Source organism: Pseudochelatococcus contaminans (assembly GCF_014195635.1).
Taxonomy (GTDB): domain Bacteria; phylum Pseudomonadota; class Alphaproteobacteria; order Rhizobiales; family Beijerinckiaceae; genus Pseudochelatococcus; species Pseudochelatococcus contaminans.
Map to the genome: position 1 here is coordinate 170239 of NZ_JACICC010000003.1, position 57102 is coordinate 227340.

Genomic DNA, 57102 nt, shown 5'->3' on the forward strand with positions numbered 1-57102 from the left:
GTTGTAGAACCCGTTGATGACGTTGAGCATCGATGTCTTGCCCGCGCCGTTCGGCCCGATGATGGCGCGGATCTCGCCCTTGCGGATGTCGAACGACACGTCCGTAATGGCCTTGACGCCGCCGAACCGCAGCGAGACGTTTTCGACGCCGAGCAGGACATCGCCTTTATGCTGGTTGCTGCCGCGCGCGATGCCTGGCGCGCCTCCCGTGCTGCCCATGTGCGGCGCTCCCGTGATATGCGTTATTCTCATGATGCCCCCCCCCCTCACGCGGCTTGTTGCACGGCCGCCACCGGGGCCACGGCTGCGTCGCGGATCTGGACGCGGGCGGAGATGGAGCCCTTGCGCCCGTCCTCGAAGGTCACTTCGGTCGTGATGTCTTCTTCCGTCTTGCCGGAATAGAGCGCATCGATCAGCGGCTGGTAGCGCTCGGCAATGAAGGAACGCCGCACTTTCTGCGTGCGGGTCAGCTCGCCGTCGTCGGCGTCCAGTTCCTTGTGCAGGATCAGGAAGCGATGCACCTGCGCGCCGGCCATCAGCGGCTCCTGCGCCAGTGAGCGGTTCACGTCCTCGACGTTTTTCTGCAACATCTGGTAGACGCGCGGATGCCCGGCCAGTTCCTGATAGGACGCATAGGAAACGTTGTTGCGCTCCGCCCAGTTGCCGACCGCCGTCAGGTCGATATTGAGGAAGCAGGTGACGAAATCGCGCCCGTCGCCGAACACCACCGCTTCCTTGATATTGTGGAAGAACTTGAGCTTGTTCTCCACATACTTGGGCGGAAACAGCGAACCGTCCGCCAGCTTGCCGACATCCTTGGCGCGGTCGATGATCTTCAGATGGCCGTCCGGCTCGAAGAACCCGGCGTCGCCCGTTTTGACGAAACCGTCCTCGGTCAGCGTTTCGGCGGTCTTGTCGGCATCCCTGTAGTACTCGCGGAACTGGCCGGGCGAGCGGAACTGCACCTCGCCGTTGTCCGCGATGCGGATTTCGACATTGGGCGTCGGCGGGCCGACCGTGTCGGCGCGGATCTGCCCGTCCGGCTGGGCGGTGACATAGAGGAAAGCTTCTGTCTGGCCGTAGAGTTGCTTGAGGTTGAGGCCCAGCGAGCGATAGAATGAAAACAGATCCGGCCCAATGGCCTCGCCCGCCGTGTAGGCGGTGCGGATGCGGGTGAAGCCGAGCACGTTCTTGAGCGGCCCGTAGATCAGCACCTCGCCAAGCCCATAAAGCAGCCGCCCGCCAATCGGCACGGACTGGCCGTTGAGCAGCTTTTCGCCATATCGTTTGGCCACGCCGATGAAATGGTGGAACAGCTTGCGCTTCAGCGGCCCGGCATCCTCCATGCGGATCATCACCCGCGTCAGCAGCGCCTCGAACACACGCGGCGGGGCGAAGTAGAAGGTGGGGCCGATCTCGCGCAGATCCTGCTCTGCCGTTTCGGGCGATTCCGGGCAAGCCATGCAAAAGCCCGCCACCAGCCCTTGTGCATAGTTGAGGTAATGATCGCCCACCCACGCTAACGGCAGATAGGCCAGCACCTCGTCGCGCTCGGTCAGCTTGTCGAATGTCACGGTGTCGGTGGCGGCGTCGATGCAACCCTTGGCGGTGAGCACGACGCCCTTGGAGCGCCCCGTCGTGCCGGAGGTGTAGAGGATGATCGATACATCCGCCCCCGTGCCCTGTTCGATGCTCTCATCGATGCGGTCGCGCATGGCGTTTTCGGTGAGCGCGTCGCGGCCGATGGCGATGATTTCGTCGATGGCATGCAGCCGCTCGTGATCGTAATCACGCAACCCGCGCGGCTCGTCGTAGAAGAGGTGAGCGAGGTGAGGCAGCCGGTCCGACACCGACAGCAGCTTGTCGACCTGCTCCTGATCCTGCACGGCGGCGTATTTCACCTCCGCGTTGGCGAGCACATAAGCCAGTTCGTCCGCGACCGCATCGGCATAGACCGGCACCGGAACCGCGCCCAGCACCTGCGCCGCCATCACCGACCAATAGAGCTTGGGCCGGTTGGTGCCGACGATGGCGATGGCATCGCCGCGCCGCACGCCGATTCCCGATAGTCCCGCCGCATAGGCGCGCACGATCTCGTAGCTTTCGGCCCAGGTCCATGTTTGCCAGATGCCGTAGTCCTTGTGGCGGATCGCGGGCCGCGTTCCACGCACGGCTGCATTGTGAGCAAGGAGCTTCGGAAAGGTGTCAGGACGTGCGGAAGCACTCGTCGTCATGACGATAACCCTCCTGTAAAGCCTTGAAAAGGCTGAATGACGTTTCCCCGGAGCCCGTGACGGAAACGTCCGGGCTCTCTTGTGATGATGCAGAATTGCGCGAATTAGTTTTTTCTGCAACCGTCTGCTTGACAGACAGAACAAGGTCTTTCAATATATGTTTGCAGCGCTGTCGGCTTTGCTCATTCAGGCGATTGTCTTACGCGCCATAGGATGCCAGACCGGGAAGATCACGCACCCCGATTCCGGTGCGGTCCACCTGCACAAGCCCTTCTTCCTCCAGTTCTTTCAGTGCCTTGCCGGCGATCTGCCGGGAGAGGCCGCACAGCAGCGCCAGTTCCTCCTGACTGATATCGAGGAAGCGTCCGACGCCGGGATACAGCACCGGATTGAACAACCAGCCCAATGCGCGCGCCACCCGTGGACGTGCCTCGAACATACGGTCGCTGCCAACAGTGGCAATGAATTGCCCCAATCGTTCGTTGAGTTGATGCACGAGAAAGCGATTGAAGCCCACGGAGTTCTCGAAAAGCCAATGGAACGTTGCTTTCTGCATCAGTACGACACGCGAATCGCGCAGGGCGACGATGTCGTACTGGCGGATTTCATCTTTCAGCACCGATCCTTCCCCCACCCAGCCGGATTGCGGGACGCCGGTGAATGTCACGGCCTTGCCATGGGTCGAAACGGTGCCGACCTTGATGATGCCGCGCGCCACGCCGCACCAGTAATTCATCCGGTCGCCTTGATGGCAGATGTAATCGCCTCTGGAAAAATGCTTTTCCACGATACCCCGCGCCGCGCGCTCCCGCTCGGCGGCCGTCAGCTCATGCGACCACGGCGCGATCTGGGATAGATAATCTGCTGTTATCAAAGACTGTCCTGCCCCGTTGCCTGTTCACGGCGTTTCCATCCCGCATCGGCCGATCATCTTTGATGTATCAACCAATTGCCATTTTTATTGATATTCTTGTGGCGGCATTATTCTATGACGTCTATTTTTGCTCAAGTCATTCATTGGTTCAATGGACTGACGCTTTATATTTGAGAAGTATCAAGTACGGGAGGAAACGACATGCTCGATGCGAACCGCTCTACCTTGCTGCTGGTCGACTTCCAGCATCGCCTTGCCCCGGTTATCGACGGCGCCCAGCGCTCTGTCGAGCGGGCGGTTCTACTGGCCAAGGTGGCGGGGCTTGTGGGTGTGCCCGTGATCGCCACCGAGCAAATCCCCGAAAAGCTCGGGCCGACCGCGCCGGAGCTGCAACCCTTTGCCGGGGATGCCATCTCCAAGCACACCTTCAATGCCGCCGGGGAGTCTGATCTGCCGCAGGCGCTGGACCGTGCGCGCGGGCAGGTGGTTGTCACTGGTTGGGAGGCGCATGTCTGCGTGTTGCAAACCGTGCTCGGGCTTGCCGGGCTTGGCTTCAAACCCATTGTCGTTGCCGACGCCATTGGCTCACGCGATCCCTTCAACAAGGACATCGCACTGCGGCGGCTGGCCCATCACGATATCGAGATCGTGACCAGCGAGATGGTGGCTTTCGAGTGGATGCGCGACGCCAACCACCCGGCTTTTCGCGAGGTGATCCGGCTGATCAAGTGATCAGCCGGCTTCCGGCAATGGTTCGAGGCGCAGCAGTTCTGCACCCTCGCCGAGCTGGTCTCCGATGGCGTAGAGCAGTTCCGCCACCGTGCCGTCGACGGGGGCTTTGATGGTGTGCTCCATCTTCATGGCTTCCATCACCGCCAGCGGCTGCCCCTTCGCCACCGTGTCGCCGGCATCGACGAGGAAGGCGACCACCTTGCCCGGCATGGGCGCGGTGAGACGTCCGGCCTCGGCCTCGCTGTCACCCGCATGCGCCAGCGGGTCGATCAGCCGAACCGCGGCGCTGCCGTCGGCGGTGAACACCGAAAACACCTCGCCTGTGCGGTAGGTGCATGCGTGCAGCCGCCGCCCGTCCACCGTGATGTCGCCGGGGCCGGCAAGGGTCAGGTCATGTGCGCTGCTAGCAACGTTCAGCCGCACCTGCCGGTCATCGACGGCGGTGAAGGCCACCGTCTCGCGTGTGTCCCCGTGCTCGAGCACGATCCGCCGCGTCACCGGCCCGCCGATGCGCCAGCCGTTGCGCCGGGACCATGGATCGGCATCGGCTAGAGCGCGTTCCGCCTGCAGAATGTTGGCGACGACAGCCGCCGCCGTCAGCACGAACGGCAGCCCTTCGGTGTGGAACAGCGCGCCGTGCTCGCGTTGGATCAGCGCCGTGTCGAGATCTGCCGTCGCAAACGAGCGGCTGGTGGTGACGTGCCGCAGGAAGGCGACATTCGTGGCCACACCGACGATATGCGTTTGCGCCAGAGCGGCGTCGAGACGCGCCAATGCTTCCTCGCGGGTCGCGCCGTGGACAATCAGCTTGGCGATCATCGGGTCATAGAAGGGCGAAATCTCGTCGCCCTCGCGCACGCCCGAATCAATGCGCACGCCATCGCTCGCCGGGGTGAAGGCCGCGTGCCCCGGCAGACGGAACACGTCGAGATGGCCGGTGGCGGGCAGGAAATCATTGTCCGGGTTCTCGGCGCAGATGCGGGCTTCGATGGCGTGGCCGCGCATCGACAATTCATGCTGGGCCAGCGGTAGCGGCTCGCCGGCGGCGATGCGGATCTGCCATTCCACCAGATCGAGCCCGGTGATGGCCTCCGTCACCGGATGCTCAACCTGCAAACGGGTGTTCATCTCCATGAAATAGAAGGCGAGATCGCCATCAGGCCTCGGCTCGGCGATGAACTCCACCGTTCCCGCGCCGACATAGCCCACCGCCCGCGCCGCCGCGATGGCAGCTTCGCCCATTTCCTGCCGGCGTGCTTCACTGAGGCCGGGTGCGGGCGCTTCTTCCAGCACCTTCTGATGGCGGCGCTGCACCGAGCAGTCGCGTTCGAACAGGTAGACGTAATTTCCAAGGCTGTCGCCGAACACCTGGATTTCGATGTGGCGCGGCCGCTGCACATAACGCTCTATCAGCACGGCGGCGCTGCCGAAGCTGTTGATGGCCTCGCGCTGGCAGGAAGCGAGGTTGTCGGCGAACCCCCCCGGCTGTTCGACGATGCGCATGCCCTTGCCGCCGCCCCCGGCGCTGGCCTTGATCATCAGCGGATAGCCGATGCGCTCTGCTTCTGCGGCAAGCAGGGCTGAATCCTGATCCGCGCCATGATAGCCCGGCACCAGCGGCACTCCCGCCGCTTCCATGAGACGCTTCGATTCCGCCTTCAGGCCCATCGCCTCGATGGCCTCGGCAGGCGGGCCGATGAAGATCAGTCCGGCGTCAGTGCAGGCGCGGGCAAAGTCGGCGTTTTCACTGAGAAAGCCATAGCCGGGATGCACGGCGTCCGCGCCGGTGGCTTTGGCGGCGGCGATGATCTTGTCCCATCGCAGATAGCTGTCGCGCGGAGCTGCGCCGCCGAGGGACACGGCCTCGTCGCAGGCCGCGACGAATTGCGCCCCGGCGTCGACATCCGAATGCACGGCGACGGTGCGGATCGCCAGTTTCCTGGCGGTTGCGGCCACGCGGCAGGCGATTTCGCCCCGGTTGGCGATGAGGATTTTTCGGATTCTCCTTTGGGTCATTGTTCCCCCATTAGCCGTTTCTTGCGATCAACCATGACGGCTTCGTCTTGTTGAGGAAGGATTGCACGCCCTCGCGGCCTTCGTCCGAAGCGCGGATATCGGCGATGCGGCGCGCCGTATCCGCCACCAGCGCGTCGTCGATGGCGCGTCCGCCCACATCCCGGAGCAGGCGTTTGCCTTCAGCCAGCGCAGCGGGCGATGCATCGAGGAACGCGCTGATGTAGCGCGCCACCGCGGCGTCGAGCGCATCGCCGTCCACGGCCTCGTGGACAAAGCCCGTTTGCACGGCGGTTTCGGCGGAAAACACTTCCGCCGTCAGGAAGAAGCGCTGTGCCGCCCGCGCGCCGAGCGCGGCTATGACGTAGGGCGCGATGGTGGCGGGTATCAGGCCCAGCTTGACCTCGCTCAGGCAGAATCGGGCCGTGGCCGCCGCCACGGCGATGTCGCAGGCCGCCACCAGCCCCATGCCGCCAGCGAACACATCGCCCTGCACGCGGGCGATGACGGGCTTCGGCGTTTCGTGAATGGTGCGCAGCATGGTGGCGAGCGCTGTGGCATCCGCGAGGTTTTCGTCATGGGTGTAGTCGGCCATGCGCCGCATCCACGCCAGATCGGCCCCGGCGCAGAACGCCTTGCCCTCCGCCGCCAACACGATGACGCGTGTGTTGCGATCGTGGCCGAGCGTCCTGAATGTGTCGGTCAGCGTGCCGATCAGTGCGTCATCGAAGGCGTTGCGGACATCCGGGCGGTTCAGCGTGACGGTGGCGACGGGGCCGTTGTGTGCGATCAGCAGGTTGCTCATGTCGGTGTCTCTCACATGCGGAACACGCCGAACCGCGGTTCGGGGATGGGCGCGTTAAGGCTGGCTGAAAGGCCCAGCGCCAGCACGCGGCGGGTGTCGGCGGGGTCGATGATGCCGTCGTCCCACAGCCGCGCGGTGGCGTAATAGGGATGGCCCTGATGCTCGTATTGCTCGCGGATCGGCGCGCGAAACGCGGCTTCCTCCTCGGCGCTCCAGGTGCTGCCCCGTGCCTCGATGCCGTCACGGCGAACGGTTGCGAGCACGGACGCCGCCTGTTCCCCGCCCATCACGGAGATGCGCGCGTTGGGCCACATCCACAGAAAGCGCGGCGAATAGGCCCGCCCGCACATGCCGTAATTACCCGCGCCGAATGAGCCGCCGATGATGACGGTGAACTTCGGCACGTTGGCGCAGGCAACCGCCGTGACCATCTTGGCCCCATGGCGGGCGATGCCCTCGTTCTCGTATTTCTGGCCGACCATGAAGCCGGTGATATTCTGCAAAAACACCAGCGGAATGCGCCGCTGGCAACACAGCTCGATGAAATGCGCGCCTTTGGCCGCGCTCTCCGAAAACAAAATGCCGTTGTTGGCGACGATGCCCACGGGCAGCCCTTCGATGTGCGCAAAACCCGTTACCAGCGTGGGGCCGAACCGGGCCTTGAACTCATCGAACTCGGAAGCGTCCACGATGCGGGCGATGATTTCGCGCACGTCGAACGGCTTGCGCGTGTCGGTGGGGATGATGCCGCCGATCTCGCGAGGGTCGTATTTCGGCGGGCGCGGCGCAATGATGTCGAGCGGGCTTTCCTTTTGCCGGTTGAGGTTCGCCACCGCCCGCCGCGCCAGCGCCAGCGCGTGGGTGTCGTCGTTGGCCAGATGATCCGCAACACCGGAAAGCCGTGTGTGGACATCGCCGCCGCCCAGCGCCTCGGCGCTCACCACCTCGCCGGTGGCGGCCTTCACCAGCGGCGGCCCGGCGAGGAAGATCGTGCCCTGATTTTTCACGATGATGGTTTCGTCGCTCATGGCCGGCACATAGGCCCCGCCCGCCGTGCACGACCCCATGACCACGGCGATCTGCGCGATGCCTTCAGCGCTCATGTTGGCCTGATTGTAGAAGATGCGGCCGAAGTGGTCGCGGTCGGGAAACACCTCATCCTGATTGGGCAGGTTCGCGCCGCCCGAATCGACCAGATAGACGCACGGCAGTTTGTTCTGCTGGGCGATTTCCTGCGCCCGCAGGTGTTTCTTCACCGTCAGCGGAAAGTAGGTGCCGCCCTTCACCGTGGCGTCGTTGCAGACGATGACGCATTCGCGGCCTGCGATGCGGCCGATACCGGCAATGACGCCTGCCGCCGGTGCGGAGTCGCTGCCATCCTTCTCCTTGTAGACCTCAAAGGCCGCCATGGGTGCGATTTCGAGAAACGGCGTGCCGGGGTCGAGCAGCAGCTCCACCCGCTCGCGCGGCAACAGCTTGCCGCGCGCCACATGCCTCTCTCGCGCTGCCTCGCCGCCGCCCTGCGCCACCTGCGCCAGCCGCTGGCGCAGGTCGTGGACAAGCGCCCGCATGGCATCCGCATTGGCCTGAAAATCCGCGCTGCGCGGGCTGATCCTGCTGTCGATCGTCGCCATGGCCAGCCTCAGGCGGTTTCGTTGAAGAGTTCGCGGCCGATCAGCATGCGCCGGATTTCCGACGTGCCGGCCCCGATCTCGTAGAGCTTGGCGTCACGCCACAGCCGCTCGACCGGGAAGTCCTTCGTATAGCCGACGCCGCCCAGCGTCTGGATGGCCTCACCGGCGATCCATGTCGCCTTTTCCGCCGCGTAGAGGATGACCCCGGCGGCGTCCTTGCGCAGTTGGCGCGCATGGCCGCCCCGGTCGCATGCCTTGCCGACGGCATAGACATAAGCGCGCGTCGCCTGCCAGGTGGTGTAGATGTCCGCCACCTTGCCCTGCATAAGCTGAAATTCGCCGATGCTCTGGCCGAACTGCCTGCGCTCGTGGATGTAGGGCACCACCGCATCCACGCTTGCGGCCATCAGGCCAAGGGGGCCGCCGGAGAGGACGGCGCGTTCGTAATCCAGCCCGGACATCAGCACCCGCACGCCGTTGCCGACGCCGCCGAGCACGTTGTCCTCCGGCACCTCGACATTATCGAAGAACAGCGGATAGGTGTTGGAGCCGCGCATGCCGAGCTTGTCGAGCTTCGCCCCGGCGGAAAAGCCTGCGAACCCCTTCTCCACGATGAAGGCCGTGATGCCTTTGGCCCCGGCGTCGGAATCTGTGCGGGCGTAGATTACCAGCGTATCGGCATCGCCGCCGTTGGTGATCCACATCTTGGAGCCGTTGAGGATGAAGCGGTCGCCCTTTTTCTCCGCGCGCAGTTTCAGGCTGACGACGTCCGAACCTGCGCCTGGCTCGCTCATGGCGAGGGCGCCGACATGCTCGCCCGAGATCAGTTTCGGCAGGTATTTGCGCTTCTGCGTCTCGGTGCCGTTGCGGTGGATCTGGTTCACGCACAGGTTGGAGTGCGCCCCGTAGGACAGCCCCACCGAACCCGATGCGCGCGACACCTCTTCCATGGCGACGATATGGGCGAGGTAGCCGAGGTTCGCGCCGCCGTATTCTTCGCTGACGGTGAGACCGTGCAGCCCAAGCTCCCCCAGCTTGCGCCACAGATGCGCGGGGAACAGGTTGTCCCGGTCCACCTCTGCGGCGACGGGCGCGATTTCCTTCGTCGCGAAAGCCTGAACCGCCTCGCGCAGGGACTCGACGTCCTCGCCGAGATCGAAATCGAGTCCCAGCCCGTGAAAAGCCATTGTTTCCCTCCCGTTTATTATCGTTGGCGCCGGATTGTCCGATCTTTGAGGATCAGACTAAACCGTCGCGGGCGCGGATTGGTGCCACAATAGTTGCAAATGTTGCCATCATGGCGCAGTCTCGGTGCATGATGCACGGCCATGGAAATGCCCCGGCGGCGGTCACGCCGATTGCTTTTGCGATAGCTATAACAGAGGCTTACGCGTTGCGTGGGCGCTCGCCGGAACAGGCGTTGCGCGAGGCACGGATTGCGCCGCGCCTGCTGGACGATCCGCAGGCGCGCATCACCGCCCAGCAGTTCGAGACGCTGTCGGGCTTTGCCATGCGCGAGCTGGATGATGAGGCGCTCGGGTGGTTTTCGCGGCGCTTGCCATGGGGCAGCCACGGCCTGCTATGCCGCGCGGCGGTGACGGCGCCGGATCTTGGCATCGCCCTGCGCCGCTGGTGCCGCTGCCACGGGCTGCTCACGGATGACGTGCGCCTCAGCCTGACGACGAAAGCCGGGCAGGCGTGCCTGACCATTCACGCGATGCGCATCCCCGACACCCTGCGCGAGTTCTGTATGGTATCGGTTCTGCGCATGGTGCACGGCTTTGCGTGCTGGCTGGTCGATTCGCGCATCCCGCTGGATGATCTGTGGTTTCCCTTCGCCCGCCCGGCGCATGCGGCATCATATCGGGCGATGTTTCCGGGGGAGGCGCGGTTCGAAGCCGAGACGGCGGGTTTCAGCTTCGACGCCGATTATCTGGCGCTGGCGCTCGTGCGCGATGAAGCCGCAACGCGCGCCATGTTGCAGAACGCGCTGATGCTGACCGTGCTGCAATACAAGCGCGACCGCCTGCTGGTGGACAGGGTCAGAAGCCTGCTGAAAGAGCATCTGCGTATAGATCACCTACGTTTGGCAACGGCTGGCTTGCCGACTGCCGAAACGATTGCGGCGGCGCTGGCCATATCGAGCCGGTCGCTGCATCGCCAGTTGCGGGAGGAGGGGGCTTCCCTGCAGCAGATCAAGGATGAGGTGCGGCGCGACAAGGCGATGGATCTGATACAGCGCAGCAACCGGCCCTTGAAGCAGGTGGCGCATCTGGCCGGTTTCCGCAACGAAAAGAGCTTTTCCCGCGCCTTCCGCGATTGGACAGGCCAGTCGCCGGGGGCGTTGCGGCGCGGTTGAAGCGAAGCCGCAAAGGCGAAGCCCGCCGACGATCGCGAGATCGCCGCCGGGCTTCCTGTCGTTCGGGAGGAGTTACACTTGCTCACAAACACGCATGCGGGAGAACACATGCGAGGGGGGAGCATCGGGCCGTCATGCCCGATGCGAATGGGTGAATGGCCGTCAGAACGCGGGAAGCTGGCCCGGGAACTTGTCCTTGATGAGCTGGCGGATGGTGTCGTTCTGATAGGCGGCGACCAGCTTCTTGAACACCGGCTTGTCCTTGTCCTCGGTGCGCACGGCGATGAAGTTGGCGTAAGGGTTGTCCTTGTCCGACTCGATGGCGATGGAATCCTTGCCCGGCGTCAGACCTGCCTGCACGGCGTAGTTGGTGTTGATCGTCGAGGCATCGGTGTCATCCAGACTGCGGGCGAGCTGCGCGGCATCGATCTCGCGGATTTTCAGGTTCTTCGGGTTCTCGGTGATGTCGAGAACGGTCGGCAGCAGGCCGACGCCATCCTTCAGCTTGACGAGGCCCAGCGCCTGCAGAAGCAGCAGCGAGCGGCCGCCGTTGGACGGATCGTTTTGAATGCCGATGGTCGCACCGTCCTTCAGTTCATCGAGAGACTTCACCTTTTTTGAATACAGGCCGATGGGGGCGATGATGGTGTCGCCGATCGGTGTGATCTTGTAGCCCTTGGCCTTGATCTGATTGTCGAGGAAAGGCTTGTGCTGGAAGGCGTTGGCATCGAGATCGCCAGCGGACAGCGCCTCGTTGGGCAGCAGGTAATCGCTGAACACGATCACTTCTACATCGAGACCGTCATTGGCGGCGATCTTCTTCACCTCTTGCCAGATGATCTCGGCATCGCCCGCTGAAATGCCGACCTTCACCTTCTCATGCGCCTGCGCGCCGGCGTGGATCGCCGGGCTCACCGCAAGAGCCAGGCCGGCAAGGGCCGAAAGAAACCAACGCTTCATGTCCGAAACTCCTGAGCAGTATGCCGCCTGTCGTCACATGCAGAGGCCGGCAGGGCTATTATGCTTGATGCTATAAAATCTATAGAATATATGTCAATCGAATTCATGCGAGGGAGACGCGCGGCACATGACAAATTCTGCGGCAACGTCGCTGCCGGCGGGCGACGCAGGGGAAGCGGCGCGAACGGCCCCCGCGCAGCGCGGCGGACGGGTGACGTTCGATGACGTGGGCAGGACGTTCGAGACCCCGGACGGGCAGGTCTGCGCCTTGCGCGAAGTCGGCTTCACGGTGGAGCCGGGCGAGATCTTCGGCATCATCGGCCGCTCGGGCGCGGGTAAATCGACACTGATTCGCACCGTCAACGGGCTGGAGCGCCCAACATCCGGCAAGGTGCTGGTCGAGGATGCGCGCGGCGGGGTTTTCGATGTCGGCAGTCTGACGGTGAACGAGCTGACGCTGCTGCGCCGCGACATCGGCATGATCTTCCAGCACTTCAATCTGCTGTCGTCCAAGACGGTGGAGCGCAACGTCGGCCTGCCCCTGCGCCTTGCCGGTGCGTCGCGGGCGGATGAGGCCCGGCGGGTGACGGAACTGCTCGCCCTCGTTGGCCTCTCGGACAAGCGTGGGCGTTATCCGCGCGAATTGTCCGGCGGGCAGAAACAGCGCGTCGGCATCGCACGGGCATTGGCGCGCGATCCGGGCATCCTGCTGTGCGACGAGGCGACATCGGCGCTGGACCCGGAAACGACGTTGTCGATCCTCGCCCTGCTCAAGGACATCAACCGCCGCCTTGGCCTCACCATCATCCTCATCACCCATGAAATGGAGGCGATTCGCCAGATCAGCGATCGTGTCGCGGTGATCGAGAAGGGGCGCATCGTCGAGATCGGCCCGGTGTGGAAGGTGTTCGGCGATCCGCAGCAGCCGGCAACGCGGGCGTTGCTGACCCCGCATGCGAACGAACTGCCCGACGACCTCGCAGGCCGCATCGCGCCGCTGCCGTCGAGCGATTCCGCACCGGTGTTCGACATCATCTACACAGGCGCGGAAACGGGTGAGCCCAATCTTGGTGCTGTGTTCGATGTGCTTGGCCATGACGCGCGCCTGCTGCACGGCACGCTGGACCGCATTCAGGGGCATGCGCAGGGCCGGCTGCTTGTCGCCGCTCCCGCTGTGCCGGCGCATGAGGCCACCCACGTTCTCGCCCTTTTGAAGAAACTGCCCCCGCGCGCGGAGATCATCGGTTATGTCAGCGGCTCTCTTTAACCTGTTTCTCGACGCCATCTGGGAAACGCTGCTGATGGTCGGCGTCTCCGGGCTGGTGACGCTGGCTCTCGGCGGCCCGCTGGCCGTGGTGCTCGTAACGACTGCTCCTGGCGGTGTGTTCGAGGCGAAGGGTTTCAACCGCGCGCTGGGGGCGGTGGTCAACGCTTTCCGCTCCACGCCGTTCATCATCCTGCTGGTGGCGCTGATCCCTTTCACGCGGCTGATCGTCGGTACGACCATCGGCATCTGGGCGGCCATCGTGCCGCTGAGCATCGCCGCCATCCCGTTCTTCGCCCGCATTGCTGAAGTCAGCTTCCGCGAGGTTGATCGCGGGCTGATCGAGGCGGCGCAGGCCATGGGCGCCAGCCGGTTGCAGATCATCTGGAACGTGCTGGTGCCGGAGGCGCTGCCCGGCATCGTCGCCGGTTTCACCATCACGCTGGTATCGCTCATCTCCTCGTCGGCCATGGCCGGGGCGGTGGGGGCCGGCGGACTGGGCGACCTAGCCATTCGCTACGGCTATCAACGCTTCGAGACCACGGTGATGGTGGCGGTCATCGTGGTGCTGATCGCCATCGTCATGGCGGTGCAAATGACCGGCGATTATTTCGCATACCGGCTCAACAAGCGGTAAGGTGCCCTTTCCCTTTTCAGGAGTCAGTCATGCCGCAAGCCATTTCGATCCCTGACGAGATCGCCGCTTTCAACGACGAGATCGTCGCCATCCGCCGCGATATTCACCAGCATCCTGAACTTGGCTTCGAGGAAGTGCGCACGTCCGCTCTTGTGGCCGAAAAGCTGGAATCGTGGGGCATCGAGGTGCATCGCAACGTCGGGCGCACCGGCGTCGTGGGGGTCTTGCGCGCGGGCGGCGGCAACCGCAGCATCGGCCTGCGCGCCGATATGGATGCCTTGCCGCTGACCGAGGAAACCGGGCTGCCGTTCGCCTCCACCAGCCCTGGCCGGTTCCACGGTTGCGGACACGACGCGCATACGGCCATCCTGCTTGGCGCGGCCCGCTATCTGGCGCAGACGCGCAATTTCGAAGGCACCGTGGTATTCGTCTTCCAGCCGGCCGAGGAAGGGTTGGGCGGTGCGCGGGCGATGATCGCCGATGGCCTGTTCGAGCGCTTCCCGGTGGATGAGATCTATGGCCTGCACAATTCCACCATCACGCCGCACGGGCATGTGCATGTTTCGCCGGGGCCGGTGCAGGCGGGTGCTGACTTTTTCGACATCGTCGTCACCGGCACCGGCGGCCATGCGGCGCATCCCCATGCCGCGCGCGATCCAGTGGTGGCAGCCGCAGCGCTGATCACCGCCCTGCAAAGCATCATCAGCCGCCATGCGCCGCCACGCGAGTCGGCGGTGCTGTCGGTGACATCCGTCAATTCCAACGTGTCCTACAACATCATTCCCGAGACGGTGCATTTGCGCGGCACCGTGCGCACGCTCGATGGCCCGCTGAAGGCACGCATCGCAGAACGCATCCGCGCGGTGGCGGCTGGCGTGGCCGTGGGGCATGATGTGCGGGTGGAGGCTGACGTGCGCGACGCGGTATCACCGCTCGTCAATTCCGCGGAACACGCGCAGGCCATCGCAGACGCCGCCCGCGCGGTTGTGGGGGACGAGAGCGTCACCACCGATTGGCGGCCCAGCATGGGCAGTGAGGATTTCTCGGAGTTTCTCGCCCACGTGCCCGGCGCCTTCTTCTCCCTGGGCCATCATGGCGACATTCCGTTGCACAGCCCGCGTTTCTTCCTCGATGAAGGAATCCTGCCGGTCGGATCGGCGCTGTTCTCCCGTCTCGTCGAGGAACGGCTGAAACCTGCGGGCTAAACCGGCGAGGGGCCATCTGTAGAGTCATCAAATAAAAACGGCGCGGATGGTGCCATCCGCGCCGCTGTTCATGTGATCGTATGGGGCATCAGCCGCCGTTGATTGCGCCGTTGACCAGCGGGAGCACTTCCACCAGGCCGCGGTAGACCATGTCCAGCGCAACATAGAGGATGACGGCCAGACCGATGTAGGCGATCCAGCGGTGCTTGTGCAGCACCTTGGCGATGAAGTTCGCCGCCACGCCCATCAGCGCCACCGAGAGCACGAGACCGAAAATAAGAATTTCTGGATGGTCGCGCGCTGCGCCGGCAACTGCGAGCACGTTGTCGAGCGACATGGACAGGTCGGCAATGAGGATCTGCGTCGCGGCCTGCATGAAGGTTTTCTTCTGCGTTGCGCCGGCGACCTTGCCGTCCTTGTTGATGTCTTCCTCGTGCAGCGCCTCAACGGCGTCGACTTCTTCGTGGTGCTGCACGCGCAGCTCGCGCCACATCTTCCAGCACACCCACAGCAGCAGCACACCGCCCGCGAAGAGCAGGCCGACGATTTGCAGCAACTGGGTCGTGATGGCCGCGAAGAAGATACGCAGGACCGTTGCGGCGATAATACCGATGAGAATGGCCTTGCCGCGCTGCTCCTTGGGGAGACCGGCGGCCGCAAGACCGATAACGATCGCGTTGTCGCTCGCCAGCACCAGGTCGATCATGATGACCTGAAGCAGCGTATAGAACGCGTCCGCTGTCATAAGATAATTTAGAGTTTCTGCCATTTGGCACCCGCCATGAAGGCGGCCGTCGTAAGAGAAACGGCGTCGCGCACCGGCGATCCCCTTGCCTGTGGCCCGCTCAGGGTTTCACAGGATGACTGGATCTAACGATGTCGGACGAGGTTCCTTGCGCTCCAGGCCGCCGGTTTCAGACATCCAGTCCGACATCGCAGTCCATCTGACTGCCAGAGGGGCCCGGGCTGGCGGAATGTCTATATCCCTGCGCGCATCCGGTTGCAAGCCCGGCCGGCAAAAACGACCTGAAGTTGCAAATGGAACGGATCGTCAGCGGCCGCTGGGTGAGCCCAGGAACACGATCACATCGTTCTCATGCACGAGGCCAAGCGTCTTGCGGGCTTCTTCTTCCAGAATGTCCGCATCGATCCTTTCCGCGCGCACCAGTTCGGTGCGGCGATCCCACTCGGCGTGCTCGGCCTTGAGTTTCTCAAGCTCGATCGTCTTCTCGTAGATCTGACGCTTGAACTCGCGCTTGGCCTCAAGTCCGCGCGCGCCATTCTGTGCATGGAAGAGGAAATACCCCACCACGCTCGCCGAGACGGCGTACAGAAAAACTGGTATCAGGATGGCGCGAAGGCGCTTGCGTTTGACCATGGCGGGATGCTAATCCCGTTTCGGTTAATGATGAATTAACGAAGTATTGTCATAGCATATGAGTGGATATATCTGCGCAGACATATGCACGTCTCTGCATTAGTTGTTTATTTTATATAGAAATGTGCCTTTGTCTTGAATTTTTTGAAATAGAGATTTTGAGGTAGATTATGAAAAATTGGTCCGGTAATCAGCTCGAAGGTGTCGAATATACTGTTGAGTTCTTTCATGAACTGACACCCGGGAATCTGCGTTTCGCGCTATTGCAGCACGGCCTCGCCGCACCGCAGGGGCAGGCTTCCTACCTGGAGCTGGGATCCGGCCATGGCCTGACGGCGAATATCATCGCCGCGCTCAATCCGGCTCTCGATGTCGTGGGTGTCGAGCCCGATCCGGCGCGTGTCCGGTATGCGCGGACGCTGGCAGAGGAAGCCGACATCGGCAACGTCAAGTTTCTGGAGCGCAATCTCGAAGAGCTGATTGCCGACTCAAGCCTCGGCAATTTCGATTTCATCGTGCTGCATGGCGTCTATAGCTGGGTCAATGAAGCCGGGCGTGGCCTGATTCGCGATCTCATCCGCCGCAATCTCAAGCCCGGCGGCGTGGTCTTCGTGTCGTACAATGCCTATCCGGGCTGGTCGGCGGGCGCCGTTCTGCAGCGCGTGCTGCACGATGGCGGCGTGCTGGCTGGCGGTGATGCCGCGCGTCAGTTGTCTCAGGGCGTGTGGGCGCTCAATCGCCTCAAGGAGTTGAACGCCGCGTTCTTCGGTGCCAATCCGATTGCCGCGAACCAGCTTGATGATCTGCAAAAGCGTTCGCTGTCTTATCTCGCGGGTGAATATCTGAGCGACGACTGGGGCGCGTTTTTCTTCACCGATATTGTGAAGGCGCTCGGTGAGGCCAAGGTTTCCTACGGCGGGCAGGCCGATCTTGCTGCCCATGCCGACCTGATCAACTTCACGCCGGACCAGCGGCAGTTTCTCGAATCGATTCCGGATCGGAATTTCCGCGAAACCGCGCGCGACGTGCTACTGAATACCTCGTTCCGGCGCGATCTCTACCTGCGCGGCGCGACGACCTTGCCGCGTCAGGCGCAGAAGGATTTGTGGAACAACCAGCGTTTCGTCCTGCTCAACGATCCGGCGGACGTGCCGCGCAAGATCATGGCGCGCGTTGGCGAGGTATCGCTCAATGCCGAAATCTACGACCCGGTGCTGGCTGCCCTGGCTCACGGACCTCAGACCCTCGCGGAACTGCTGGCCGATGCTGGCGTCGCCAAGCTGCCGTGGGAGCAGGTGACCGAAGCCGTGCATCTGCTGGTGCTGCTCAACATCGTGCAACTGGCGCTGCCTGCCGAGGGCGAGGCGGAACGGACGCAGCGCGCCCGCGCGCTCAACACGGCAATCGTTGCGCGCCTTCGCGCCGGCGATGCCGTTCCGGTACTGGCCTCCCCGGTCACCGGCTCGGGTATCGGCCTCGACAGTCTGTCGCAGTCGTTGTTCGCGGCTCATACGGAAGGTGTGGCGGACAAAGCGCCATACGTGCGTCAGCGGCTGGATGAAAAGGGCCACAACCTGATCAAGGACGGTCAGCCCGTTACGGACGAGGCAGCCATCGCGGAACATCTGGACAATGCGGTGGCTTCGTTCGAAACGATAACGCTCAAAATCCTGAAGCGCGCAGGCATCGTCTGATACCGGGCGCAGGTTCCGGAGCTTTAAGTCCGTCCGCGTCGCGCGGGCGGACTTTTTCCGTTCTGACTCAGGCTGTCAGCGTCGGCTCGGTCGTGATGGCGGTTTCCAGCAGGTCGATCGCTGCTTCTACCGCCCGCAGGCGGATGGCAGTGCGTCCTTCGTCAGCGAAGCGATGGGCGATATGCCGGGTGGGATGCCCACGCCGCGCGGCTGCGAAATGCACCAGCCCGACAGGCTTCGCCGCCGAGCCGCCGCCAGGCCCTGCCACGCCGGTAATGGCGACGGCGACGTCGGCGTCCGGCAGGCGATCCAGCACGCCTTCGGCCATGGCCCGCGCCACAGGTTCGCTCACGGCGCCATGCAGCGCTATCAGATCCTCCGTCACGCCAATACTAAGGTGCTTGGCGGTGTTGGAGTAGGTGACGAAGCCACCTTCGACCACGTCCGATGAGCCGGCGATTTCCGTCAGCAACCCGCTGACGAGGCCGCCCGTGCAGGATTCCGCCGTGCCGAGGCGGAGTTTCCGAGCCCGCGCAGCCTCAAGCAGGCTGCTTGCGCGTTCGATCAGACGGGCTGGGAAAAGTGTTGCTTCCGGTGTGTCACTGGTCCGCGTCATGTCGTCCTCACTCGTCAAAGCCGGTTAAAGCCAATCAGGGCCGGTTGAAGTTTCCGGCAGGCGAATCGTGGCGGCCGCCTGTGCCGCGATGCCTTCGGCGCGGCCGGTGAAGCCAAGGCGTTCGGATGTGGTCGCCTTGATGGAAACCCGATCCGGCGTCAGGCCGCAAATCGCCGCGATACGGGCGCGGATGGCCTCGCGATGCGGGCCGACCTTCGGCGTTTCGCAGATCACGGTGGCATCGAGGTGGTCGAGCACGCCGCCGCGTGCGTGCAGCAGCGCCACCGCATGGGCGAGAAACCTGTCCGACGACGCACCTTTCCACTGCGGATCGCTTGGCGGGAAATGGCTGCCGATATCGCCATCCGCCAGCGCGCCGAGCAGGGCGTCGGTCAATGCGTGCAGCACGACGTCGCCATCGGAATGTGCTGTCACGCCCTGTGTATGGGCGATCCGCACACCGCCGAGCCAGATATGGTCACCGTCCGCGAAGGCATGCACGTCGAACCCCGTCCCAACCCTGGTGGTGAGGCGGTTCTCGGGACGCAGGCGCTGTTCGGCGGCGTCGAAGTCGGTCTGCGTGGTCAGCTTCACGTTATGGGTGTCTCCGGGAAAAACCGTCACCGCTGCGCCGGCCCATTCAGCCAGTGCGCCGTCATCGGTGAAGGACGAAAGCCCCTCGCCGCGTGCGCGTGCATGGGCGTCGAGCAGCAGCGGATAGGCGAAAGCCTGCGGCGTTTGCACGGCGCGCAGCCGGTCGCGGTCAGGCGTTTCGACGACGCGGCCGGCTTCGTCCACCTGCTTGATGGTGTCGGTGACGGGCGTGCCGGGAATCGCCGCCTCATGCGCTTGCGCTGCCGCAATGGCCGCATCGATGAGCGCCGCAGACAGGAATGGGCGCGCTGCATCGTGAACGAGCACGATGGCAGGCGGATCGTTGCGCAGGGCGTGCAGGCCCGCGAAGACGGATTCCTGCCGTGTGCCCCCGCCGATAACGGGTTCGAGAAGCCCATCGCGCTGCGGAAGGGCGGCGACGCTTTGCTCGTAGTGCTCTGTATCATCGGCGCCGATGACCACCTGCACCCGGCCCACGGCGGGATGGGCGAGGAAAGCATGAAGCGTGCGGGCCAGCACGGGTATTCCCGCCAGCGGCCTGTATTGCTTGGGCAGGGGATCGCCGCTGGCGCTTGCGCGCAGGCCCCGGCCTCCGGCGACGATGACGGCGGCGATGTCTCTGCGGGCCATTGACGAAACCTCTCATCCGGTCGTGATCTGCAGGCGGGATTTGACGGCCTGCATTGCAGGCATCAGGGTTGTAGGCGACCCGCGCGCGCGGCGCAACACGCGCGAAGACGCATGGCATGGCGCGAAAATGGTTGCGTCGAAACGCGAATGGTTGTTCTTCTGCACTGCAATGATGAACAAAGACAGCATATCGGACCCGGCTGGTGCGACTTCGCTTGCGATAGGCGATATCGCCATCGGCGGACGGGCGTTTCTGGCTCCGATGTCGGGCATCACCGACATCGGCATGCGCCGTGTCGCCATGCGTTTCGGCGCGTCGCTGGTGGTGTCGGAAATGGTCGCTTCCGACGATCTGGCCGCCGGTGACGAGGAAGCCCGCACCCGCGCCGAGGGCGAGGGCGTGACGCCGCACATGGTGCAACTGGCCGGTTGCGATCCGCGCTGGATGGCAGAAGGCGCGCGCGTTGCCGAGGCGGCGGGCGCGCAGATCATCGACATCAATATGGGTTGCCCGGCCAAGCGCGTCACCGGCGGCTGGTCCGGCTCGGCGCTGATGCGCGATCTGGACCACGCGGTGACCCTCATCGAGGCAACCGTCGCCGCCGTCTCGGTGCCGGTCACGCTCAAGATGCGCCTCGGCTGGGACCATGACTCGCTGAACGCGCCCGAACTGGCCCGCCGCGCGGCGCAGGCCGGCGCACGCATGATCACGGTGCATGGGCGCACCCGGCAGCAATTCTACAAGGGGCAGGCGGACTGGCGGGCTGTCGCCGCCGTGCGGGCGGCAATTCCCGGCGTTCCGCTCGTCGTCAACGGCGATATCGCAACCGAGGATGATGCCCGCGCCGCGCTGGCATCGTCGGGCGCTGATGCGGTGATGGTGGGGCGGGCTGCTCTGGGCCAGCCGTGGCGCGTCGGCGCCATTGCACGGGCGCTCGGTGGGGGTGCTGTTGGCGCTCCCCCGCACGACCAGCGTCTGGCGGGCGCTGTCGAACATTACGAGACGCTGCTCTCCACATATGGCCAGCGCATGGGCGTTCGCCACGCCCGCAAACACCTTGCCGGATATGCCGAGGATGCGATAGCCGGGCCTGCGCCCGCCGTCGATGCGGCAGAGGCGGTGCGCCTGCGTGCACGCATCGTCGTCAGTGAAGACCCGGCGGAAGTGATCCTGATCCTGCGAAAGCTTTATGGCCATGCCGACGCATCCCTTGCCGCCTGAAGAAGCGGGTATCCTCGCCATCCTGCCGCTGCCGGTGTTGGCTGTCGGGGGGGATGGGAGCGTTGCTTATGCCAATGCGGCCGCCGAGGCGTTCTTTCATCTCAGCCTGCCCGTGCTGCGGCGCCAGCGCCTGCCGGACCTCATCGCTGCCGGTTCCCCCGTGCTGGCCATGGTGGAAGAGGTGCGCGAGAACGGCGCGGGCATGACGGGCTATCGCGTGGATCTGGCGCTGACGCGCCAGCAGGAGGAGCGCATCGTCGATGTCTTCGCCGCACCCGCCGCAGACGGATCCGTTGTGCTTCTGCTTCAGGAACGGACAAATGCTGAAAAAATGGGCAGGCAACTGACGCATCGTGCGGCATCGCGCTCGTTGACGGCGCTCGGCGCGATGCTGGCGCATGAAATCAAAAACCCGCTGTCGGGCATTCGCGGTGCGGCGCAATTGCTGGAAATGTCCGTGCCGGACGATGACCGCGTTCTCACCCGCCTGATCTGCGACGAGACGGACCGCATCGTCAAACTGGTCGAGCGCATGGAAACGCTGGGCGAGGGGCATCCTGCCGCACGGGAACCCGTCAACATCCACGATGTGCTGGATCATGTGCGGCGGCTGGCAGGCTCCGGCTTTGCGCGGCACATCCGCTTCATCGAAAGCTACGACCCGTCCCTGCCGCCTGTGCATGGCAATCGCGACCAGTTGATTCAGGTGTTCCTGAACCTCGTCAAGAACGCTGCCGAGGCCATTGAGGACAGTCCCGATATTGCCGACGGGGCGGGTGAAATCATCCTTGCCACCGCCTATCGCCCCGGCATGCAGATGCAGCTTGCCGGGCGCGAGCGGGTGCGCCTGCCGCTGGAAATCAGCGTGCGCGACAACGGCCCCGGCGTGCCGGCAGACATGCTTCCGCATCTGTTCGATCCGTTCGTAACGACGAAGACGGGCGGAACTGGCCTCGGTCTTGCATTGGTTGCCAAGATCGTGGGCGAGCACGGCGGAATTATCGAATGCGACAGTGTCGCGCGCCGCACCACGTTCCGGGTTTTGATGCCCATCGTGGCCGGGCGCGGTGCAACCTCGCCGGATGCCACGGGGGAGATGGCGCAAACGGAGTAACAGATGGGCCGAGCAACGATCCTAGTCGCCGACGATGATGCCTCGATTCGCACGGTCCTCGCCCAGGCGTTGACGCGGGCAGGTTACGACATTCGCACCACCGGCCACGCCGGAACGTTGTGGAGCTGGGTATCGCAAGGCGAGGGCGATCTCGTTGTCACCGACGTCGTGATGCCGGACGAGAACGCTTTCGACCTGTTGCCGCGCATCCGGCAGGCGCGCCCCGATCTGCCGGTGATCGTCATGAGCGCCCAGAACACATTCATGACGGCCATTCGCGCCTCGGAGCGGGGAGCCTACGAATATCTCCCCAAGCCTTTCGATCTGAAGGAACTGGTCACCATCGTCGGCAGGGCGCTGTCGCGTCCGCGCGGTATTGGCGTTGGGGCCAGCAACGAGGTGGAGGAAATTCCGCTCATCGGCCGCTCCCCGGCGATGCAGGACATTTATCGCGCCATGGCGCGGCTGATGTCGACGGACCTGACGGTGATGATCTCCGGCGAGTCGGGCACTGGCAAGGAACTGGTTGCCCGCGCCCTGCACGATTACGGCAAGCGCCGGGGCGGTCCCTTCGTGGCGGTCAACATGGCCGCGATCCCGCGTGATCTCATCGAATCGGAACTGTTCGGCCACGAGAAAGGTGCTTTTACCGGCGCGCATGCCCGCTCGCCGGGGCGCTTCGAGCAGGCGGAAGGCGGCACGCTCTTCCTCGATGAAATCGGCGATATGCCGATGGAAGCGCAGACGCGCCTGCTGCGCGTTCTGCAGCAGGGTGAATACGCCACGGTGGGTGGCAAGGCGTCCGTGCGGACCAATGTGCGCATCATCGCCGCGACCAACAAGGATCTACGCCAGTCCATCGAGCTGGGGCACTTCCGCGAGGATCTGTTCTTCCGGCTCAACGTGGTACCCCTGCGCCTGCCGCCGCTGCGCGAACGGTCCGAGGATGTGCCGGACCTCGTGCGGCACTTCCTGGCCCGTGCAACCCGGGAAGGGTTGGCCCCCAAGCAGATCGACGCCGTCGCCATGGACAGGCTTATCCGTTATCGCTGGCCCGGCAACGTCCGCGAACTTGAAAACCTCGTGCGACGCCTCACGGCGCTCTATGCGCAGGAAACCATCACCGCGCCGGTCATCGAGGCGGAACTCGATCTGGCTTCCGCCCCGCCGCCCGTCGTCGCGGCGGCGCGCGAGACCTCATCCAATGAAGCGCTGCCACTGTCGCAGGCGGTGGACCGCTATCTGAAACAGTACTTCGCCTCGCTGGGCGGCGCGTTGCCGCCGCCCGGGCTATACCATCGCCTGTTGCGCGAGGTTGAGGCGCCCCTGCTCACGGCAGTCCTCACCGCGACCAACGGCAACCAGATCCGTGCGGCGGAATTGCTCGGCCTCAACCGGAACACCCTGCGCAAGAAGATCCGCGATCTCGACCTGCCGATCATCCGTCAGTCAAGCAGCGGGCCGGGACGATAGGCCGCATCTTTGTTGCAAGAGCAGTGGATTTGCCATTCAATGAATATGCCTGAAAACCCGCTTCGGCGGGTTTTCTTGTCAGTTTAGAATGTGAAGGACGGTATCAATATTTATATTCAGGAATAAGTTTTATCTATTTGACGTCAACGGCAGGCATTGTGCTCATATTCAGTCGTCGCGAGGGGCGCTATGGGCAGGATCATCGGGGCTGTCATTCTGGCAGCAGTATTCATCTCACCGACATCGTCACACGCATGGACGTGCAAGCAAGCGCGAAGCTGCGACGAGGCGGTGCGGGAATGGTGCGCGGGATATGCCAGGGCTGACCGGGACAATGACGGCATCCCTTGCGAGAATGTCTGTAAATCACGGGCGCAAGTCGAAGCCGCCAAAAAGCGCGGAGCATGCGGGCGATTTTGACATCTGGGCTCACGAGCCTACTCAGCCACGCACTCACTATTGAAATGCTGTAGACGCGCCGCGAAAGCTGCATAATCCAGCAACTTGCGAACATGATACATCAGGTTTTCTAGGAAGATTTTTACCGCTTAAATGGCGGGAGTGACGGGGCTCGAACCCGCGACCTCCGGCGTGACAGGCCGGCGCTCTAACCAACTGAGCTACACCCCCAAGGAACGATGTCTTCGTTCGCTGCGGTGATTGTGAATTAACGGTCGCGCCCACGAGTGTCAAGCAGGGTTCATAAACAAAAAGCCGGCCGCCTGTGGCATCCTGTGGGTAACTTGCCGCCTTACTATCTCATGGCGACGCAACACATTGCTCCAGAAGCAGAAAAGGGCGCAGAAACCTGCGCCCCTTTCATATTCGTCTCTGCGACCAGGCTTATTGTGCGGCCGTTGGCTGCTGGCCGGGATCCAGCGGGGGCTGCAACTGCGACGGCCGCGCCCAGCGGGGCAGGGCGTTGGCAATGCGCACCCGCAGGCTCGCCCAGTAGGTGAACTCGTTGAAGCGCGACCCTTCCAGCAGCGCGATGCCCGTTGCGGCGAGGAACGGCAGGCTCTGCACCAGCAGCACGACGGCGTAGATATTGATCTCACGCACTTCGTTGACATTGGTGAAGAATACCAATCCAGCGGCGGCAACCAGCAAACCACCCAGAATCGCCTCCCAGAAAGCGGTGAAGGCCGCGCCCTTCCGCTTCTTGCCGCCCTTCGCGGTCACGGTGAAGGGGAGGTTATCCTTGATGACGCCATCGGCCACAGCCTTGGCCACCACGAACTGCACGCTCATCGCTGCAATTGCCGCACCGATCATCTGGCGCGCGGGAATACCGACCCGCATCCCGTATGTCGACGTGAAGTGCAGCAGCGACACCGCAAAGGCCGCGATGATTGGCAGTGTCAGGATGCGATCCGGAATAGCGATGCCGGCGAAGACGACGATCGGCACCCAGATCAGGTTGAGAATCGCCACCAGCACACCAAGGGTCTCCGCGCCGAGCCAGTTGACCCAGCCAACCGTGAACTCACGCTTCTGGGCGGAGCTCAGCCGCACGCCGCTTCCCGGCAGCATGCGCCGCCAGTGCTTCTTGACGATCTGCGTGCCCCCATAAGCCCAGCGGTGACGCTGCTTGCGGAAGGCTTCGAACGTATCCGGCAACAGCCCCCAGCCATAACGGCGGTTGGTGTAGAAAGCGCGGTAGCCCATCTGCATGATCGTCAGGCCGAGATCGGTATCCTCGCAGATCGTCTCGGACGGCCAGTTGCCCGCCGCCATCAGAGCCTCGCGGCGCAGCAGGCACATGGTGCCATGCACGACGATGGCGTCGGCCTCGTTACGCTGAACCATGCCGATGTCGAAGAAGCCGGCATATTCGGCGTTCATGATGTTGTGCATCACGGACTGATCGCCATCCCGGTGATCCTGCGGAGCCTGCACGATGCCCACCTGCGGATCGGCGAAGGCAGGCACGAGATCACGCAGCCACGCCGGATCCACCACATAGTCCGCATCGATCACGCCAATGATTTCAGCGTCCGGCGCGGTGTGCAGGAGAGCCTCGCGCAGTGCGCCGGCCTTGAAGCCCTTCACGTCGAGAAGGTTGAGGAACTTGAACCGCTCGCCAAGCATGCGGCAATGTTCTTCGATCGGCTGCCAGAACGCCGGGTCGGGCGTGTTGTTGATGGCGACCACGCACTCGAAGTTCGGATACTGAAGGCGAGCGACGCTAGAAAGCGTCTCCTTCAGCATCTCCGGATTCTCGCGATAGGCCGGAATGTGGATCGACACTTTGGGGGCAAAGTCGCGGGTGGCTGCATTGACCTGCGTGCCGCTGGCGGACGTGAACAGTCGCGACGGCGCACGCCCGAAGGCGATCTGCGAAATCTCCTCGATTCGGCTGAGCGCGATCATCACCAGCGGGATCAGCAGCACGAGGCCAAGGCCCAGCGCTATCGCGCCACCCCACGTGAAGTAGTGCAGATACCAGTATTCGATGACGACTGCGAACCACGCTCCCGCCGTGTTGGCGGCAATGCTCAGCAGCAGCGCCTGCGGCAGCGTCACACCGGCGATGGTGAAGATCGGCAGCGACAACAGCAATCCGATCAGCATGGCGCCAAGCGCAATCTTCCACCAATCCGCATGGGTAATATCGCCGGTCAGCTCGAATTTCGGCTGACGGTCGGCATCGAACAATCCCCAATACGGACCGACGGAGCCTTCAAAGAACTTCCACGGCTGATCAATCGCTTCGATGATGTTGTAGTCGGCCCCGAACTGCTCGGCACGGGCCAGAAACTCGCGGATAACCTGTGCCTGAATGGCCCGGCCCGGGTTGGCGATCTTCATGTTATAGCCGGCACTGGGCCAGCCAAACTCGGCTATGACTACGTGCTTGCCGGGGTAGGTCTCGCGCAGCTTGTTGAAGACGCTGATGGCCTGATCGACGGCCTGATCCTCGGGCACGCCTTCCCAGTAGGGCAGGATGTGCACGGCGATGAAGTCCACGGCGGCGACCAGTTCGGGATACTCGAACCAGACCGAGGGAATATCACCCGTGGTCACCGGCAGGCCGGTCTCGCGGCGCACGCGCTGGATGTACTGGATCAGCTCCGGCACCTTCAGGTCGTCACGGAAGACGGTTTCGTTGCCGACCACGAGGGAACTGACATTGCCGCTGCGCTTGGCAGCCGCAACGGCGTTGGCGATTTCAAGCTCGTTCCGCTCGGTATTCTTGTCGAGCCAGACACCGATCGACGTCTTGAGGCCAAATTCGGCGGCGATGGGCGCGACAAGCTCCTGCCCGGCGGTGGATGCGTAGGTACGCACCGCCTTGGTGAAGGGCGCGAGCACTTTCAAATCCGCCCGGATCTGCTCTTCGGTCGCAACGCCTCCGTCTTCCGGATTCACGTTCTTGCCGAAGGGGGCATACGATACGGACGATAGCTGAATGGGAACGTCAGGGGCCGAGGTCGTCTCTCTCAAGACGTACCAGAGGCCGGCATGCGCGGCAGCGACTAACGCGACGACAAGAATGACGACGACACGCATTTCACATCCATAGATGCTGGTAAGCAAACGCCAGGGTTGCTTCAACAGATTTCCGTGCTGTTGCTCAGCACAAGCTCCGCTAGAAACAAACGACCTTACTCCGGATTTGTTTCCTGGAAAATATACACAGTTCGTTTTCGCGAAGTTAACGAATTTTTAACCTTAATGAACTTACCACTCCGGGGCCTGTCGAGGAAGCGGTCAGGCGGGTTTCGGCGCGGCTTTCGGTATTATGGTAAACGATGGCTGCGGCGATTTGTCGATTGTGTCAGGCCGGGGTATTGATCACACCGACGGCGTCATCCTTGCTTTGAAAAATGTCTATTGTTTGATCGGCTATCAATATCGATGAGCCGCGATTACACGCGCCGGTGGCATCACATGAGCGTTATTGGCCACGCGGCACGGCGCGGTAAAATGCTTGCAATCATGAAATAAACGCGGACCACCAGATGTCTGGCGGCCCTGAAATCGCAACTGGCGAGCCGTCGAGGACGGCTGCGAAGGTTGACGTTACTGCCCTTCCGGCTTCGTTTCCGGTGCTGGAGCGGCCGGGGGAGGCGGCGGTAGCAGATTGGGATCACGCCAGCAGGCGCTTACCTTGGCATTCAGTGTGTCCGGCTGCTTCGGGTCGATCGGGCCTTGCCGCACGATGCAGCTGAAAGCCTGCTGCACATGGACGCCGGGGCAGTCGAAGCGGTCGTAGAGCGACAGGTGACGCTTGGCGGTGTCGATGTCATCCCGCCACAGCAGGTTGACCGCCCTGCGGCCGAACCACACGCATTCTGCCCGGCCGGCGCCATCGGGAAGATCCTCGATTTCGATGTACTCTTCGGGCTTCGCTGCCTCTTCAGCCGGTGGCTGGCCGTTTGCCTCGCCCTGCGCGGGCGGAGCAGTCTGCTCCTGAGGAGCCGGCTCCTGGGCCATAACGGATGGAGTTGCACCGGCGATCATGAGGCAGGAAAGCAGGGCGAGAAGACTACGGTGGCCGTGCATATTCATGGAATCCCAAAAGAGATGAGGCATCGACAGATCGAGTGTCCCAAAGCTTCAACGTCCGAAACGGACCTGTGCCGTCCTCTCTGGCCCGGGCAGGCCTCGCTCGACGTCACACGTCCCGCTCAGGCTTGTCCCGAGGCCTTGCATCGCGACACTGTTGCAGCAGGGGTACGTAATCCCAACTCGATGCAATTGTCCAGCAGCAGAATGCGTTAGGCAACTTGCGCGCAGGACAATCTATCGAGCCGATCCATCGAATTGAACGCGAGCGACGTTAATATAAAGTATCAAACGTTAGATGTTCTCTCATCTACAACGTGACCCGCCCATGAAATCCTGTGCCACCCGGTGGCGATGTGTCGTAATCCGTTTGCTTTCCAAGCGAATCCGAACCAAAAAAGCAGCCGTCGTCGCCGCGACGTGCCGTTGTCCGAGGATGTTTCATGCGCATACCCGCGATTCTGTTTGTCGTCATATCGGTTCTTGTTGCCGCCTTCTGGGCCTTTGTCGGGCAGCCGGTGCCGATGCCGCCGTCGCCGCTGGTGGCGGATGAGAAACTGCAATGCGTGTCATATGCGCCTTTTCGGGATGGCCAGTCGCCGCTTGGCGACAACACGGTCATCACGCCGGAGCAGATCGACGATGATCTGGCGCGGCTGGCGAAGGTCACGGATTGCGTGCGCACCTACGCTACCGAGCTGAACCTCGACAAGGTGCCGGAGATTGCGCGCAAGCACGGCCTCAAAGTGCTGCAAGGCATCTGGCTCGGCGGCGATCCGGCGCATACGGCGAAGGAAATCGGCGTCGGCGTGCAACTTGCCCGGCAGCACGACGACGTGATTATCGGTCTCATCGTCGGCAACGAGGTGCTGCTGCGCGGCGAGATGTCGGCGCAGGATATTGCCGCAACGATTCGCCGAATCAAGGAACGGGTCGACGTGCCCGTGACTTATGCCGATGTCTGGGAATTCTGGATGCGCCACCGCGAGCTGGCCGACGTGGTGGATTTCGTCACCGTTCATATCCTGCCGTATTGGGAGGATTTCCCCGTGCCGGCAGAGGAGGCTGGCGCGCATATCGATTCGATCCGCGAGCAGGTGGCGCGCGCCTTTCCGGGCAAGGAAATCCTCATCGGGGAAACAGGCTGGCCCAGCGCCGGGCGCATGCGCGAGGGCGCGCTGCCGTCGCCGTCCGCCCAGGCCCGGGCGCTGCATGACATCCTGACCATTGCGCATCAAAAGAATTATCGCGTCAACGTCATCGAAGGCTTCGACCAGCCATGGAAACGCAGGCTGGAGGGCACTGTCGGCGGTCACTGGGGTATCTTCGATGCCTATACGCGCGCACCGAAATTCGCCTGGGGGCAACCTGTCGTCGATCATCCCTATTGGAAATCCGCCGCGCTTGGCGGCATCCTGCTGACGGGAGCGATTTTCGCGGCTGCCGCAGCAGGACTGCGCCGGCGTCCGGCAGCGCTGCCGTCGCTGCGCTGGCCGGTGTGGACGTTCGTCGCCGTTTCAGCCCTCGCCGCCGGCGTGACAGCAGGCTGGGCTGTCGCGAAGCTGCCGCTTGAAAGTCTTCATTGGTGGGACTGGCTGCGGTCGGGAGTATTGGTTTTTGTGGCCATCGCTTCGCCTGTTGTCGCCGCTCTGGCGCTGACGGCCGGTGTGCGGCTGCCATCGTTTGCCGAGGTCTTGTCACCGCGGGCAACGCCTTCCGCAGTTGGATCAGGCCTCGATAGCACCGGGCGTCTGCTGGGGTGGCTGCTGATTGTGCTCACGCTGCTGGCAACCGTTTCAGCGTTGGGGCTGGTGTTCAACCCCCGCTACCTGAGCTTCCCGTTCGCCGCGATGACCGGCGCGGTCTTCGCCTTTATCGGGCCGGCGTTTGCTGGCCGGTGGCAAGGCTTGCCGCGTGCGGCGAGAAGGCGTGGGCTGTCCGAAACGTTCTTTGCCGCCACCCTTGCCGGGGCCGCCATCTATATCGTCCTCAACGAGACGGTCAGCAACTGGCAGGCAGTGTGGCTCGGTGGCCTGTTTCTTATTCTGGCTGCAAGTCTGATACGGGCGCGGGACGGGCAAAAGCCAGCATGAGCAGCGCGAGCGCGAATGCCGACAGGGCCGTATTATAAAGCACGATGCCGGCGCCTGCCGCCAGCAGGGCAATGCCGAGCAGCACGACATGGGGACGGATGAGGTGCAGCACCGCCGCCCCCAGCGCTACCGCGCCGAACACATTGTTGTCGAACAACGCCACGGTAATGGCGCGAACCTGGCATCCGGCCGACGGCAGGCCAGCCTGACATGCGAGGCCCACGTTCGATGCCTCCACGAGCATGAAACGCACGTAGAGGCCCCAACCCAGCGCGCAAAGACCGATGGCTATCAGGACATTGCCAGCCTTGGGCGAGGGCACGAAAAGCGGACGTCCGGTCATGAGGGGCTCTCGATATATTTTGTGGCAGGGCGCTGATCCAATGGTCAAACCACGAGCGCATCGCTTTGGTACGCGTCCCGATTCTCGTGCATATACCATCGAATCATGATCATGGCATCTGCACGCCAGCTCGCGAATTCAGATTTGCAGATGTTGATTTGCAAGTGTCGATCCGCACGCATCAATTTGCAGCAAACCACGTTTATAATGATTTGCGAGTGGCACGCTTTCAAGTCAATCAGCCATCTGACTTCGTCGAGAAAATGTCTCGGCTCACAACCATGTAGCGATTCCTCACTTCAGTCGAGCGTCAAAATTATATGGTATGGTAAGCGTTTGCAGTAACATTCAGAATTCTACATTTTTACGGAACCTGTATTCAAATCGATGATTTGATCCGAACGCAAGAAGTTCCATGGAACCGAGACTTTCTTGCCGCCGATCGTATCATTGCCTGGCAGTGGAGCATGTTGATGACTGTCGTGGATGCCCCCTCGTCGTTGCTGGCGTGGTCTGGCGGCCTTGGGCGGCTGTTCCGGCCTGTCGGGTATGCAAGTGATTTCGATATCTGCGAACAGTTCGATCCATGGCTTCTGCAATGGCGGTTGGCGAAAACCTGTCCGGCTGATCTGGCGGCAGTATCGGGGTTGAGCGAGGCGCTGCGTCTGGTTTTTACAACTGTGCATGCGCGGCGGGCGCCAGTGGGCGTCATCGGCCCGCGCGATGCAACGGACGACGAATATGGCATGGCCGAATCACTGGGTCGCCTGTTGGCAGTTCATGGCCTGCAAATGATTTGCGGCGGCATGGGCGGTGTAATGGAAGCGGCTTGCAAGGGGCATCTTCAGGCGGGGGGCGCTCCGGTTGGCCTGCTGCCGCAGGATGAGTGGAATAGCGGTAATCCCTATGTCGCCATTCCGATTGCCACCGGGATCGGGGCCGCGCGCAACGCTATCATCGCGCGTGCGAGCATCGTGCTCGTAGCTGTCGGCGGCGGCTACGGAACATTGACCGAGATGGCTTATGGCCTGCACTTCAACCGTCTGGTTCTGGGGCTTGGTAAAACACCGTTCGTTGCGGGAGCCGTGCCCTGCGCCTCTCCCGCAGAGGCGATCAGCCGCGTGGCCGGGCATGTGCTCGAACGGATGAATGATCCACCTGCAACTGATCAGACAGGAATTACTAAAGATAGATAAGTTCACTGGTCGCTCTTCGATCAATCCTGCGCTGTGGTGCAAGAACTATGCACAGGCAAGTCATGCGTCTGCCATGATCTCATAGATGATTTTTGGCAAGGGATCAGGAGATTCCGGACATGAAAATTTGCACGCAAAAGTGTTTAGTCAAAAGTATTATCCCGCAACCGCCGCTCCATCAAAACCTGCAGTTTATATAACATTTTGTTTCCTTGAGACGGAACAGGCGGGAAATGATGTGTTTGGGTCAGTTTTTCATGGAAAATATTATGGCACTGGATGCGACTTCTATTGGCTCTGCTGAAGTTTGTCTCTCTTTTGTCGGTCAATATTGTGATTGTTTAAAAAGATGAGTTTGTCCAGTCTTGTGCTGTGACACCAACGGATATGTTCCTCGCGTATTGTTGAAGCCTTTGTGTGCCGGATAAGCACTTTCACTGAATTGTTTTGACGCGTTGAGTGTGCTGATCTCCAGAAACAACAGTTTCCCGGGCCTTGAGAATCATGGGACAGGATGGAGTTAAGAAGGCAATGGTTGCGCGGCTGCAAGTGCAAAATAATGTGGATCTATCGGCGCGCCAGGAAGAAATATTATCGATTGTGCACCATCAGGGATTTGCCACCATTGAGGCATTGGCCCGTCATTTCGACGTGTCGACCCAGACCATTCGCCGCGATATCATTCACCTTGATGAAATGCTTCTCCTGCAACGCTTTCACGGCGGCGCGGGCGTGCGTGAGGCAACCGTCCGGCTCGGCTATGCCGAAAAGCGCATTACCGCTGCCGAGGCGAAAGAGCGTATTGCCCGCCTGACCGCAGCCCGGATCCGGTCGGGCGATGCTGTTTTTCTGGATGTCGGCACTACGGTCGAGGCCGTCGCACGTGAACTGCGCGGCCGTCATGATCTGCGCATCTTCACATCAAGCCTCGCGGCGGCCACGATCTTCTCCGCGGATCAAGGCATGCAGGTTTTCGTCACCGGCGGCGTCCTGCGCGGACCTGACGGTGCGCTGACTGACGAATGGACGCGCGATGCCATCTCCCGTTTCCGTTTCGATGTTGCGATCCTGGGTTTTTCAGGTGTCGACGATGACGGGGCGCTGATGGATTTCGATCTTGCCAAGGTGGCGGTCAAGCAACTGGCGGCTGCTCGTGCCTCACAGGTCATCGCGGTCGGCGAAAGCGCCAAGTTGCTGCGTCCGGCAATCGTACGTGTGCTGGCGGCTGAAGAAATCGATGTGCTCGTCACCAGCGAGGCACCTGCCGCGCCGATAAGTGAAAGACTCGTCAAGGCCAATGTCGATGTTGTTTTCGACTGTATTGATGAGTCTGGCGTTTTGCAGAACGGAAGCGTCTGATCGAACAGTTTGCGTTCAAGTCTCTCTATTGAGTTGAACGCAAACTGTTCCAGAAGTCAGTTGTCGAGGAAGCTGCGCAGCTTGCGCGACCGCGACGGGTGCTTGAGCTTGCGCAGCGCCTTTGCCTCGATCTGACGGATACGTTCACGCGTCACCGAGAACTGCTGTCCCACTTCCTCCAGCGTATGGTCGGTGTTCATGCCGATGCCGAAACGCATCCGCAGCACACGCTCTTCACGCGGAGTCAACGAGGCGAGAACACGAGTCGTCGTCTCGCGCAGGTTCGACTGAATCGCCGCATCGATGGGCAGAATGGCGTTCTTGTCCTCGATGAAATCACCAAGATGGCTGTCTTCCTCGTCGCCGATGGGGGTTTCGAGTGAAATCGGCTCCTTGGCGATTTTCAGAACCTTGCGCACTTTCTCAAGCGGCATCGCAAGCTTTTCGGCCAGCTCTTCCGGTGTGGGCTCGCGACCGATCTCGTGCAGCATCTGGCGCGATGTCCGGACGATCTTGTTGATCGTCTCGATCATATGCACCGGAATACGAATCGTGCGCGCCTGATCGGCGATAGACCGGGTAATCGCCTGACGAATCCACCACGTTGCATAGGTCGAGAACTTGTAACCGCGCCGGTACTCGAACTTGTCGACCGCCTTCATCAGACCGATGTTGCCTTCCTGAATGAGATCGAGGAACTGCAAACCACGGTTGGTGTACTTCTTGGCGATGGAGATAACGAGGCGCAGGTTTGCCTCGATCATTTCCTTCTTCGCCTGCCGCGCTTCCTTCTCACCCTTCTGGACGAGGGACACGATCTTGCGGAATTCGAGGATCTCAAGCCCGGTTTCCGTGGCGAGGATCTGGATTTCCTGACGAAGCTCGCGGATGCGGTCCTTGTCCCCCGCGACGAACTCCTTCCATCCGCGTGTGCCGAGCTTGGACACGCGCAAGATCCACTTCGGGTCCAGTTCGGAGCCCTGATACTGGCGCAGGAAGTCATCGCGCGTCACGCCATAGCTCTCGGCAAGACGCATCAGCCGGCCTTCAAGGCCGATCAGGCGCTTGTTGATGTCATAGAGCTGCTCGACCAGCGCATCGATGCGGTTCTGGTTGAGGGACAGCGACTTGACGTCGACAATGATGTCGTCCTTGAGCTTGCGGTACTTGCGCTCCTGCGCCGGCGACAGCTTGAGATTCTGCAGGCGGTTCTCGATGTCCTGATCCTGCAGGCGGCGCAGCTTCTTGTAATTGTCGGCGATACGGTCGAAGGTTTCGAGCACGCGGGGTTTCAGCTCAGCTTCCATCGCTGCGAGCGAAACGTTGTTCTCGATATCGTCCTCGTCGATCTCGGCTTCGGGATTACCCTCGGCTTCGTCAAGCGAATCCTCTTTACCGCGAGCTTCGACTCCACCTTGCGGCTCGGCCTTCTCCTCACCCTCTTCCCCGTCTCCCTCGCCTTCGGCAAGGCCGCGGCTCAAGGGGTCGGCGTAGGTGGCCTCAAGGTCGATGATGTCGCGCAACAGCACCTTGGCTTCGTTCAGCTCGTCGCGCCAGATAATGATAGCCTGGAAGGTGAGGGGGCTTTCGCAAAGGCCCGCGATCATGGCCTCGCGGCCAGCCTCGATGCGCTTGGCGATGGCGATTTCGCCCTCGCGCGACAGCAACTCCACCGAGCCCATTTCGCGGAGGTACATGCGCACGGGATCGTCCGTGCGCTCTGTCGGCTCGCTCGTCTTTTCCTGCTTGACCGGCAGCACGGAGCGGGAAGCTTCGACCAGATCGCCGCCTTCCACTTCCTCTTCGGAGGCTTCGCCGCTTTCGGCCCGTTCGGCGTCGGCCTCTTCGGACTCGATGACGTTGATGCCGATTTCGCTGAGCTGGGCGAGAATGTCCTCGATCTGCTCCGAGGTGAACTCCTCGGACGGCAGAACTTCGTTCAATTCATCATAGGTGACAAAGCCGCGCTTCTTGGCGAGCTTGACCATGCGCCGGACGGCGGCATCGCTCAGGTCCAGCAGCGGGCTGTCCGTAGACGCCTCGGCCGCTTCCTGATTGTCGTCGCGCTCGGTCGTTTTCGTCGCCATGCCTTGCTCCACTCATACCACAAGAGGCCAAACCGCCACAGGAGGCCAAACCGCCAAAGAGGCAGAATTATGCCCACCCGAATCGGCGTCGACACGAATTCTCCGTGGAGAATCACGGTCAAATGCCACCGCCCCTATTGCAACGCCATAACCGCAGAATCCGCAAGAGTCCATCGTCAGTCCATCTTCCGCCTGCTGTCTTCGCGCAAAGCGGTATACAATTCGATACCGCGTCGATACCGCGCGAAACATGCCGCAGGCTGACGTTTCAGGACGAGGTCTCATCCATCGGAGAAATCTCCCGCAGCGGGTCTGTATCGGCTTCCGCTCCGTCGAGAGACGTGACTTGCGCCTGAACATCGATCAACCACGCGAGGTTCGCCTCGGTATCCTCTTCGGCCAGTGCATTCTGGGCGGCCCTGAGTTCCGTATTTAGCGTGCGGGTGCGCCTTTGCAAGGTGACCGCCTGCCGGATAGCCGCCAGAATATCGTCACGCGTGCCGCCTTCAGACAGAATCCAGCGCTCGCTCGGCACCATGATGTGGATGAGCCGCCGGACGTTTTCGCCGATTCCCGCCCGTTCCAGATGGTTGCGGATTGCCTCCCGGTCGGTCTGCCCGTCCGCAACGAGTTCCAGTAGCCGCGAACGCAGATCGAGCGCCAGCGGGCCGGAAAGATCGAGGGCGGCGACATCCTCGGCAAATTCATTCAGCAGCGCCGGATGCGCCAGCAGTCCAAGCACGATCAGCGCCTCACGAGGTGATTCTCCGCGCGCCGGGTTGAACATGGGGTGGCTGGCCAGCGCCGGTGAGGCGCGAGGCGGGCCGGCTGGTGCCGATGCAAAGCCGCCGCCACGCGCGCCCGGCCTCTGACCGGCGCGCATTTTTGCGCCGCGCTGGCTGAAACCGGACTCGCGCCATCCCTGCCGGCCCGCATCCCTGTTGTCGGAACCCGGCAGCAGGGCCCGCAGACGATTGAGCACGTCGGCGCGGTAGTGGCGGCGCAACGTTTCATCGGTGATTTGCGCGACGCTGTCGCTGAGGCGGCGTTCCAGCGCTGCGCGCCTTTCCGGCGTGTCGAGCGTCGCCCCCTCGATCTCGCGTGCCCATAGCATTTCCGAAAGCGGATGCGCCTTGGCCAGCACGGCGGCTATCGCCTCCGCTCCACCGGCGCGGAACAGGTCGTCGGGGTCTTGCCCATCCGGCAGCAGCGCGAATCGCACCGATTTGCCCGGTGCGAGCAGCGGCAGGATAACGTCGATGGCGCGAAACGCCGCGCGCTGACCTGCGGCATCGCCGTCAAAGCACAGGATCGGCTCATCCGCCATGCGCCACAGCAAGGTGATCTGGTCGCCGGTGAGCGCCGTGCCGAGCGGGGCGACGGTGTGCGGAAAGCCCGCCATCGTCATGGCGATGACATCGACATATCCCTCCACCGCGATGACGGTGCCCCGGTCTGCCGCCGGCTTGCGGGCGTTATGCAGGTTGTAAAGCACCCGGCCTTTATGGAAGAGCGATGTCTCGGAGGAGTTGAGGTATTTCGCCGCGACATCGGCGCTCATGGCGCGTCCGCCAAACGCGATTACCCGCCCGCGCCGGTCGTGGATGGGAAACATCACGCGGTCGCGGAAGCGGTCGTAGGGAACTGCCGCATCCTCATGCGCGATGAGCAGCCCGGCCTCGATCATCGCCTCGGAGGAAACTCCCTTCTCGGCGAGATGATCGCGCAACGTAAAACGGCCGCCGGGTGCGTAGCCAAGCCGGAACATCTGTCGGGTGCGGGCTCCGATGCCGCGCCGGTCGAGATAGGCCCGCGCCTCGCGCCCGACATTATCGGCCAACGCCGCCTCAAAGAAGGCGGCAGCCAGTTCCACGACGTCGTAAAGATCGTTGCGCCGCGCTTCCTCACGCGCCGCCTCGGGCGTCGATACCGGCAAGGGCACCCCGGCTTCCGACGCAAGGCGTTCCACCGCTTCGGGAAAGGCCATGCCTTCCGTCTCGATCAGAAACGAAAAGATGTCGCCGTGCTTGCCGGATGAAAAGCAGTGGTAAAAACCCTTCTGATCGTTGACGTAGAAGGAAGGCGTCTTTTCCGGGTTGAAGGGCGACAGCCCTTTCCACTCGCGCCCGGCCTTGATAAGGCGCACACGCCGCCCTACCACCGTGGACACCGGCAGGCGTGCCTTGATCTCTTCAAGCAGGGAGGGCGGATAACGCATGTCGTTCCTTCCGCATCTCATACCCGTATCGACGGATGCAGATATTCCAGAAAGGCACAGGCGGTGACAAGAGTCACCGCCGCTGCAATGCCGGTCCCCGCTATCCCCGCAGTTCCGGTGGCTCCCAGCCTTATATACAGCCTCTATGATGCCGCAACTTGCGCTCGGTTCGGCGAACCTGAGCGCAGACTGTTCTAGAGCGTCAGTTCTGATGGAATCAGAACTGACGCTCTATCTTTTTGATTTAACGCATCTTTGTCGACGAAAAGTGGTATCCACTTTTCTGCACGATGCTCTAGCCCTGCGACAGCTTTGCCTTGACGAGGCCGCTGGCCTTGCCGAAGTCGAGGCGACCGGCAAAACGCTCTTTCAACAGGGCGATGACGCGGCCCATGTCCTTGACGCCCTCGGCCCCGGTTTCCGCGATAGCGGCGGCGATGGCGGCATCGGTCTCCGCGTCGTCGAGCTGCGCCGGCAGGAACGAGGCAATGATGGCGGCCTCCGCGTTCTCCTGCTCCGCGAGCTCGGGACGTCCGTTCTCGGAATAGATCTTGGCCGATTCCTGACGCTGCTTGATAAGCTTCTGCAACAGCGACAAAATATCGTCCTCGCCGCTTTTTTCCTTGCCGGCGCCCCGGGCCTCGATATCCTTGTCCTTGATGGCCGCCTGCACGAGGCGGATGGTGGACAGGCGCTGCTTGTCACCGGCCCGCAGGGCCTCCTTGAGGGCGGCGCTCAGACGTTCACGCATGGCGGTTCCTTGCTTCTTCATGTTCTGGCCGCATGACTATGGTGTCGAAATGCGGCGTTGACGAGAGGGAGGGTCGTTCTCTATGAGAACGGCCGAGATGTACGGTCTGGCAGGGCGCGGCATCGACTGCGCTTGCGTGTGCCTGAAGCGGCGCCGCAGGAAGCCTGCCGATACCTTAGATGGTTTCCGCGTTTCAACGAAATGTGGAAACCATCTATCACCTTGATTTTGAGCGAATTCTTATCGATTAAATGATTCCATTTAATCGGAACGCGCTCTAATTAACCAGATTTACCTTGGCGAGAGGCTTTAAACCGATCATGGCGACGCTGCAAGGGACGCAGAAAGACAACGCTGCGCAACACGACTTCAAGGCCGCGGGCGCGGACGGCTGGCGCGATGATGTGGCGACGGCATTGCTCGTTCTCGCGGACGGCACCGTGCTGGAAGGCTTCGGCTTCGGCGCGACGGGCGAGGCGACGGGCGAGGTCTGCTTCAACACCGCCATGACGGGCTATCAGGAAATCCTCACCGACCCGTCCTATCTGGGGCAGATCGTCACCTTCACGTTCCCGCATATCGGCAATGTCGGTGTGAATGACGAGGACATCGAGTCGCTGTCGCTGGCGGCGGGGAATGGCGCCAACGGCATCATCGTCCATGCCGACGTGACCGAGCCTGCGAACTGGCGCGCCACCCGCAGCCTCGATGCATGGCTGGCGGCCCGCAACATCGTCGGTCTGTCCGGCATCGACACCCGGGCGCTGGCCATCCGCGTACGTGAAAAGGGCATGGTCAACGCAATTATCGCCCATGATCCGGAGGGGCGGTTCGACGTGGAGGCGCTCAAGGCCAAGGCCGCCGCGCTGCCGTCCATGGCCGGCCTCGATCTTGTGCCCGGCGTCACCACCGCCCAGCGCGTGGAATGGGACGAGACCTCGTGGGTGATCGGCGAAGGTTATGGCAAGCGTGATACCGCCGCGCGGCGCGTGGTGGCCATCGACTACGGCGTGAAGCGCAACATCCTGCGTTTGCTGGCGGATCGCGATTGTGAAGTCGTCGTGCTGCCGGCCACCGCGACGGCCGATGAGGTGCTGGCTCTCAAGCCGGACGGCATCTTCCTGTCCAACGGCCCCGGCGATCCGGCCGCGACTGCCGATTACGCCGTGCCGGTCATCCGCGACCTTCTGGAAAGCCGCGTGCCGCTGTTCGGCATCTGCTTTGGCCATCAGCTTCTGGGGCTGGCGGCTGGCGGGCGCACCGTCAAGATGACGCAGGGGCACCACGGCGCCAACCACCCGGTGAAGGACGTGACGACCGACAAGGTCGAGATCGTGTCCATGAACCACGGTTTTGCCGTGGATCGCGAATCGCTGCCGGAGAATGTGTGCGAGACGCACGTGTCGCTGTTCGACGGTTCCAATTGCGGCATCGCGCTCACCGACAAGCCGGCATTTTCCGTGCAGCACCACCCCGAGGCTTCGCCCGGCCCGCAGGACAGCCACTACCTTTTCGATCGGTTCGTCGCGCTGATCGACACCGAGAAAGCGTCGCGGGGCTGAGCGATTGACGTGAAACGTCCGCTGGCAGGGAGTTCTCTTCGGAAGGGGGTTCCCATGCCGGTGCGCAACGTGTAAACGACGCCTTTAAGTTCATTCCAGGCTGGCGGCTCCGCCTGTTGCCGCGCGTGTGCTCCCGGGCATGCGCGGTCGTGCGGAAGCGCGGGCCGCTGTGCTGAGTTCAGGCCTACGGCCCCAATTGTTCAAGGTTTCCCCATGCCCAGACGCACCGATCTGTCCACGATACTCATCATAGGCGCGGGGCCGATCGTCATCGGTCAGGCGTGCGAGTTCGACTATTCCGGCACGCAGGCGTGCAAGGCGCTGCGCGAGGAAGGTTACCGGGTCGTTCTGGTCAACTCCAACCCGGCCACGATCATGACCGATCCGGAACTGGCCGACGCAACCTATGTCGAGCCGATCACGCCGGAAGTCGTGGCCCGGATCATCGAGAAAGAGCGCTACAAGGTGCCGGGCGGCTTCGCGCTGCTGCCGACCATGGGCGGCCAGACGGCGCTGAACTGTGCCCTGTCGCTGCGCAAGATGGGCGTGCTGGAGAAGTTCGACGTCGAGATGATCGGCGCGACGGCGGAAGCCATTGACAAGGCCGAGGACCGCGAGCTGTTCCGCGAGGCCATGACGAAGATCGGCCTCGCCACGCCGCTGTCGCATCAGGTAAGCACGCTGGGCGATGCGCTGAACGTGCTGGATGAGATTGGCCTGCCAGCCATCATCCGCCCCTCGTTCACGATGGGCGGCACGGGCGGCGGTATTGCCTACAACAAGGAAGAGTTCATCGATATCGTCGACCGCGGCATCGACGCTTCCCCCACCAACGAGGTGCTCATCGAGCAAAGCGTGCTGGGCTGGAAGGAATACGAGATGGAGGTTGTCCGCGACAGGAACGACAACTGCATCATCGTCTGCTCCATCGAGAACATCGATCCGATGGGCGTGCATACGGGTGATTCGATCACGGTCGCTCCGGCGCTGACGCTGACCGACAAGGAATACCAGATCATGCGCGACGCCTCGCTGGCGGTGCTGCGCGAGATCGGTGTGGAGACGGGTGGCTCAAACGTGCAGTTCGCGGTCAATCCCGAAGACGGCAAGATGATCGTCATCGAGATGAACCCGCGCGTGTCGCGCTCGTCGGCGCTGGCATCCAAGGCGACCGGCTTCCCCATCGCCAAGGTCGCGGCCAAGCTTGCCGTGGGCTACACGCTGGACGAGATCGCCAACGACATCACCGGGGGCGCGACCCCGGCGTCGTTCGAGCCGACCATCGATTACGTGGTCACGAAGATTCCGCGCTTCGCCTTCGAGAAGTTCCCCGGCGCGTCGCAGACGCTGACCACGGCGATGAAGTCCGTCGGCGAGGCGATGTCCATCGGCCGCACCTTCCAGGAATCGTTGCAAAAAGCGCTGCGCTCGCTGGAAACCGGCCTGACGGGCCTCGACGAGATCGAGATTCCGGGCCTGGGCCAGGGCGATGACCGCAATGCCGTCAAGGCGGCGCTCGGCACCCCGACTCCGGATCGCCTGCTGTTCGTGGCGCAGGCGTTGCGGCTGGGCCTGACGCATGACGAGATTTATGCTGCCTGCAAGATCGACCACTGGTTCCTGTCGCAGTTGCAGGATCTGGTCGATCTGGAGGCGAAGGTGAAGGCTCACGGCCTGCCTACCACGGCCCGTGCATTCCGCCGTCTCAAGTCGGCAGGTTTCTCGGATGCACGCCTTGCGGTGCTGGCTGACAAAACCGAGGCCGAGGTACGCAAGCTGCGGCGCGAATTGAGCGTGCGCCCGGTCTACAAGCGCATCGATACCTGCGCTGGCGAGTTTGCTGCCCCCACGGCCTATATGTATTCGACCTACGCACCGGATTTCGGCGGCGCGCCCGCCGATGAGGCGTTCCCCTCCGACCGGCGCAAGGTGGTGATTCTCGGTGGCGGCCCCAACCGCATCGGGCAGGGCATCGAGTTCGATTATTGCTGCTGCCATGCCTCGTTCGCGCTGCGTGCCGAGGGTTATGAGACCATCATGGTCAACTGCAACCCGGAGACGGTTTCAACCGACTACGACACCTCCGACCGACTCTATTTCGAGCCGCTGACGGCCGAAGACGTGCTGGAAATCATCGATGTCGAGCGCTCGCGTGGCGAGTTGCACGGCGTCATCGTGCAGTTCGGCGGCCAGACGCCGCTGAAGCTGGCCCGCGCGCTGGAAGAGGCGGACGTTCCGATTCTGGGCACCTCGCCCGACGCCATCGATCTGGCGGAAGACCGTGACCGCTTCAAGCGCTTGCTCGACAAGCTCAACCTGCGCCAGCCCAAGAACGGCATCGCCTTCTCCGTGGAGCAGAGCCGTCTGGTCGCGGCTGAGGTCGGGCTGCCGCTGGTTGTGCGTCCGTCCTACGTGCTAGGCGGGCGGGCGATGGCGATCATCCGCGATGAGGAAACGCTCAACGACTACCTGCTCGGCACGCTGCCGGCGCTGGTGCCGCACGACATCAAGGCGCGCTATCCCAACGACAAGACGGGGCAGATCAACACGCTGCTGGGCAAGAACCCGCTGCTGTTCGACAGGTACGTGTCCGACGCTATCGAGGTTGATGTCGATGCGCTGGCGGACGGCAAGGACGTCTTCATCGCCGGCATCATGGAGCACATCGAGGAAGCGGGTATCCACTCCGGCGACTCGGCCTGCTCGCTGCCGCCGCATTCGCTGTCCGCCACCGTTATCGCGGAGATCGAGCGGCAGACGCGCGAACTTGCGCTGGCGCTTGAGGTCGTCGGGCTGATGAACGTGCAGTTCGCCGTCAAGGGTGACGACATCTACGTGCTGGAAGTGAACCCGCGCGCCTCGCGCACAGTGCCCTTCGTCGCGAAGGTGGTGGGTGAGCCTTTCGCGCGCATCGCCTCGCGCATCATGGCCGGCGAATCGCTTGCGGCATTCGATCTGAAGCCGAAGGTGCTGGGCCATATCGGCGTCAAGGAAGCGGTTTTCCCCTTTGCCCGTTTTCCGGGTGTGGATATCCTGCTTGGACCGGAGATGCGTTCCACCGGCGAAGTCATCGGTCTCGACGCCAATTTCGGCGCGGCTTTTGCCAAGAGTCAGCTTGGCGGCGGCACCAAGGTACCAGAGGGCGGCACGGTGTTCGTGTCGGTGCGCGACGCAGACAAGGAGCGCATCCTGCCGACCATCAAGTCATTGGTCGACATGGGCTTTTCCATTGTCGCAACCAGCGGTACCGCGCGCTTCCTGGAAGGCGAGGGTGTCGAGGTCTCCCGCATCAACAAGGTTCTGGAAGGGCGGCCGCATATCGTCGATCTCATCAAGAACGGCGGCGTGCAGCTCGTCTTCAACACCACGGAAGGCGCGCAGGCGCTTGCCGATTCCCGTTCACTACGCCGGACGGCCCTCTTGCATAAGGTGCCGTACTACACCACTCTAGCTGGAGCCATTGCGGCCGCCGAGGGTATTCGTGCCTGGAAGGGCGGCGCACTGGAAGTACGGGCTTTGCAGGAATATTGGCCAGCCGGCAACTGACAGGGTTCGAGGCGCTTTCCGACCGGGCGGGATGATCTGGCCGGCGGGAGGGTGCTCAGACACAGGAAGTTGGATCATTTTTTGCTCTTTCACGGGGCGCTGAGATGATCCGGGAACGGCTACATCTTAATGTTTGTTCGATGCGGGGCGCCCAAGTGCGCCCCGCGTTTACATCTGGCGATGGAAACGAGATATGGAAAAGATCCCCATGACCGCCCCGGGCTATGCGGCTTTGGAGGCAGAACTGAAGCGCCGTCAGCAGGAGGATCGCCAGCGTATTATCGAGGCGATCGCCGAGGCGCGCGCGCATGGCGACCTTTCGGAAAACGCCGAATATCATGCCGCCAAGGAGCAGCAGAGCCTCAACGAAGGCCGCATCCTTGAGCTGGAGGGATTCATTTCCCGCGCCGATATCATCGATGTCGCGAAGCTGAGCGGCGACAAGATCAAGTTCGGCGCAACTGTGAAGCTCGTCGATGAGGACACCGAACAGGAAAAGGTGTATCAGATCGTGGGAGAGCCTGAAGCCGATGTCAGCGTCGGCAAGGTTTCGATAGCTTCGCCGATTGCCCGCGCGCTGATCGGCAAGTCTGTCGGCGACACGGTCGAGGTGGTGACGCCCGGTGGCGGAAAATCATACGAGATCGTGGACGTTTTTTTCAGATAAAGCCGGGCGCGTTCAGGACGGTTATCGCACTGAACGCGCGACTTTTCCGGCGCGCGAAATCGTTGGGGGTGGATCATGGCAGGATTGTCACGTCGGGGCTTCCTCTTTGCCGGAGGCGCGCTCGCTGTTTCCGGGACCGCGCTTCTGGGAGGGTGTGCCGCTCCCGGAGATCTGCGCCTTTCGCCGGAGGCGGCTTCAAACCTGCGGCTGCGGTCCATCACCGTTGATGTGTCGCCGCTCGTATCGCGCGGCCTGGCCCCGTGGGCGAAACTGGCCAAATCCACCATTGAGCCGGAACTGGCGCGGTTGTTCGCCTCCCGGCTTGTCCCGAGTGACAAGCGCGCGGACAGGCTGGTAGTGCGGGTGGATGCGATCACGCTGGCGTCATGGGCCGGCGATGCCAGCGGCGGTGGGCGCTGGGCAAACAGTGGCGGCGGCAGCACCGACTATATGGAAGGCGATGCTATCGTCATCGGCCCCGATGGCGCAGAGAAAGCGCGTCGGCGTATTCTGTTGGCCTTGCCGTCGAGCTTCTCTGGCGCGTGGTATCTGCCCGACATCGACACGCGCCGCGTGATCGGACTGTCGCGCGTCTTCGCCCGGTGGGTGCCGGATCGCCTGCTCGGCCGCAACTGACGGACGACATGATCCGGTGGCAGCGGGAACCGGCGGGATTTCGTCAGATCTCGCGGCTTGCTGTCCCGGTTCAAATGCCATGCGTCGTTGAATGCGGCCTGTTTAGTCGATATTTTCCAGCGGCACGGGCGGCGCATCCTTGACATGGGCGACGGTGAGCGCGGTGCGGACGTTGCGTACATTCGGCAGCGACGTGAGGTCCAGCACCAGCTTCTGAAACGAGTTGAGATCGCGCGCAACGCACTTCAGCAGAAAATCGATGTCGCCGGACAGCGACCAGCATTCACGCACGATTGACCATGTGCGGATATAGCCCTCGAAACGGGCAAGATCCTGCCCGGCCTGGCTGGATAGTTGCACCATGGCAAAACAGGTGATGTCGAACCCGAGGCGCTTGCCATCGAGGAGGGCGCGATAGCCGCGAATGATGCCGGCCTCTTCCAGCGCCCGCACCCGGCGCAGGCATGGCGGGGCGGACAGCCCGGCGCGGCGCGCGAGCTCTACATTTGTCAACCGCCCGTCGTTCTGCAATTCCTTCAGGATCTTCCAGTCGGTCGCGTCGAGTTCGATGGGCAGGTTATCGGGGGACAAGCGGTGTGTTCCTTTGGTGATCACGGCGCATCGGCGTGCCGGGAGCGTTTCAGTCAGCAGGAATAATGTCTTGAAGGTTTTTTTGTGGAATGGAAGCGTTCAATGTCTGAATTTCACATCTTCCTGATATCACGGTCTGACAGGCAAGGCAGCGTGTTTGTGCAGGACTTCGTACAAGGCGCTCTGCAAGCCTGAACGGAAATTTTGCCGCAGCATTCATCATCACGATTGGCGGCGGATATTGCTCCGTCTGCTGCATTTTTGTCAAGCGCTGCATGAAACTGCTGTTTGTATTACTTCATATTGACTGCCAGATTGATAATAAAGGTGTCGCTGTGCCTGATGACATCATGTTTTCCCAGTTTGTCGATACATTGCGTAAAGAGAAAAGCCTTGAAGGCGCTGTCCGCCGCTTTCTGGGGCTGATCGAATTTTCAACCGGCCTCGAATCGGCATATCTGACGCATATCGACTCGAGTCTTCATGTTCAGACCATCCTGTTCGCGCGCAACACCGGCAGCTTCGTCATTCCGGAGGGGCTTTCGGTGCCATGGGGCGACACGCTCTGCAAGCGAGCTTTGGATGAATCATGCATTTTTTCTGACGATGTTCCGGGCCGATGGGGCGACAGTAAAGCGGCACGGCAGTTGGGTGTGCAGACTTTTGCGAGCATACCAGTTCACGTCGATGACTCGCTTTACGGCACGCTTTGCGCAGCCAGTTCACGCCGGAAGGCGATTGACAGCCGCAACCGCCGCCTGCTGGCAGTGTTCAGTGAGGTCATCTCGATGTATCTGGAACGTGAGCTGCTGTTGAACCAGTTGACGGATGCCAACCTCCAACTGGAGGAGGTAGCGCGTGTCGATCCGCTCACCGGACTGTCGAACAGGCGGCATTTAATGGCTGAAATGGGACGGATCTGGTCGTTCATGCGCCGGGAAAACCGGCCCGTTCTCGTTGCTTTCATTGATCTTGACGGCTTCAAGAGCATCAATGACCAATACGGACACGATGTCGGTGACGAATTTCTCGTTGCGATCGCCAAACGCCTCAAAGGCGCTATACGGCCCTATGATCTGGCCGCGCGCTTCGGTGGCGACGAGTTCGTCGTCGTCTCCGCCATCGACGCGGACGAAGACCAGCCCACGACCGCGAGGGAAAGCCTCAGGGGTCGCCTCGAAGCCAGTACGCTCGGGCCATTCGAGCTGCCATCCCTGAAGCTCGACTATGCGGGCGCCAGTGTCGGGATCGTCGATGCCGCCGTCAACGATCTCTCGCCGGAGCAGGCTGTCAAGCGCGCCGACGAGGCGATGTACATGGTCAAGAGCCGGCGGCGGAGCCTGATGGCCAAAGATCCGCGCGGGGCTTGCCAGCCGGAAGGCAACGCGAGATGATCGCGTCGCCATGCTGACTCCGCCTGCCTGCTCCGGAAATGAAATCGCTCCGCACGCGCCGCTTTCGCCAAACGCCGCCAGTTCCCGCGGCGGCGCGACGTGCTGGGTGCTGACAGACGGCAAGGCCGGAGACGAAATGCAGTGCCTCGGCGTCGCCCAGGCTGTGGCGGAGCGTATGCCGGTGGGGGAGATCGTGGTGCGGCGGGTGCGTCCGCGCCCGCCTTATGTGTGGTTGATGCCCCGCGGCGGGATCGATCCGCGCGAGGCGCCATCACGGCCGGGATCGCCGATCGCGCCGCCGTTTCCCGATATCCTGATTGCCTCCGGCCGGCGCGCGGTGCCCTATATGCGGGCGGTGGCGCGCGCATCGAAAGGCCGCACGTTCACGGTTTTCCTCAAAGATCCGCGCATCGGCGCGCGCGCTGCCGATATCATCTGGGTGGCCGAGCATGACAGATTACGCGGTGACAACGTGCTCGTCACATTGACGGCGCCGCACCGGGTGTCGCAAGGGCTTCTTGAGGCGGCGCGGCGAGGGCCGCCGGCGGCGCTGGCAGGGCTGCCCCATCCGCGTGTTGCCGTGCTGGTTGGCGGCAACAGTCGTCATCACACGTTTTCCGATGCTGATGTCGCGGCCTTCCTGTCGCACCTGGAGGCAGTAACGCGGCAGGGCGTGGCGCTGATGGCCACGGTGTCGCGGCGCACGCCGGCCGCGTTGACGCAGGGGCTGCGGCGCATCGTTTCTGAAACCAACGGGTATTTGTGGGATGGCAGCAGCGCCAATTCTGCGGATAATCCTTATATCGCCTTGCTGGCGCTTGCGGATTGGGTTGTCGTCACAGCGGATTCGTCCAATATGATGGGCGAAGCTGCGGCGACCGGCAAACCTTTGCTGGTCTTCGAACCATCCGGGGGACACGCGAAACTCAGAGCTTTTCTCGGCGGGCTGGAAAAGTGCGGTATCGCACGTCCGCTGCGCGGAAGGCTTGAAGGTGATGCATACCCCCCGCTAGATTCAACGGAAACGGTTGCGGACGCGATCGTCCGATCCTTCGCTTCCCGCCGCGCTCGCCCTTTGGCGGATGCAGGCGGAACGCCCTGAATGGAAATGTCATGAGCCTTTCTGCTTCCTCCACGCCGGCCCCCGTCACTCCCGTCAAGGGGGGCGAGACGCATACGAAGTTGCTGATCGTCGGTTCCGGCCCGGCGGGATATACGGCAGCGATCTATGCCGCGCGTGCATTGCTGGAGCCGGTGCTGGTGTCGGGTCTGCAAGTCGGCGGGCAGCTCACGATCACGACCGATGTCGAGAATTATCCGGGGTTCGCCGACCCGATCCAGGGGCCGTGGCTGGTGGAACAGATGCGTTTGCAGGCGGAACATGTCGGCGCGCGGCTGGCGTCTGACATCATCGTTTCGGCGGATCTGTCGTCGCGTCCTTTCCGGCTGTTCGGTGACAGCGGGCACGTCTATCTCGGCGATGCGCTGGTGATCGCCACCGGCGCGCAGGCGAAGTGGCTCGGCCTGCCTTCGGAACAGGCGTTTCAGGGATTCGGTGTGTCGGCGTGCGCAACCTGTGACGGCTTCTTCTTCCGCAACCGCGAGGTTGTCGTGGTGGGCGGTGGCAATACGGCCGTGGAAGAAGCCCTCTATCTGGCCCAGATCGCCTCGAAGGTGACGCTGGTGCATCGGCGTGATTCGCTGAAGGCCGAGCGTATCCTGCAAGAGCGGCTGCTGGCGCATCCCAAGGTCGAGGTCATCTGGAATCACGTGCTTGAGGAAATCGTCGGTCAGGACCTGCCCCGCTCGGTGACGGGTGTGCGCCTGCGCGACGTGGCGTCTGGGGCTGTCAGCGAAATCAGCGCGGAGGGCGTGTTCATCGCCATCGGTCACAAGCCGGAAAGCGCGCTGTTCGCCGGCCAGCTCGATCTGACGCCCACGGGCTATGTCAGCGTGACACCCGGCAGCACGCAAACCAGCGTACCGGGTGTGTTTGCCGCTGGCGACGTGGCTGATGAGGTTTATCGGCAGGCCGTGACGGCGGCAGGGCTTGGCTGTATGGCCGCGCTCGATGCGGAACGCTGGCTTGCCGCCCAGGAGGCATAAGAAGGCCGGAAAGCATGGCCGGGTGGCGGGCTGTGTCATGCTTTTGGTTCGTTCTGCCGGAAACCGGCTTTCATCAAAGATACGCGCTGGCAGCCTGATATCCGCTTGACGGTTGCAAATGATCGCATGGCGAGCGAAAACGTTGTAACTTATTAAAAAACCGCCCGACAAGGGTTGGGGCGGTATAACGCCGGGTCGTGGCTGCGGCGAAGAACGGGCAGGGGACGGGCCGTGGATTGGGACAAGGTTCGAATTTTCTACACCGTGGCAGAAGCGGGAAGTTTCACACGGGCGGGTGAGGATCTTGGCCTGAGCCAGTCCGCCGTCAGCCGGCAGGTCAGTGCGCTAGAGCGCGACCTGCGCGCGCCGCTGTTCCATCGTCATGCGCGCGGGCTCATTCTGACCGAACAGGGCGAACTGTTGTTCAGAGCCGCCCGCGACATGACCATGCGCCTCGAAACGACCCGCGCGCGGCTGTCTGAGTCGCGCGAGCGGCCTTCCGGCACCCTGCGCATCACCACCACCGCGGGGCTCGGCACCCACTGGCTGGCCGCGCGGCTGGGCGAGTTCATGGATCTTTATCCCGATATCCGTGTCGAGCTGTTGCTGACCGACGATGAACTCGACCTGTCCATGCGCGAGGCGGACGTTGCCATCCGGCTGCGTCAGCCCGTGCAGGGCGATCTCATTCAGCGGCGGCTCTTCACAATTCATTTCCATGTGTACGCGGCAACCGAATATCTCAAGCACTTCGGGCAGCCGGAACGTCTGTCGGACCTCGACAACCACCGCATCCTGAGTTTCGGCGGCGGTGTGCCGCATTATATGCAGGCGGTGCACTGGCTGGCGACGGCGGGGCGTGATTCGAAAGATCCGCGTACCTGCCATCTGCTGGTAAACAATGTCAGTGCGCTGAAAAAGGCCGTCGAGAAGGGTGCAGGTCTTGGCGTGCTGCCGGATTATATCGTCGAGCCGGGGCTCGGGTTGGTCCGGCTGCTGGCGGATGTCGACATGCCGGCACTCGAAGCCTATCTGGTTTTCCCGGAAGAGATGAAAAACGTTGCTCGCGTGCAGGTTTTCCGGGACTTTCTGGTCACGAAAGCCCAGCGCTGGACCTATTGATGGCGATGGGTACAAATGCACCTATCTACGCAAATGATGGGATAAGAGTGCTATGCATTATGTGCATGCCCGTTATGTAGCCTGTTGCATTGCAAAAAGGCACGAATGGAGGCATTCTGACCTTGGTTGAAACCGATGAGTTCCGCACCTCCTCCCGGCGTAGAGCTCGTTTCAACCGTTCCCCTCTGGAAGTTCCAGCTTAGCTGGAGCTACTTTCAGGCCGGATTCCCAGGTGGGATCCGGCCTCTTTTTTTGTTTTGTCGTGACAATTGGCCGCAGTTAACGTTTTTGGCGCTTCCGCTATAAACGTGGAGTGGTCAGACTCATATATTTCACAATGAGCCTCGCGCGCATGGATTAATTGCCAAATTATGGCGATATTTGTTCTATTTCCGCTCTGATGTGTGAAAATGATATTCAGATCGGCCATCGGGCTGCTGAAAAAATAGTCTTTTGCGCTGCAATATATGCCGGTCCTGCATAGCGCGCAGGGCGCCGGCGGGTGTGGAATGCCGCAAGTCGTTTTATAATGATGGTTGCCGCCCTCGGGTTTTGAACCAGATTTGAGGCCGCATTTCGCGATATAATCACACCCGGAGACGATGCGTTCCAAAATGACCCGTTCCAAAGTGACCCGTTTCATGACGGAGATGGATAAAGCCGCTGCTGGCCTGCTTTATGACGCTAATTATGATCCCCACATTCTCGAACAACGCCGCGCCGCCAAGCGCCTTCTGCACGAACTGAACGGGCTGCATCCGGACGATGAGGCGCGCAGGGATGACCTGTTGAAGCGCTTGCTGGGAAAAACCGGAGAGCGGCTTGTGGTGGAATGGGGCTTTTACTGCGATTACGGTTTCAACATCGAAGTCGGCGAAAATTTTTACGCCAACGTCAATCTGGTCATCCTCGACGGTGCGAAGGTGGTGATCGGCAGCAATTGTTTCATCGCGCCGAACGTCGGCATCTATACTGCCGGCCATCCGCTCGATAGCGAGCGTCGCAATATGGGGCTGGAATATGCCCATCCGATAACAATAGGTGATGATGTATGGATCGGGGCCGGTGTGTCCATCTTGCCGGGGGCGAGAATCGGCTCCGGTACGGTTGTCGCCGCTGGCTCGGTCGTGCGCGGTGAGATCCCGGATGGCGTTATCTGCGGCGGCAACCCGACCAGGGTGATCCGCGCTATCCTGCCTGAAGACGGTTTGCGTTATCGGTGAAAGCGCACGGCCTTCACCGATGACGGATTGATGGAGCGCCTGTTCTGCCTGGGTCAGAACGACGAAACGCTTCAGTCAAAAAGGCTGGAAACGCTCGATTCCGTTGCGGTGCGGCCGATGGCTTCGCCGAGCAGGGTTGAAATCGTGATGGTGCGGATGTTGTGCGCCACCTTGACGGCTTCCGTTGCCTGAATGGAATCCGTGATTACCAGTTCCTTGAGGCGGGAGGAGGCGATACGCGCCACTGCGCCGCCTGAAAGCACGCCATGGGTGCAATAGGCGTAGACTTCCTTCGCACCCTTTGCCAGCAGGGCATCGGCGGCGTTGCACAATGTGCCACCTGAGTCGATGATGTCGTCCACCAGAATGCAGCTCTTGCCGGCTATGTCGCCGATGATGTTCATGACTTCCGACTCGCCGGGGCGCTCGCGGCGCTTGTCGACGATTGCGAGGGGCGCATCGATGCGCTTGGCCAGCGCGCGGGCGCGCACCACGCCGCCCACGTCCGGCGACACGACCATGGCGTTGGACAGGTCGACCCGTTCGCGGATGTCGCGCACCATGACCGGCGCGGCAAACAGGTTATCGGTGGGAATATCGAAGAAGCCCTGGATCTGGCCGGCGTGCAGATCGACGGTCAGCACGCGGTCGGCGCCGGCGTGGGTGATGAGATTGGCAACGAGCTTGGCGGAAATCGGCGTGCGGCCGGTGGCGCGCCTGTCCTGCCGGGCGTAGCCGAAATACGGCAGAACGGCGGTGATGCGCTTGGCGGACGAGCGGCGCAGCGCATCGGTGATGATGAGCAGTTCCATCAGGTGATCGTTCGCCGGGAACGATGTCGACTGGACGATGAAGACATCCTCGCCGCGCACGTTTTCCTGAATTTCAACGAAGATTTCCATGTCGGCGAAGCGGCGCACGAGACACGAGGCCAGCGGCACTTCAAGGTAGTTTGAAATCGCCTCGGCGAGCGGGCGGTTGGAGTTGCCCGCAACGAGTTTGATCGAGGGTTTCATCCGGCCATTTCCTTGTTCGGTTCAACGTGCGACAGGTGGCGAACCAGCCGGGTGCCGGTATCGCGGGGCAGGACGGCTTTGATGAGGGAAAACCGCCCCGTGCTGTTTGATCGTTCGCGCATGACCCCGAAAATAATCGAAACCTATCATGGTCATGCGCATGCGTGTCAGCCATATGCCATTTTCGGGCACACGCACTGACTCCGACGCGCACATATCAGCCGTGGCGCGCGCGAACAATAGTCACGATCACAAATTGGTGGCAATCGCATAGCCGATCCTGCGTTCATGCATATGCGACTGATGGCCGGGCAGGCGGCAGGCCGTTGAAATATAATGTGCATGGAAGGCGGGCAGACTTCGGCGAGCCACAAGCGGCGGCATTATACATGAGCGAATATTAACTTGTCTCGCATTGCTGCCGCGATGCACAATAGCTGCGAAAATTGGCCGCATCCGTCGGTTTCGCTCGGTGGCGGCTGTCCGGTTTTGTCTGCGTGACACGTTATGTCCGCGAAATGCCGGGGGTCGGGTTCTGGGCTGGCCTCGGGGGGCACCATATGAGCAGATTGCTGAAAGCCGGAGGGCTGCTGCTGATTCTGGCCGCCGCCGGCTGGTTCGTGGCCGATCAGAATGACGGACGCCTCGCGGGGCTGTTGGGAGGCCCATCGCTTTTGCGCACGCCGGCGCAGGCCACGCCCGGCGCCACGCCAGCCGCCGATTCGCCGCCTCCCGCCACGACCGTCCGCCGCTCCGCGCCGGTGGAAACCGCCACTGTGCGACGTGGTGAAGCCGCGGCGGACATTCACACCGTCGGCAGCCTGCAATCGGACGAAAGCGTCCTGATATCGTCGGAAATTGCCGGCCGTGTCGCCGAGATCAGCTTCAGCGAAGGCGAGCATGCAGCGGCGGGTGATGTGCTCGTGCGCCTCGACTCCGCGCTGACGCAGGCGGAACTCGACGATGTTCGTGCCCGGTTGTCGCTGGCTGAAGCCAATCACGCCCGCACCAGCCAGCTTGCGCGCGGCGGCAACGCCACCCAGCGCGCCAACGATGAGGCCGTGGCCGAATTGGCCACCGCCCGCGCGGCACTGGCGCTGGCCGAGGCGCGATTCGACAAGCTTTCCATTCGTGCGCCGTTTTCGGGCGTTCTGGGCGTGCGCAAGGTCTCGCCGGGGGCTTATCTCAACCCCGGCGTGGAGGTTGTGAATCTGGAGAAGATCGATCAGTTGAAGGTCGACTTCAAGGTGCCGGAAACCTATCTGGCGCGTGTGCGGGTGGGGCAGTCGCTTGAGTTGACCGTCGACGCCTTGCCGGGCCGCACCTTCGCGGGCGCGATCTATGCCATCGATCCGCAGGTGGATGTCAATGGCCGCGCGCTGCGCATCCGCGCCCGGCTGGACAATCCGGAGCTGCTGCTGCGTCCCGGCCTGTTCGCGCGCATCGCGATCAAGAACATGCAGGTGCAGGAAACCGTGTACGTGCCTGAAGAGGCGATCGTGCCGCGCGGGAATGCGGCCTTCGTCTACCGTATCGCGGACGGACGGGCCGTCGAGACGCCCGTGCGGCTTGGCGCGCGGCTTGCCGGCGCGGTCGAGGTACTCGAAGGCCTGAGCGACGGGGCCGAGGTGGTGACCGCAGGCCAGCACCGCCTCAGCGACGGCGCCGCCGTCGAGGTGGTGGCGGCATCCGGCCAGATCTGAGGAGGCGGCAATGGGCTTTTCCGAGCTTTGCATCCGCCGGCCAGTCTTTGCCACGGTTCTCAGCCTTATCCTCATGCTGATCGGCCTCGTATCCTATGACAGGCTGACGGTGCGGGAATATCCCAACATCGACGAGCCGGTCGTGTCCGTCACCACCAGCTATCCCGGCGCTTCCGCGACCATCATGGAAAGCCAGGTCACGCAGGTTCTGGAAGGCTCCATCGCCGGTATCGCGGGCATCGACGTTCTGGAATCCGTCAGCCGCGCCGAAACCAGCCGCATCACCGTGCGTTTCGATCTCGATGTCGATCCGGACGTTGCCGCGAACGACGTGCGCGACAGGGTGAGCCGCGTGCGTGGCCGCCTGCCCGACGAGGTCGACGAACCCATCATCGCCAAGGTGGAGGCCGATGCCCAGCCCGTGGTGTACATCGCTTTCAACAGCGATCGCCTCGATGCGCTGGAACTGACGGATTATATTGACCGCTATGTCGTCAACCGCCTGAAGAATCTTACCGGCGTGGCTGATGTCACCATTTTCGGGCAGCGGCGCTACGCCATGCGGATCTGGGTGGATCGGGAGCGGCTGGCGGCCTACAACCTCACCGTGCAGGACGTGGAGGGCGCGCTGCGCGCGCAGAACGTGGAACTGCCCTCCGGCCGCATCGAAAGCCGCGACCGCGAGTTCACGGTGCTGTCGCGCACCGGCCTGACCACGGTGGATGAATTCGAGAATATCGTCGTGAAGCGGGCCGGCAATCATCAGGTGCGCATGCGCGATGTCGCCCGGGTGGAGCTTGGCGCGGCGGACCTGCGCCGCGACGGGCGGTTCAACGGCGAAACCGGCGTTACGGTCGGCATCGTCAAGCAGGCTGTGGCCAACCCGCTTGAGGTATCGGCGGCGCTGTGGCGCGTCATGCCGGATATCAATGATTCCCTGCCGGAAGGGGTATCGGCGCAGATTGCCAACGATACCGCCGTATTTATCGACCGCTCGATCAAGGCCGTTTACACCACGATTCTCGAAGCCATGGCGCTGGTGATTCTGGTGATTCTGGTTTTCCTGCGGTCGCTGCGTGCCTCGCTCATTCCCATCGTCACCATTCCGATTTCGCTCATTACCACCTTCGCGCTGATGCTGGTGCTCGGTTTCAGCATCAATACGCTGACGCTGCTCGCGATGGTGCTGGCCATCGGCCTCGTCGTGGACGATGCCATCGTGGTGCTGGAAAACATCCATCGCCATATCGAGGAAGGAGTGCCGCCGGTCGAAGCTGCGATCAAGGGCGTGCGCGAAATCGGCTTCGCTGTTATTGCGATGACGCTGACGCTGGCCGCCGTCTATGCGCCGGTGGCCTTCGCCGAGGGGCGGACGGGGCGGCTCTTCCTTGAGTTCGCCCTGACGCTGGCCGGTGCGGTGATCGTTTCCGGCTTCGTCGCCTTGACGCTGACGCCGATGATGTGCGCACGCCTGCTGCGCCACAATCCCAACCCCGGTCGGGTGTTCGTGTTCTTCGAACGGGCTTTTTCCGGCCTCGAAAACGGTTATCGCGCCGCGTTGCGGGTCTGCATGCGCGCCCGCGCCGTGGTCGTGGTGCTGGCCGTGATCGTGGCGGCATTGAGCGGTTATTATTTTACTGGTCTGCGGTCAGAACTCGCTCCGGTTGAGGATCGCGGCGTGGTGATGATTCGCGGCAGTGGACCCGAGGGCGCGACTCTCGGCTACATGAACCGCTATGTCGGCGTCATTGAGGATGAGTTGCGGGCTATCCCGGAAATGGCGTCGGTGCTTGTTATCCTGGGCTTTCCCGAGGTGACGGATTTCATCGCCATCGGCCGGCTCAAGGATTGGGCCGCGCGTGACGCCAGGCAGCAGGACATCGCCAGCGCCATGCGGGCCAAGCTGCAACGCATTCCCGGCATCGAAGCCTATGCCAACAATCCGGCGTCGCTCGGCCAGCGCGGCAGCACGCGGCCGGTTGAGTTCGTGATACAGACATCCGGCACCTACGCAGAGCTGCAAACCTATGTCGATGCGCTGATGGCGCGGGCGCGTGACTATCCCGGTTTCGTCAACCCGGAAGCGGACCTGAAGCTGAACAAGCCGGAGTTTCGTGTGACGCTGGACAGGGACAGGGTGGCGGATCTCGGACTGGATGTTTCCGTTGTCGGGCGCACGCTGGAAACGCTGCTCGGCGGCCGGCAGGTGACGCGCTTTGAAGTCGACGGCGAGCAATACGATGTCTATGTGCAGATGGCGGCGGAGGATCGGGCCTCGCCATCGACACTGTCGACCATCTTCCTGCGGGCGCCTTCCGGCGACATGGTGCAGCTTTCCAACGTGGTGCAGGTGGAGGAATCCGTCGCACCCAAGGATCTGCGGCGCTTCAACCAGCTTCGCTCCGCCACCATCACCAGCAATCTGGCGCCCGGCTACGCGCTGGGCGATGGCCTGGCCTTCCTGGAACAGGCGGCGGAAGAGGTCTTGCCGCCGGGCGTGCAAACCGATTACGGCGGCCAGAGCCGCGAGTTCAAGACATCCGGCCAAAGCCTAGCCATGGTGTTCGTGCTGGCGCTCGGCTTCATCTATCTGGTGCTGGCGGCGCAGTTCGAAAGCTTCCGCGATCCGTTCATCATTCTGCTCTCCGTGCCATTGTCCATGACCGGGGCCTTGGCGGCGCTCTACTACGGCGGCGGCACGATGAACGTCTATTCGCAGATCGGCCTTGTGACGCTGGTGGGGCTGATCACCAAACACGGCATTCTCATCGTGGAATTTGCCAACCAGCAGCAGGAGGCGGGCAGGGATCGCCTCGCCGCCTCCGTGGATGCGGCGGTGCTGCGGTTGCGGCCGATTCTGATGACCACCGGGGCCATGGTGCTGGGCGCGGTGCCGCTGATGATCGCCACCGGCGCGGGCGCGGAGAGCCGGCAGCAGATCGGCCTCGTCATCGTCGGCGGCATGACGTTCGGCACCGTGCTGACGCTGTTCGTGGTGCCGGTGGTTTACAGCCTCATTGGCCGCCGGCATGCCGGCGCGCCCATTGACGGGACGGAGCCGGCAACAGCGAAAACGCCGGCGGGACATGTCTCGTCCCATCCGGCGCGCTGAAATTTGGATTTTAGAGCATTTCGGCATTTCGTTGAAACGCAGAAATGCTCTATCCCATTGGTTTTACGCGTTTTCTTCACGCAAAGCGGTATCCGCTTTGCTTGAAAACGCTTTAAATAATAACGGCCGATCAGATGCCCTATCCGATCGGTCGTTGTTTCATCTTGGCAGAAGCTTACGAGGAGAAGACGGCTTCGATCTTGTCCTTCAGTGTCTGTGCATTGAAGGGCTTCACGATGTAGTTGTTGACGCCCGCCTTCTTGGCTGCGACGACGTTCTCGCTCTTGGCTTCCGCTGTGACCATGATGAACGGCAAGGTTTCCATCTCCGGGTTGCCGCGCACCTGCTTGAGCAGTTCGTAGCCGGTCATCGGCTCCATGTTCCAGTCGGAGATAATCAACCCGTA

General features: G+C 62.4%; 47 protein-coding genes and 1 tRNA gene (2 of these 48 cut by a window edge). 24 read left to right on the forward strand and 24 right to left on the reverse strand.

Features of this window, described 5'->3' with window-relative positions:
- The 3 genes from FHS81_RS07320 to FHS81_RS07330 form a co-directional block, all read right to left on the reverse strand.
- Positions 1-219 carry the 5' portion of an ABC transporter ATP-binding protein gene (locus FHS81_RS07320; protein ID WP_183751468.1) on the reverse strand. It extends 603 nt beyond the left edge of the window, so 219 of the gene's 822 nt are visible here — the first part of the coding sequence; it begins with the start codon at positions 217-219; the stop codon falls past the left edge of the window.
- A gap of 47 nt (positions 220-266) precedes the next feature.
- The gene (locus tag FHS81_RS07325; protein ID WP_183751469.1) at positions 267-2234 is read right to left on the reverse strand and encodes an AMP-dependent synthetase/ligase; all 1968 of its coding nucleotides are present in this window, start codon (positions 2232-2234) and stop codon (positions 267-269) included.
- A gap of 199 nt (positions 2235-2433) precedes the next feature.
- Complete coding sequence (locus tag FHS81_RS07330) at positions 2434-3108, reverse strand: Crp/Fnr family transcriptional regulator (protein WP_183751470.1); 675 nt, start codon at positions 3106-3108, stop codon at positions 2434-2436.
- Between the two features lie 201 nt (positions 3109-3309).
- On the opposite strand from FHS81_RS07330, the gene FHS81_RS07335 reads away from it, so the two are divergent.
- Positions 3310-3840, forward strand: a complete 531-nt coding sequence (locus tag FHS81_RS07335) for an isochorismatase family protein (RefSeq protein ID WP_183751471.1) — start codon at positions 3310-3312, stop codon at positions 3838-3840.
- Here the strand turns inward: FHS81_RS07335 and FHS81_RS07340 are convergent, their stop codons facing one another.
- The 4 genes from FHS81_RS07340 to FHS81_RS07355 are packed head-to-tail and all read right to left on the reverse strand — an operon-like array spanning position 3841 to position 9479.
- Positions 3841-5856, reverse strand: a complete 2016-nt coding sequence (locus FHS81_RS07340; RefSeq protein ID WP_183751472.1) for an acetyl/propionyl/methylcrotonyl-CoA carboxylase subunit alpha — start codon at positions 5854-5856, stop codon at positions 3841-3843.
- Positions 5857-5866: 10 nt separating this feature from the next.
- Positions 5867-6658 (reverse strand): enoyl-CoA hydratase/isomerase family protein, encoded by a 792-nt coding sequence (locus tag FHS81_RS07345; protein ID WP_183751473.1) that lies wholly within the window; start codon positions 6656-6658, stop codon positions 5867-5869.
- 11 nt (positions 6659-6669) lie between these two features.
- Positions 6670-8292, reverse strand: a complete 1623-nt coding sequence (locus FHS81_RS07350; protein ID WP_183751475.1) for a carboxyl transferase domain-containing protein — start codon at positions 8290-8292, stop codon at positions 6670-6672.
- A gap of 8 nt (positions 8293-8300) precedes the next feature.
- A complete protein-coding gene (locus FHS81_RS07355) occupies positions 8301-9479 on the reverse strand; it encodes an isovaleryl-CoA dehydrogenase (protein WP_183751477.1) in 1179 nt (392 codons plus the stop codon).
- A gap of 110 nt (positions 9480-9589) precedes the next feature.
- On the opposite strand from FHS81_RS07355, the gene FHS81_RS07360 reads away from it, so the two are divergent.
- A complete protein-coding gene (locus tag FHS81_RS07360) occupies positions 9590-10651 on the forward strand; it encodes an AraC family transcriptional regulator (RefSeq protein WP_246374903.1) in 1062 nt (353 codons plus the stop codon).
- Between the two features lie 162 nt (positions 10652-10813).
- On the opposite strand, the gene FHS81_RS07365 is transcribed toward FHS81_RS07360, so the two are convergent.
- Entirely contained in the window at positions 10814-11611 is a 798-nt protein-coding gene (locus tag FHS81_RS07365) for a MetQ/NlpA family ABC transporter substrate-binding protein (protein WP_183751479.1), read from the reverse strand.
- A 127-nt stretch (positions 11612-11738) separates the two neighbouring features.
- Here FHS81_RS07365 and FHS81_RS07370 point away from each other — a divergent pair, with 127 nt between their 5' ends.
- From FHS81_RS07370 to FHS81_RS07380, 3 genes are read left to right on the forward strand one after another with little or no spacing between them, the layout of a single operon-like run.
- Positions 11739-12878, forward strand: coding sequence for a methionine ABC transporter ATP-binding protein (locus tag FHS81_RS07370; protein WP_183751481.1), 1140 nt, complete (start codon positions 11739-11741; stop codon positions 12876-12878).
- Complete coding sequence (locus tag FHS81_RS07375) at positions 12859-13512, forward strand: methionine ABC transporter permease (RefSeq protein ID WP_183751483.1); 654 nt, start codon at positions 12859-12861, stop codon at positions 13510-13512. The genes FHS81_RS07370 and FHS81_RS07375 overlap by 20 nt, the downstream gene beginning before the upstream one ends.
- A gap of 29 nt (positions 13513-13541) precedes the next feature.
- The gene (locus FHS81_RS07380) at positions 13542-14717 is read left to right on the forward strand and encodes a M20 aminoacylase family protein (RefSeq protein WP_183751486.1); all 1176 of its coding nucleotides are present in this window, start codon (positions 13542-13544) and stop codon (positions 14715-14717) included.
- 88 nt (positions 14718-14805) lie between these two features.
- Here FHS81_RS07380 and FHS81_RS07385 read toward each other — a convergent pair whose 3' ends face one another.
- The gene (locus FHS81_RS07385; protein WP_183751488.1) at positions 14806-15462 is read right to left on the reverse strand and encodes a TerC family protein; all 657 of its coding nucleotides are present in this window, start codon (positions 15460-15462) and stop codon (positions 14806-14808) included.
- 306 nt (positions 15463-15768) lie between these two features.
- Positions 15769-16095, reverse strand: a complete 327-nt coding sequence (locus FHS81_RS07390) for an FtsB family cell division protein (protein ID WP_183751490.1) — start codon at positions 16093-16095, stop codon at positions 15769-15771.
- A 170-nt stretch (positions 16096-16265) separates the two neighbouring features.
- Between FHS81_RS07390 and FHS81_RS07395 the strand changes: the two genes are divergently transcribed.
- Positions 16266-17789 carry a methyltransferase regulatory domain-containing protein gene (locus FHS81_RS07395; RefSeq protein ID WP_183751492.1) on the forward strand — a complete coding sequence of 508 codons (1524 nt, stop codon included), beginning with the start codon at positions 16266-16268 and terminating at the stop codon, positions 17787-17789.
- A gap of 67 nt (positions 17790-17856) precedes the next feature.
- Here FHS81_RS07395 and FHS81_RS07400 read toward each other — a convergent pair whose 3' ends face one another.
- Together FHS81_RS07400 and FHS81_RS07405 are read right to left on the reverse strand one after the other, a co-directional pair.
- Positions 17857-18405, reverse strand: coding sequence for a CinA family protein (locus FHS81_RS07400; RefSeq protein WP_183751494.1), 549 nt, complete (start codon positions 18403-18405; stop codon positions 17857-17859).
- A gap of 24 nt (positions 18406-18429) precedes the next feature.
- Complete coding sequence (locus tag FHS81_RS07405) at positions 18430-19650, reverse strand: bifunctional 2-C-methyl-D-erythritol 4-phosphate cytidylyltransferase/2-C-methyl-D-erythritol 2,4-cyclodiphosphate synthase (protein ID WP_183751496.1); 1221 nt, start codon at positions 19648-19650, stop codon at positions 18430-18432.
- 169 nt (positions 19651-19819) lie between these two features.
- On the opposite strand from FHS81_RS07405, the gene dusB reads away from it, so the two are divergent.
- The 4 genes from dusB to FHS81_RS07425 all read left to right on the forward strand — a co-directional run bounded on the left by dusB (position 19820) and on the right by FHS81_RS07425 (position 23879).
- Entirely contained in the window at positions 19820-20872 is a 1053-nt protein-coding gene (gene dusB, locus FHS81_RS07410; protein WP_183751498.1) for a tRNA dihydrouridine synthase DusB, read from the forward strand.
- Positions 20847-21986: a two-component system sensor histidine kinase NtrB gene (locus FHS81_RS07415; RefSeq protein ID WP_183751500.1), complete on the forward strand. Its 1140-nt coding sequence runs from the start codon at positions 20847-20849 to the stop codon at positions 21984-21986. Before dusB ends, FHS81_RS07415 begins: the two co-directional genes overlap by 26 nt.
- Positions 21987-21989: 3 nt before the next feature.
- A complete protein-coding gene (gene ntrC, locus FHS81_RS07420; protein ID WP_183751502.1) occupies positions 21990-23459 on the forward strand; it encodes a nitrogen regulation protein NR(I) in 1470 nt (489 codons plus the stop codon).
- Between the two features lie 189 nt (positions 23460-23648).
- Positions 23649-23879 (forward strand): excalibur calcium-binding domain-containing protein, encoded by a 231-nt coding sequence (locus FHS81_RS07425; RefSeq protein WP_183751504.1) that lies wholly within the window; start codon positions 23649-23651, stop codon positions 23877-23879.
- Positions 23880-24012: 133 nt separating this feature from the next.
- Here the strand turns inward: FHS81_RS07425 and FHS81_RS07430 are convergent.
- The 3 genes from FHS81_RS07430 to FHS81_RS07440 all read right to left on the reverse strand — a co-directional run bounded on the left by FHS81_RS07430 (position 24013) and on the right by FHS81_RS07440 (position 27968).
- Positions 24013-24089 (reverse strand) — tRNA-Asp (locus FHS81_RS07430).
- Positions 24090-24302: 213 nt separating this feature from the next.
- Positions 24303-26972, reverse strand: a complete 2670-nt coding sequence (locus tag FHS81_RS07435; RefSeq protein ID WP_183751506.1) for a glycosyltransferase — start codon at positions 26970-26972, stop codon at positions 24303-24305.
- Between the two features lie 513 nt (positions 26973-27485).
- Entirely contained in the window at positions 27486-27968 is a 483-nt protein-coding gene (locus FHS81_RS07440; RefSeq protein ID WP_246374904.1) for a hypothetical protein, read from the reverse strand.
- 446 nt (positions 27969-28414) lie between these two features.
- On the opposite strand from FHS81_RS07440, the gene FHS81_RS07445 reads away from it, so the two are divergent.
- Positions 28415-30064, forward strand: coding sequence for a glycoside hydrolase family 17 protein (locus tag FHS81_RS07445; RefSeq protein WP_183751508.1), 1650 nt, complete (start codon positions 28415-28417; stop codon positions 30062-30064).
- Here FHS81_RS07445 and FHS81_RS07450 read toward each other — a convergent pair.
- On the reverse strand, positions 30012-30407 hold the full coding sequence (locus FHS81_RS07450; RefSeq protein ID WP_183751510.1) for a hypothetical protein: 396 nt from the start codon (positions 30405-30407) through the stop codon (positions 30012-30014). The two genes, FHS81_RS07445 and FHS81_RS07450, sit on opposite strands and share 53 nt — an antisense overlap.
- Positions 30408-30880: 473 nt before the next feature.
- On the opposite strand from FHS81_RS07450, the gene FHS81_RS07455 reads away from it, so the two are divergent.
- Positions 30881-31603: a TIGR00725 family protein gene (locus FHS81_RS07455; RefSeq protein ID WP_183751512.1), complete on the forward strand. Its 723-nt coding sequence runs from the start codon at positions 30881-30883 to the stop codon at positions 31601-31603.
- A 531-nt stretch (positions 31604-32134) separates the two neighbouring features.
- On the forward strand, positions 32135-32962 hold the full coding sequence (locus FHS81_RS07460) for a DeoR/GlpR family DNA-binding transcription regulator (RefSeq protein WP_183751990.1): 828 nt from the start codon (positions 32135-32137) through the stop codon (positions 32960-32962).
- A 56-nt stretch (positions 32963-33018) separates the two neighbouring features.
- On the opposite strand, the gene rpoD is transcribed toward FHS81_RS07460, so the two are convergent.
- The 3 genes from rpoD to FHS81_RS07475 all read right to left on the reverse strand — a co-directional run bounded on the left by rpoD (position 33019) and on the right by FHS81_RS07475 (position 38018).
- Positions 33019-35049 carry an RNA polymerase sigma factor RpoD gene (gene rpoD, locus FHS81_RS07465; protein WP_183751514.1) on the reverse strand — a complete coding sequence of 677 codons (2031 nt, stop codon included), beginning with the start codon at positions 35047-35049 and terminating at the stop codon, positions 33019-33021.
- Positions 35050-35317: 268 nt separating this feature from the next.
- Positions 35318-37267, reverse strand: a complete 1950-nt coding sequence (gene dnaG / locus FHS81_RS07470; protein ID WP_183751516.1) for a DNA primase — start codon at positions 37265-37267, stop codon at positions 35318-35320.
- Between the two features lie 295 nt (positions 37268-37562).
- Entirely contained in the window at positions 37563-38018 is a 456-nt protein-coding gene (locus tag FHS81_RS07475) for a GatB/YqeY domain-containing protein (RefSeq protein WP_183751518.1), read from the reverse strand.
- A gap of 320 nt (positions 38019-38338) precedes the next feature.
- Between FHS81_RS07475 and carA the strand changes: the two genes are divergently transcribed.
- The 4 genes from carA to FHS81_RS07495 all read left to right on the forward strand — a co-directional run bounded on the left by carA (position 38339) and on the right by FHS81_RS07495 (position 44429).
- A complete protein-coding gene (carA, locus tag FHS81_RS07480; protein WP_183751527.1) occupies positions 38339-39580 on the forward strand; it encodes a glutamine-hydrolyzing carbamoyl-phosphate synthase small subunit in 1242 nt (413 codons plus the stop codon).
- A gap of 213 nt (positions 39581-39793) precedes the next feature.
- Positions 39794-43126, forward strand: coding sequence for a carbamoyl-phosphate synthase large subunit (gene carB / locus FHS81_RS07485; protein ID WP_183751534.1), 3333 nt, complete (start codon positions 39794-39796; stop codon positions 43124-43126).
- Positions 43127-43319: 193 nt separating this feature from the next.
- A complete protein-coding gene (gene greA, locus FHS81_RS07490) occupies positions 43320-43793 on the forward strand; it encodes a transcription elongation factor GreA (RefSeq protein WP_183751537.1) in 474 nt (157 codons plus the stop codon).
- Positions 43794-43868: 75 nt separating this feature from the next.
- On the forward strand, positions 43869-44429 hold the full coding sequence (locus FHS81_RS07495) for a hypothetical protein (protein WP_183751538.1): 561 nt from the start codon (positions 43869-43871) through the stop codon (positions 44427-44429).
- A 102-nt stretch (positions 44430-44531) separates the two neighbouring features.
- Here the strand turns inward: FHS81_RS07495 and FHS81_RS07500 are convergent, their stop codons facing one another.
- Both FHS81_RS07500 and FHS81_RS07505 read right to left on the reverse strand, forming a co-directional pair.
- The gene (locus FHS81_RS07500; protein WP_183751992.1) at positions 44532-45005 is read right to left on the reverse strand and encodes an Lrp/AsnC family transcriptional regulator; all 474 of its coding nucleotides are present in this window, start codon (positions 45003-45005) and stop codon (positions 44532-44534) included.
- Positions 45006-45069: 64 nt separating this feature from the next.
- Entirely contained in the window at positions 45070-45297 is a 228-nt protein-coding gene (locus tag FHS81_RS07505; protein ID WP_183751540.1) for a hypothetical protein, read from the reverse strand.
- Positions 45298-45370: 73 nt separating this feature from the next.
- Between FHS81_RS07505 and FHS81_RS07510 the strand changes: the two genes are divergently transcribed.
- The 5 genes from FHS81_RS07510 to FHS81_RS07530 all read left to right on the forward strand — a co-directional run bounded on the left by FHS81_RS07510 (position 45371) and on the right by FHS81_RS07530 (position 50865).
- Positions 45371-46414 carry a sensor domain-containing diguanylate cyclase gene (locus tag FHS81_RS07510; RefSeq protein ID WP_183751542.1) on the forward strand — a complete coding sequence of 348 codons (1044 nt, stop codon included), beginning with the start codon at positions 45371-45373 and terminating at the stop codon, positions 46412-46414.
- A 10-nt stretch (positions 46415-46424) separates the two neighbouring features.
- Entirely contained in the window at positions 46425-47516 is a 1092-nt protein-coding gene (locus FHS81_RS07515) for a mitochondrial fission ELM1 family protein (protein ID WP_183751545.1), read from the forward strand.
- Positions 47517-47527: 11 nt separating this feature from the next.
- Positions 47528-48520, forward strand: coding sequence for a thioredoxin-disulfide reductase (gene trxB, locus FHS81_RS07520; RefSeq protein WP_183751547.1), 993 nt, complete (start codon positions 47528-47530; stop codon positions 48518-48520).
- Positions 48521-48751: 231 nt separating this feature from the next.
- Complete coding sequence (locus FHS81_RS07525) at positions 48752-49642, forward strand: LysR substrate-binding domain-containing protein (RefSeq protein WP_183751549.1); 891 nt, start codon at positions 48752-48754, stop codon at positions 49640-49642.
- A gap of 614 nt (positions 49643-50256) precedes the next feature.
- A complete protein-coding gene (locus FHS81_RS07530) occupies positions 50257-50865 on the forward strand; it encodes a sugar O-acetyltransferase (protein ID WP_210281587.1) in 609 nt (202 codons plus the stop codon).
- Positions 50866-50936: 71 nt separating this feature from the next.
- Here the strand turns inward: FHS81_RS07530 and FHS81_RS07535 are convergent, their stop codons facing one another.
- On the reverse strand, positions 50937-51881 hold the full coding sequence (locus tag FHS81_RS07535; protein WP_183751551.1) for a ribose-phosphate pyrophosphokinase: 945 nt from the start codon (positions 51879-51881) through the stop codon (positions 50937-50939).
- On the reverse strand, positions 51878-52003 hold the full coding sequence (locus FHS81_RS19165; RefSeq protein WP_281374423.1) for a hypothetical protein: 126 nt from the start codon (positions 52001-52003) through the stop codon (positions 51878-51880). Before FHS81_RS19165 ends, FHS81_RS07535 begins: the two co-directional genes overlap by 4 nt.
- Positions 52004-52441: 438 nt before the next feature.
- On the opposite strand from FHS81_RS19165, the gene FHS81_RS07540 reads away from it, so the two are divergent.
- Together FHS81_RS07540 and FHS81_RS07545 are read left to right on the forward strand one after the other, a co-directional pair.
- Entirely contained in the window at positions 52442-53584 is a 1143-nt protein-coding gene (locus tag FHS81_RS07540; RefSeq protein ID WP_183751553.1) for an efflux RND transporter periplasmic adaptor subunit, read from the forward strand.
- A gap of 10 nt (positions 53585-53594) precedes the next feature.
- The gene (locus FHS81_RS07545; RefSeq protein WP_183751555.1) at positions 53595-56696 is read left to right on the forward strand and encodes an efflux RND transporter permease subunit; all 3102 of its coding nucleotides are present in this window, start codon (positions 53595-53597) and stop codon (positions 56694-56696) included.
- A 175-nt stretch (positions 56697-56871) separates the two neighbouring features.
- Here the strand turns inward: FHS81_RS07545 and FHS81_RS07550 are convergent, their stop codons facing one another.
- Positions 56872-57102: the 3' portion of a response regulator gene (locus FHS81_RS07550; protein WP_183751557.1), read on the reverse strand. The gene runs 153 nt beyond the window's last position; the window shows 231 of its 384 coding nt (coding positions 154-384); its start codon lies off the right edge, out of view; the stop codon is at positions 56872-56874.

What these genes read in the sequence shown, in the direction of transcription:
- FHS81_RS07325 (WP_183751469.1), bottom strand. Translation starts at nt 2,234, where the DNA reads ATGACGACGAGTGCTTCCGCACGTCCTGACACCTTTCCGAAGCTCCTT.
- FHS81_RS07435 (WP_183751506.1), bottom strand. Translation starts at nt 26,972, where the DNA reads ATGCGTGTCGTCGTCATTCTTGTCGTCGCGTTAGTCGCTGCCGCGCAT.
- FHS81_RS07350 (WP_183751475.1), bottom strand. Translation starts at nt 8,292, where the DNA reads ATGGCGACGATCGACAGCAGGATCAGCCCGCGCAGCGCGGATTTTCAG.
- FHS81_RS07445 (WP_183751508.1), top strand. Translation starts at nt 28,415, where the DNA reads ATGCGCATACCCGCGATTCTGTTTGTCGTCATATCGGTTCTTGTTGCC.
- FHS81_RS07530 (WP_210281587.1), top strand. Translation starts at nt 50,257, where the DNA reads ATGACCCGTTCCAAAGTGACCCGTTTCATGACGGAGATGGATAAAGCC.
- FHS81_RS07545 (WP_183751555.1), top strand. Translation starts at nt 53,595, where the DNA reads ATGGGCTTTTCCGAGCTTTGCATCCGCCGGCCAGTCTTTGCCACGGTT.
- FHS81_RS07505 (WP_183751540.1), bottom strand. Translation starts at nt 45,297, where the DNA reads ATGCAGCGCTTGACAAAAATGCAGCAGACGGAGCAATATCCGCCGCCA.
- FHS81_RS07540 (WP_183751553.1), top strand. Translation starts at nt 52,442, where the DNA reads ATGAGCAGATTGCTGAAAGCCGGAGGGCTGCTGCTGATTCTGGCCGCC.
- rpoD (WP_183751514.1), bottom strand. Translation starts at nt 35,049, where the DNA reads ATGGCGACGAAAACGACCGAGCGCGACGACAATCAGGAAGCGGCCGAG.
- FHS81_RS07425 (WP_183751504.1), top strand. Translation starts at nt 23,649, where the DNA reads ATGGGCAGGATCATCGGGGCTGTCATTCTGGCAGCAGTATTCATCTCA.
- FHS81_RS07415 (WP_183751500.1), top strand. Translation starts at nt 20,847, where the DNA reads ATGCCGACGCATCCCTTGCCGCCTGAAGAAGCGGGTATCCTCGCCATC.
- FHS81_RS07475 (WP_183751518.1), bottom strand. Translation starts at nt 38,018, where the DNA reads ATGCGTGAACGTCTGAGCGCCGCCCTCAAGGAGGCCCTGCGGGCCGGT.
- FHS81_RS07390 (WP_183751490.1), bottom strand. Translation starts at nt 16,095, where the DNA reads ATGGTCAAACGCAAGCGCCTTCGCGCCATCCTGATACCAGTTTTTCTG.
- FHS81_RS19165 (WP_281374423.1), bottom strand. Translation starts at nt 52,003, where the DNA reads ATGCGCGAACGATCAAACAGCACGGGGCGGTTTTCCCTCATCAAAGCC.
- carA (WP_183751527.1), top strand. Translation starts at nt 38,339, where the DNA reads ATGGCGACGCTGCAAGGGACGCAGAAAGACAACGCTGCGCAACACGAC.
- FHS81_RS07370 (WP_183751481.1), top strand. Translation starts at nt 11,739, where the DNA reads ATGACAAATTCTGCGGCAACGTCGCTGCCGGCGGGCGACGCAGGGGAA.
- dusB (WP_183751498.1), top strand. Translation starts at nt 19,820, where the DNA reads ATGATGAACAAAGACAGCATATCGGACCCGGCTGGTGCGACTTCGCTT.
- FHS81_RS07355 (WP_183751477.1), bottom strand. Translation starts at nt 9,479, where the DNA reads ATGGCTTTTCACGGGCTGGGACTCGATTTCGATCTCGGCGAGGACGTC.
- FHS81_RS07345 (WP_183751473.1), bottom strand. Translation starts at nt 6,658, where the DNA reads ATGAGCAACCTGCTGATCGCACACAACGGCCCCGTCGCCACCGTCACG.
- FHS81_RS07450 (WP_183751510.1), bottom strand. Translation starts at nt 30,407, where the DNA reads ATGACCGGACGTCCGCTTTTCGTGCCCTCGCCCAAGGCTGGCAATGTC.
- FHS81_RS07360 (WP_246374903.1), top strand. Translation starts at nt 9,590, where the DNA reads ATGGCGCAGTCTCGGTGCATGATGCACGGCCATGGAAATGCCCCGGCG.
- FHS81_RS07405 (WP_183751496.1), bottom strand. Translation starts at nt 19,650, where the DNA reads ATGGCCCGCAGAGACATCGCCGCCGTCATCGTCGCCGGAGGCCGGGGC.
- FHS81_RS07340 (WP_183751472.1), bottom strand. Translation starts at nt 5,856, where the DNA reads ATGACCCAAAGGAGAATCCGAAAAATCCTCATCGCCAACCGGGGCGAA.
- FHS81_RS07385 (WP_183751488.1), bottom strand. Translation starts at nt 15,462, where the DNA reads ATGACAGCGGACGCGTTCTATACGCTGCTTCAGGTCATCATGATCGAC.
- FHS81_RS07335 (WP_183751471.1), top strand. Translation starts at nt 3,310, where the DNA reads ATGCTCGATGCGAACCGCTCTACCTTGCTGCTGGTCGACTTCCAGCAT.
- greA (WP_183751537.1), top strand. Translation starts at nt 43,320, where the DNA reads ATGGAAAAGATCCCCATGACCGCCCCGGGCTATGCGGCTTTGGAGGCA.
- FHS81_RS07400 (WP_183751494.1), bottom strand. Translation starts at nt 18,405, where the DNA reads ATGACGCGGACCAGTGACACACCGGAAGCAACACTTTTCCCAGCCCGT.
- dnaG (WP_183751516.1), bottom strand. Translation starts at nt 37,267, where the DNA reads ATGCGTTATCCGCCCTCCCTGCTTGAAGAGATCAAGGCACGCCTGCCG.
- FHS81_RS07535 (WP_183751551.1), bottom strand. Translation starts at nt 51,881, where the DNA reads ATGAAACCCTCGATCAAACTCGTTGCGGGCAACTCCAACCGCCCGCTC.
- FHS81_RS07460 (WP_183751990.1), top strand. Translation starts at nt 32,135, where the DNA reads ATGGTTGCGCGGCTGCAAGTGCAAAATAATGTGGATCTATCGGCGCGC.
- carB (WP_183751534.1), top strand. Translation starts at nt 39,794, where the DNA reads ATGCCCAGACGCACCGATCTGTCCACGATACTCATCATAGGCGCGGGG.
- FHS81_RS07515 (WP_183751545.1), top strand. Translation starts at nt 46,425, where the DNA reads ATGCTGACTCCGCCTGCCTGCTCCGGAAATGAAATCGCTCCGCACGCG.
- ntrC (WP_183751502.1), top strand. Translation starts at nt 21,990, where the DNA reads ATGGGCCGAGCAACGATCCTAGTCGCCGACGATGATGCCTCGATTCGC.
- FHS81_RS07455 (WP_183751512.1), top strand. Translation starts at nt 30,881, where the DNA reads ATGACTGTCGTGGATGCCCCCTCGTCGTTGCTGGCGTGGTCTGGCGGC.
- FHS81_RS07495 (WP_183751538.1), top strand. Translation starts at nt 43,869, where the DNA reads ATGGCAGGATTGTCACGTCGGGGCTTCCTCTTTGCCGGAGGCGCGCTC.
- FHS81_RS07395 (WP_183751492.1), top strand. Translation starts at nt 16,266, where the DNA reads ATGAAAAATTGGTCCGGTAATCAGCTCGAAGGTGTCGAATATACTGTT.
- FHS81_RS07365 (WP_183751479.1), bottom strand. Translation starts at nt 11,611, where the DNA reads ATGAAGCGTTGGTTTCTTTCGGCCCTTGCCGGCCTGGCTCTTGCGGTG.
- FHS81_RS07510 (WP_183751542.1), top strand. Translation starts at nt 45,371, where the DNA reads ATGTTTTCCCAGTTTGTCGATACATTGCGTAAAGAGAAAAGCCTTGAA.
- trxB (WP_183751547.1), top strand. Translation starts at nt 47,528, where the DNA reads ATGAGCCTTTCTGCTTCCTCCACGCCGGCCCCCGTCACTCCCGTCAAG.
- FHS81_RS07375 (WP_183751483.1), top strand. Translation starts at nt 12,859, where the DNA reads ATGTCAGCGGCTCTCTTTAACCTGTTTCTCGACGCCATCTGGGAAACG.
- FHS81_RS07380 (WP_183751486.1), top strand. Translation starts at nt 13,542, where the DNA reads ATGCCGCAAGCCATTTCGATCCCTGACGAGATCGCCGCTTTCAACGAC.
- FHS81_RS07440 (WP_246374904.1), bottom strand. Translation starts at nt 27,968, where the DNA reads ATGCACGGCCACCGTAGTCTTCTCGCCCTGCTTTCCTGCCTCATGATC.